The organism is Streptomyces sp. NPDC053750 (genome assembly GCF_044544295.1).
GTDB lineage: Bacteria > Actinomycetota > Actinomycetes > Streptomycetales > Streptomycetaceae > Streptomyces.
Map to the genome: position 1 here is coordinate 559,915 of NZ_JBITXB010000002.1, position 57,038 is coordinate 616,952.

Consider the following 57,038-nt stretch of genomic DNA (forward strand, 5'->3'; position numbering starts at 1 on the left):
GCCCGTCAGGGCTGAGCGGACGCGCGCTTCCCGGCCCGGCCCCGCGATCCGCGGGGCCGGGCTCGTGCGTGCACCGTGGGCGCCCGCCAGGGGTCAGTCGGCGACGTCGACGCCGTAGCCCCCGGCGAGGGCGCCGAGGCCGTGGTCGTAGCCCTGGCCGACGGCGCGCAGCCGCCAGCTCTGCCCGCGCCGGTAGATCTCGGCCAGGAGCATCGTGCGCTCGGTGGTGGCGGCGTCCAGCGTGGCCTGGACGAGGGCGGCCGCGCTGGTGCCGGGGCCGGAGACGATGTGCAGGGCGCCCACGTCGCCGAAGGCCGGGGAGCCGTCGATCGCGGCGGCGACGACGACCTTGCGGGCCGAGGGCGGCAGCGTGGCGAGGTCCACGCTGACGGTCTGCTCGGTCGGGCCGTCGCCCAGCAGCCGCACCGTCCCGCCCGGGTTCTCCGGGGCACCGTAGAAGACGAAGTCCTCGTCGAAGGAGACCTGTTCGTCCTCGTCCAGCACGAACGCCACCACGTCGATCTCGCACTCCGTCTGCTGCGCCCAGGACGCGGTGACCGTCCAGCGGTGCTCCGGACCCCGCCCCTTCGGCAGGGGTAGGTCGACGACGCCACCACGCGGCAGCACGTGGGCGGCCGCGCGCCGGGCGTCCGCCCCGGGCACCTCCGTGACCACCGGTGCGACCAGCCACCCGGCGTCGTGGGTGGGCAGGAGCAGCGCGGTGATCCGGGGCAGCCGGCGATCCGCGTGGCCGCCGTCGAGGACGACCACGTCGGTGACGCCGGCGGAGAGGTTGATGGCCGCGGCCCCGCCGAGTTCGACGACGCGGGTGCGGGCGGCGACCGCCTCGGGGTGGGTGCCGCCGAGCACGAGGACCCGCCGCCCGGAGAGCGGCCCGCGCGGCTTCGTGGCGCGCTTCTTCCCCGGCTTCGGACCGGCGGCCTCGCCCGGCTCCGGGGCGCGTGGCGTCGGCACGGCCGGCAGTGTGGGGGAGGGCGCGGTCGCGGGCGCCGGGGCCGGGCCGGGTTCGGGAGCCGGCACGGGGTCCGGGGCCGCCGTCCCCGCGTGCGCGGTGCCGGGGCGGACATCGTCCAGGAGCCGCAGGAAGGCCGACTCGTCGATCACCGGGACGCCCTCGGCGCGTGCCCGGCGCGCCTTGGCCGAGTCCGTGGCGGAGTCGTTGGTGACCAGGGCACTGGTGTGTCTGCTGACCGAACCCATCATGTTGAGCCCCGCCGCGACGCCCCGCAGCACCAGGTCCGCCCGGGCGGTCCGGGTCTCCCCGGTGACGGCGACCTTCATGCCCTGCACCAGGGGTCCGCCCGCGCCGAGCCGCCCCGGGTTGCGGAAGGCGCACGGTGTCTTCGGCGGCTTGGGCGCGAACTGCGGGTCCTGCCGCGGCGGGCACGCCACCAGGGGCAGCGACAGGTCGAGTTGCGCCGCCTCCCGCAGCGAGGCGCGCAGCACCCCCGCCAGTACGCGCGTGTCGTCCAGCGCGTCGTGCGCCTTGACCTGCGGCACGCCGTAGTGCGCGGCGAGCGTGCCGAGCTTCAGGTCGTCGGTCGGCGGGTCGACGCGCCGGTTCAGCGCCAGGGTGCACAGCCGTCTGGCCACAGGCAGCCGCAGCCGCGCCCGCGCGAACTCGTGGGCGAGGAAGTCGTAGTCGAACTGGGCGTTGTGGGCGACCAGCACCCGGCCTTCCAGCAGGGCACCGATCCGCCCGGCGACCTGCTCGAAGGCCGGTGCCCCGCGCAGCCGTTCGGCGGTCAGCCCGTGCACGTGCACCGGCCCCGGATCGCAGCCGGGGTTCAGCAGGGTCGAGAACTCCCCGGTCTGCTCGCCGTCCGGGCCCAGGGTCACCACGGCCACGGACAGCACCCGGTCACGGCGCGGTACGAGACCGGAGGTCTCCACGTCGACCAACGCCCATTCGAAGGCGTAGTCGCGCAGGTCGGACAGATCGGAGGCGGCAGACGCGAGAGACATGGAGAAAGAATGGAGGTATATCCACATCTCCTTCAACTTGAACGCCCATTGATCCCGTTTTGCGGCAACCTCGACCCGCGCCGCTCGACGCGCCGGACCGCCTGACACACTGCTGGGCGCGCCACCCGCCCAGGCCCCAGGAGGACTTCGTCATGACCGAGCAGCCACTGGACCGCGTCGCCCGGGTCGAGCACGGGTTCAACAGGCTCTTCGCGGAGTACTTCGACACGCTGGGCACGACCCTGGACGCCCCGTCCTTCAGCCGCTTCACCCCGGACTGCCTGCGCCTGCTGCGCGACCTGTCGCTGCGCGGCGGCAAACGGATGCGGGTCGTGCTGCTGCACGAGGCCGCGCGCCTGGTGACCGCCGAGCCGGTGGAGGGGCTGGACGCCGCCGCGCTGAGCGTCGAACTGCTGCAGACCCACGGCCTGGTGCACGACGACCTCATCGACGACAGCGCCACCCGCCGGGGCGGCCCCACCACCTACTACGCCTACCGGGAGCGGTTCCCCGGGCATCCGCGGGCGGCGCTCGGCCTCACCGTGCTCGCGGGCGACCTCGCACTCGCGCTGTCGCTGCGCGTGCTCCTGGACGCCAAGGTTCCCCTCGAGATGCGGCAGGCCATGGTCGAGGTCCAGACCCGGGCCGCGGCCGACACGTTCGTGGGCCAGATCGTCGACCTGGAGCGGGACTTCGCCGACCCGTTGCCGGACGTGGAAGTGCTGCACGACGTCGCCGACCACAAGACCGCCCGCTACTCGGTGCTTGCGCCGATGCGTCTGGGCCTCCTGGCGGCGGGCGCCGAACCGGGCGCCCACGAGGACGAGTTGCGCCGGTACGCGCGACTGGTCGGCATCTGCGGGCAGATGCGCGACGACTGGCTGGACCTGTTCGGCGACGAGGAGACCATGGGCAAGCCGGCGGGTGGCGACATCCGTGAGGGAAGGCGCAGTTACGCCGTCGCCCGGCTGTTGTCCACCGTGACGGGCTCGGAGCGGGCGACGGTCGAGGCCGCCCTCGGGAACCCGTCCTGCACCCCGGACACCATCGCCGAGATCAGGGCGATCGGCGAACGCAACGATGTGGCGGCCCTGTTGGAGGCCGACATGCGGCGCCACGCGGACCGTGCCCGTCAGGTGGCGGAGGGCTGGCACGGCCGGTGGCGGGCGGAGGCCGTCGACTTCTTCGCGCGGGTGCCGGTGTGGAGCGTGGACCGGACCCGCTGATCGGCCGACGGAGCCGGCACCGCTGCGCCCCGGGCCCGTACGGCCCCGGGGCGCAGGTCACTCGGTCACGGTACGAGCTTCAGCAGGCGGTTGGGCGAGCCCGTCCCGGGGCTGGTCACCTTGCCGGTGGACGCGCCGTTCACCAGCGCGGTCGCCACCTGGGCCGGGGTGGCCGAGGTGTGGCTCGCCAGGTAGACGGCTGCCGCCCCGGCCACGTGCGGGGTCGCCATCGACGTGCCGGAGATGGTGTTGGTCGCGGTGTCGCTCGTGTGCCAGCCCGCCGTGATGGAGGAGCCGGGTGCGAAGACGTCCAGGACCGAGCCGAAGTTGGAGTAGCTCGCCCTGGCGTCGGTGCTGGTGGTGGCGCCGACGGTGATGGCCTGGGTGACCCGGGCGGGGGAGTAGGAGGAGGCGTTGGCGTTGCTGTTGCCCGCCGCGACGGCGTAGGTCACGCCGCTCGCTATGGAGTTGCGCACAGCGGTGTCCAGGGTGGTGGACGCGCCGCCGCCGAGCGACAGGTTGGCGACCGAGGGACCCGAGTGGTGGGCGGTCACCCAGTCGATCCCGGCGATGACCCCGGCCGTGGTGCCCGACCCGTTGTTGTCCAGCACCCGCACGGCCACGACCTTCGCCTTCTTGGCGACGCCGTAGGTCGAGCCCGCGATCGTGGTGGCCACATGGGTGCCGTGGCCGTTGCCGTCGGAGGCGGTGGTGTCGCCGTCGACGGCGTCGTAGCCGTAGGAGGCACGGCCACTGATCTGCTGGTGGGTGATGCGGACGCCGGTGTCGATGACATACGCCGTGACGCCGCTGCCCGCGCTGTCCGGGTAGGTGTAGGTGCCGGAGAGCGGCAGGGAGGTCTGGTCGATGCGGTCCAGGCCCCAGGGGGCGTTGGACTGCGTGGTGTCCGCGACCTGGACGCGCTGGTCCTGCTCGACGGAGGCGACGGCCGGGTCGGCGGCGAGCCGCCTGGCCTCGGTGGCGGAGAGCGTGGCGGTGTAGCCGTTCAGCGCGCTGCCGAACGTCTTGCGGACCGTGCCGCCGTACTCCTCGACGAGGTCCTTGCCGGCGCCCGAGGAGGCCTTGAGCCCGGCGTCCTTCCTGAGCGTGACGATGTAGCTGTCCTTGACGGCCGTGGGGGAGCCGGCGGCGAGGACGGTGCCCTCGGCCTCGGCGGCCTGGGCGGGCAGGGCGGTGAGCCCGCCGGTGAGGGCGAGGGCCGCCGCACCGGTCAGTGCGGCGAACCGGAGTCTCTTGCTACGCAGTCGTGCCATGACGAGGGAGTCCTCCTCCAGGCGGCGCGCGCCCGGGTCGGGCACGCGACTGTGGGGGTGCGCGCGGGATCGCGCACACGACCGGGAGCGTTGCGTTCCGCTACCGGCCGTGGATCAGCCTCCGGCGTCCGCCGGGGCGGGGCAAGGGGATTGACGATCTGTCAACAAAGCTGTCATGTACGCGAAATCCGTGGACGGGTGCCGACCGTGAGCCGGTTGTCAGTGGCTCCCCCTACTGTTCAGGCAGTGGGACCCGCGGAACACGCCGCAGGGCCTGACCGGGGAGAGGTCTGCCATGTCGAAGACGTATCTGGAGCTGTCGCAGGACGGTGGGGGCGCGCACAAGTTCTACGAAGTCACCGTCCAGGGCCAGGTCGTGTCCGTGCGCTACGGCCGGATCGGCGCCGCCGGGCAGACCCAGACGTCGACCTTCCCCACCGTCGAGAAGGCCCGGGCGGCGGCCGCGAAGAAGATAGGCGAGAAGGTGCGCAAGGGGTACGCCCCCGCCGTGCAGGGACAGCGCGCGCCCCGTGCGGTCACCCGTCGGCAGGTGACCTCCGCGCCGTCCACCGCCCGCGCCGTCGCCCCCGTCCTGTGGCGCTTCCGCACGGGGTCCGCCGCGTTCGGCATCCACATCGACGAGGAGCGCTGCTGGGTGGGGAACCAGCAGGGCGACGTCTACACCCTCGCGCACGGCGGCGAGGTCCTCGCGCGCTACCAGCTGCCGGACGGCGTCAAGTGCCTGGTCGCCGACGACTTCTGGATCTACGCCGGCTGCGACGACGGCCGGGTGTACGACCTGTCGTCCAAACTGCCGTTCGCGGCCTACGACATCGCGGCCGACGTGGACATCTTCTGGCTCGACATCCACGAGGGCGTGCTCAACGTCGCGGACCGCGCCGGGCGCCTCACCGTCATCGACCACGAGGACGAGCACCAGTGGTCACGCGGCGGGCGCGGTGAGCACGCCTGGATGGTGCGCGCCGACGACCGGGCCGTCTACCACGGGCACACCCACGGTGTGACGGCCCACGCCCCCGACGGCGGCACCGAGTTGTGGCACACGAACACCCAGGGCGCCGTGCTCTTCGGCTGGCAGGAGGACGACGCGGTGTACGCCGGCACCGGGCGCCACGCGGTCCAGCGGCTGTCGAAGGCGACCGGCGCCATCGAGGCCACGTACCGCTGCGACAGCCCGGTGTACTCGTGCGCCACCTCGCCCGGCGGCCGGTTCGTGTTCGCCGGGGACTCCGCCTCCTCGGTGTACTGCTTCGACCGGGACGGCACGCGGCTGTGGAAGCTGGGCACGGGCGGCGGGTCCGCGCTGTCGATGCAGTACCGCGACGAGCGGCTCTACCTGGTTACCACGGACGGCTCCCTGGTGTGCGTGGACGCGAGCGAGGCGGCGGTCACGGCCGCCCAGCAGGGCTCGGTGCCCGTCGCCCGCGACGTCAAGCTCGCCGCCACCCTGCCGACGTACGCGCCCGCCACCGCGGCCGGTTCCGTGACGACCGTCGCCGCGGCACCCGCGGGTTCGGTGGTCGTGGAGTGCGTCCAGGAGAACGGCCGGACCCGGATCCATGTCGTGACGGAGGGGTACGACCACTCCTGGAACGTCCAGTTCCCGAGGGCGATACGGGAACCGGGCGCGCGATACGTGGTCGACTCGCTGCACGCCGCGTCGGGCGGCTTCTACCGGGTGCGCGGGGACATCAGGCGGCTTGTGTGACCACGGGGATGGTGCGAGGGGGCGGCGTCAGGCGATCGAGGCCGAAATGACGGCGGACACCGCGAGGTTGCAGGACGCCGTCACCCACACCGCCGGGTGCGGCTCCGGCTCGACCAGCGTCGCACCCAGCCGCCCCGGCGTGATCAGGTCGACCACCAGGAAGGCCACGGCCATCATCACGAGCCCCAGCACTCCGAACACGGCGGTCGACACGAGTCCCTTGCCGAAGTCCTCGTACGTCGTCCAGATGGAGGTGAACACGATGCCGCCGATGCCGAGCAGCGCGGAGCTGAGCACCAGGGCGGCGTTGCGGTTGCGCTGCTCCCAGATCTGCCGGCCGAGCTTTCCGGGCGTCAGCATGTCGACCAGGACGATGCCGAGGACCAGGAGGACCAGGCCGAGAGCACCGTAGGCGCTGGCCCGGCCGAGTCCGTTGACGATGTCGCTCATGGGGTTGCCGGCTCCGTAGCGTGAAGGATCGTGAGTGATCGCGGTCAAGGCGATGCAAAATGTAGCGCACCCGTTCGGTCCCTTGACCCCTGCGGTCCCGCAGCGATCGGACGCGCGGTCAGCCGGCCGCCGCGAGCCGCTTGTTGCGGCGGACGGAGGACCAGAAGGAGGCACCGATCAGGAACACGCCGATGAGGCCGGTGACGATCTCGCTGATCTGGTACTGGATGGTGATCAGCAGGATCACGGCGAGGGCGCCGATCGCGTAGTGGGCGCCGTGCTCCAGGTAGACGTAGTCGTCGAGGGTGCCCTGGCGGACCAGGTAGACGGTGAGCGACCGGACGTACATGGCGCCGATGCCGAGGCCGAGGGCCATCAGGACGATGTCGTTGGTGATGGCGAACGCGCCGATCACGCCGTCGAAGGAGAAGGACGCGTCCAGGACCTCCAGATAGAGGAACATGAAGAACGCGGCCTTGCCGGTCAGCGCGACGGCCGAGCGGGGCCCGCCGGAGCGCGCCGCAGCCTCCTGCGCCTGGTGCTCGCGTTCCTCCTCTTCCTCGAGCTTGTCCTCGAAGAAGCCGGAGAGACCACCGACGACCATGTAGGTGATCAGACCGGCGACACCGGCGAGGAGCACCGTCTCCGCCTTGTCGGCGTGGGTGCCGCCGTGCTGGTGGGCGTGGGCACCGAAGGTGATCGAGGAGACGAGCAGCACGATCAGGGCGATGCAGACCGACAGCATGTCGACCCTGGCGAGCCTGGCCAGCGGGCGCTCCAGCCGGCCCAGCCACTTGATCTCCCGGTCCGTGAAGACGAAGTCGAGGAAGATCATCAGGAGGAACATGCCACCGAACGCGGCGATCGACGGATGGGCGTCCGTCACCAGCTCCTGGTAGCGGTCCTTGTCGGTGAGCGCCAGATGGACCGCGGCCCACGGATTGAGCCGTGCGCTGACCGACACGATCACGACCGGAAAGACCAGACGCATACCGAAGACGGCGATCACGATGCCGACGGTGAGGAAGATCTTCTGCCAGAAGGCACTCATCTTCTTCAGGATCCCGGCGTTGATCACCGCGTTGTCGAAGGAGAGCGAGATCTCCAGCACCGACAGGATCGCCACGATGCCGAAGGCGGTCCATCCGTCGTACAGCACTCCCGCGGCCAGACCCAGGGCGGTGACGGCGAAGGCCCAGCGGAACGTCTTCAATACCACCGGCTACTCACTCCCGTTGTCGCGCTGTGCCGGAATGGGGCATTCCCTACCAGTGCCCTTCATCCACGTTGTCTACCACGATCGTTCGCCGGCCCCGGGACAGACGGCTCCGGTGCGCGGGGCCGACGCCACCTCCCGGTCACCAGAATGGAATCGTTCGCTTCCTTGAGCCGTTCCGGTCTGCCGGAGTAGGTTCGCCGCCATGACCGCATCCCGGGATCCGGCCGTCGCCGCGGAACTGCGCGGGGCCGGTCTGCGGGTGACCGCGGCCCGTGTCGCGCTGCTCGAGACCGTCCGGCAGGGCGATCACCTCGCTGTCGAGGCGATCGCGGCCGGGGTGCGGCGGCGCGTGGGCCATGTCTCCCTGCAGGCCGTGTACGAGGCCCTGCACGCGCTCACCGCGGCGGGACTCCTGCGCCGCATCGAGCCGCCCGGCAGCCCGGCACGGTTCGAAGGACGGGTGGGCGACAACCACCACCACGTCCTGTGCCGGTCGTGCGGAGCACTCGCCGACGTCGACTGCGCCGTCGGCGAGGCGCCCTGCCTGACCGCCTCCGACGACCACGGCTTCTCGATAGACGAGGCCGAGGTCATCTACCGGGGCCTGTGCCCCGGCTGCGCCACCCCCGGCAGCACCCCAGCACCGTGATCCGCCCCGTTCGGAAGGATTCCCATGTCCGAGAACCACGATGCCATCGTGACCGACGCCAAGACCGAGGAGGCGGCCGGCTGCCCGGTGGCCCACGGACGCGCCCCGCACCCCACACAGGGCGGCGGAAACCGCCAGTGGTGGCCGGAGCGGCTCAACCTGAAGATCCTCGCCAAGAACCCCGCGGTCTCCAACCCGCTGGGCGAGGAGTTCGACTACGCGGCGGCCTTCAAGACCCTCGACCTGCCGGCCGTGAAGCGGGACATCGCCGAGGTGCTGACCACGTCGCAGGACTGGTGGCCCGCCGACTTCGGGCACTACGGCCCGTTCATCATCCGCATGGCCTGGCACAGCGCGGGCACCTACCGGATCAGTGACGGCCGCGGCGGCGCCGGAGCCGGCCAGCAGCGATTCGCGCCGCTCAACAGCTGGCCGGACAACGGCAACCTGGACAAGGCCCGCCGCCTGCTGTGGCCGGTGAAGAAGAAGTACGGCCAGAGCCTGTCGTGGGCCGACCTGCTGATCCTCGCCGGCAACGTCGCCCTGGAGTCGATGGGCTTCAAGACCTTCGGCTACGCCGGCGGCCGCGAGGACGTCTGGGAGCCCGAGGACGACGTCTACTGGGGCCCCGAGACCACCTGGCTCGGCGACGAGCGCTACACCGGCGACCGTGAGCTGGAGAACCCCCTCGGCGCCGTCCAGATGGGCCTCATCTACGTCAACCCGGAGGGCCCGAACGGCAACCCGGACCCGATCGCCGCGGCCCGCGACATCCGCGAGACGTTCCGCCGTATGGCGATGAACGACGAGGAGACGGTCGCCCTGATCGCCGGCGGCCACACCTTCGGCAAGACCCACGGCGCGGGCCCCGCCCACCACGTCGGCCCCGACCCCGAGGCCGCCTCCATCGAGGAGCAGGGCCTCGGCTGGCGCAACACCTTCGGCACCGGCAAGGGCGGCGACGCGATCACCAGCGGCCTCGAGGGCATCTGGACTGACACGCCGACGACCTGGGACAACAGCTTCTTCGAGATCCTGTTCGGCTACGAGTGGGAGCTCTTCCAGAGCCCCGCCGGTGCCCACCAGTGGCGCCCGAAGGACGGCGCCGGCGCGGACACCGTCCCCGACGCCCACGACCCGTCCAGGCGCCACCAGCCGACCATGCTGACGACCGACCTCTCCCTGCGGTTCGATCCCGCCTACGAGCAGATCTCGCGTCGCTTCAAGGACGACTTCGACGCGTTCGCCGACGCCTTCGCCCGTGCCTGGTTCAAGCTGACCCACCGCGACATGGGCCCGGTCGTGCGCTACCTCGGCCCCGAGGTCCCGGCCGAGACACTGCTGTGGCAGGACCCGCTGCCCGAGGCCACGCACGACAGCGTCGACGCCGCGGACGTCGCCGCCCTCAAGGCCCAGGTGCTCGCCTCCGGCCTGACGGTGTCCGACCTGGTCTCCACCGCGTGGGCGTCGGCCTCGTCCTTCCGCGGCAGCGACAAGCGCGGCGGCGCCAACGGCGCGCGCATCCGCCTCCAGCCGCAGATCGGGTGGGAGGCCAACGACCCCGACCGGCTTGCCTCGGTGCTGCGCACGCTGGAGGGCATCCAGGAGTCGTTCAACGCCGCACAGAGCGGCGGCAAGCGGGTCTCGCTCGCCGACCTGATCGTGCTCGCGGGTGGCGCGGGCGTCGAGCGGGCCGCCAAGGAGGCCGGCTTCGAGGTCGACGTCCCCTTCACCCCCGGCCGGGTGGACGCGTCCCAGGAGCAGACCGACGTGGAGTCGTTCGCCGCGCTGGAGCCGACCGCCGACGGGTTCCGCAACTACCTCGGCAAGGGCAACCGGCTGCCGGCCGAGTACCTGCTGCTCGACCGGGCCAACCTGCTGACCCTGAGCGCGCCCGAGCTGACCGTCCTCGTCGGCGGCCTGCGCGTGCTGGGGGCGAACCACCAGCAGTCGCAGCTCGGCGTCTTCACTCGGACCCCCGGTGCGCTGACCAACGACTTCTTCGTCAACCTGCTCGACCTGGGCACGACGTGGAAGGCGACGTCCGAGGACCAGAACACCTTCGAGGGCCGCGACGCCACCACCGGCGAGATCAAGTGGGCCGGCAGCCGGGCGGACCTCGTCTTCGGGTCCAACTCCGAACTGCGCGCGGTGGCCGAGGTCTACGCCGCCGACGACGCCAAGGAGAAGTTCGTGCACGACTTCGTCGCCGCCTGGGTCAAGGTCATGAACCTCGACCGCTTCGACCTGGTCTGACCGACCGCCGTCCGGGCCGGTCCGCACCGGCCGGCCCGGGACGCCGTTGTCAGTGGCGGATGCGAGGCTGCACGTCATGGATGAGCTGGAATTCATGCGGGGCAGGGTGTACGGAGCGGACCACGACGACCCCGGTCCGCGGCCCGGACGCGTCTACGCGCATCTGGTGGGCGGTCCCCTGGACGGTCTGCTGCTGGACGTCACGGACCTCCCGGAAGGGGAGCGCGACCGGGGCGTGTCCCTGGCGACGGAGCTGGGCCGCTACGGCACGGGCGGCCGCTCCGCGTACGGCCCGAGGCCGGGCGACCCCCGTCGCTTCGACTGGCGGGGCGACGTGCCCTGACGGCTCCCCTCCATGAGTGCGGGCGCCCCCGTCTGAGCGCCCAGTGCCGCGAGCAGCCAGTCGTGCGCGGACCCGGGGGTCGGTTCCGGCCGCCCGCCCGGCGCGGTGATCACCTCGGCCACCAGCTCCCAGTAGCCGTCGAGCCGCGGGTCGGCCGCGAGCTGCCCGGCCAGCAGGCGGCGGAAGTCCGGGGTGTCCCGGACGCCGTACGCCCCCGTGTACGCGGCGACGAAACCGTCCAGCGCCTCGCCCGGACGCGGATCCCGGCCCCGGCGCATGTCCACGCCCGCCAGCTCGTACGCCTCCGCCAGCCCCGCGTACAGCACGGCCGCCCCCCGGGCCCCGGCGTCCCGGTGCGCCGCGGGCTGGGGCTGGACGGTGCCCCGGCACGGGGCGCTCGTGAGGGCGTTCAGGCGGGCGAAGGCGAGGACCTGGGCGGGGGCAGGGTCGTCGGGCGGCTGCGGCACCGCCACCTCCAGGAACGCGGAGGCCGACCGGGCCGGCATCCGGGCCGGCAGCCAGCCGCGCCAGAACCGGACCAGCGGATCCGTGCTGGGCGGCGCGGACACGGCACCGATCAGCCGCAGCCGGCCGGCCCGCTCCCCGGGCGGACACTCCTGCACCAGCCGCAGCGCCGCCTCCCGCCAGCGCAACGCCTTCAGCTCGGCGCCGAGTTCGCGCAGCTGCCCGGCGACGGCGGCCTCCAGTACGCCGCCGCCCGCCGCGCCCACGCTGTCCGCCGCGCCGTCCTCGTGCGCCTCGTCCTCCTCGTCGAGGATCCGCCGCACCTCGGGGACCGAGAGGCCGAGACCCCGCAGGGACCGGATCAGCCGCAGCCGGTCGAGCGCCGCCGGGCCGTACCGCCGGTGCCCGCCGGAGCTGCGGGAGGTCTCCGGCAGCAGTCCGCGATCGGAGTAGAAGCGGACGGTCTTGACGGTCGCACCCGCCTGTTCGGCGAGTTCGCCGATGGAGCACAGACCGTCGGACGACATGAACACTTGAACCTCCCTCAGGGGGAGTTCCTACCGTACCGGCGAGCGCGGGCCGGGCGATCGGGCCGGTCCCGCGGACATACCACGCGCCGAGGAGAGGCCATGACCGCATTCATCCTGGTGCCGGGAGCGTTCACCGGCACACACGTCTGGCAGGACACGGCCGCGCACCTGGCCGCGGCGGGCGCAGCGGCGCACCCGGTGGCCCTCACCGGGCTCGACGGGCCGCGCGGCACGACGGAGGCCGGCATCGACCTGGAGACGCACATCGCGGACGTACTCGCGGTGATCGACTCGGTCACCGGTGCGACGGCGGGCGAGAGGGTCGTGCTGGTCGGCCACGACTACGGCATCCACCCGGCGCTCGGCGCCGCCGACCGGCGCGCGGAGCACATCGACAGGGTCGTCCACCTCGACTCGGGCCTGCCGCGGGACGGGGTCCCGGCCCTGGCCGCCGTGCCCGACGCCTCCCTGCGCGAGCGGCTGGCCGGGCAGGCCGGGGCGGGCGGGGAGCACGCCGACGGAGTACTGCCGGCCCCGGCGCACGACGCATGGCGGCTCTGGGGCAGCACCGAGGGCGTTCCCGCCGCGGCCCTGGACCGGCTCACCGCACTCGCCGCCCCGCAGCCACTGGGCACCCTGCTCCAGCCCCTGCGGCTGACCGGCGCGGTGGCCTCGGTGCCCACCACCGGCGTGCTGTGCACCGGCAACGGCGCGAGCATCGAGATGGTCCAGATGCTGGTGGGCCTGGGCGACCCCGCGCTGCAGGCGCTGGTCGATCCCCGGGTCACCTTCTTCGAACTCCCCACCGGCCACTGGCCGATGCTGTCCCGCCCCGCCGAGCTGGCGGACGTCCTGCTGCGGGCCGCGGCAGGCGAGGGGCACCGGCTGGAACCCGTCGACGCCGCGACCCCGCCCGCGCACCTGCGGCCCTTCCTGCTGGACGTCCCCGACGTCCCGCGTGAGCGGCACGGGAACGTCGACCTGTACCTGCCCGACGCCGACCGACCGCGACCGGCGGTGGTGTTCGTGCACGGCGGCCCGGTCCCCGCCGACGCCCGGCCGACCCCGAGGGACTGGCCGACCCTGACCGGGTACGCGCGATACGCGGCCGGGTGCGGGGCGGTGGGCGCGGTCCTCGACCACCGCCTGCACGACCTGGGCGACTACGCGCGCGCCGCCGCGGACGTGGCCGCCGCCGTGGAGCTGGTCCGGGCCGATCCGCGGGTGGACGCGGAGCGGATCGCGCTGTGGTTCTTCTCGGGCGGCGGCCTGCTCGCGGCGGACTGGCTGGACGCGCCCCCGCCGTGGCTGCGCTGCCTGGCGGCGACGTATCCGGTGCTGGCTCCGCTGCCCAACTGGGGGCTGTCCGCCACCCGGTTCCATCCGGCGCACGCACTGGCGAACGCCGGCGCGCTGCCCGTCGTCCTCACCCGGGTGGGGCTGGAGATGCCCGAGATCGCCGCCACCGTCGAGGAGTTCCTGGCCGCGGCCAAGGACTGCGGGGCCGAGGTCGAGGTGGTCGACGTGCCGCACGGCCACCACGCCTTCGAGACCGTCGATCCGACCGACGAGTCCCGCGAGGCCGTGCACCGCGCGATGCGCTCGGTGCTGAGCCTCGTCGACGGGCGCGGCACATCATGACGGGACTGGCCACCTGAGGGAGCGGGCCGGGCGGGCGCGGCCACTCGCCCGCCCGGCCCGCCTCGTCCGTGAAGCGCTTTCTGCCGGAAGTCTTGACGTGTACGCGGCGCAATGAGTTCATGGGGGCGGTCTATGGGAGCGCTCCCACAAGCTCGTCGTCCCCCGTGCCCGCACTACTCACTCCTGGAGTCGCCGTGCGCACAGCAAGACGCACAGCAAGACGCGATACGCGAAGGAACCCCGTGGCCCGCCTGCTGACCGGCCTGGCCGCCGTGACCGGGCTCGTCCTCGGCGCCCTGGGCCCGGCAGCCGCCGCCCAGCCGCAGGCGCCCGGCGCCCTCGCCACCGGCCTGCACATCAGCGACGGCCGGCTGCTGGAGGGCAACGGCAACGACTTCGTCATGCGCGGGGTCAACCACGCCCACACCTGGTACCCCGGCGAGACGCAGTCGCTCGCGGACGTCAAGGCGCTGGGCGCCAACAGCGTCCGGGTCGTGCTGTCCGACGGCCACCGCTGGAGCGAGAACAGCCCCGAGGACGTGGCCGCCGTCATCGACCAGTGCAAGGCCAACCGGCTCATCTGCGTGCTGGAGGTCCACGACACCACCGGCTACGGCGAGGACGCCGCGGCCGGCACGCTCGACCACGCCGCCGACTACTGGATCGGCCTCAAGGACGTGCTGGCGGGCGAAGAGGACTACGTCATCGTCAACATCGGCAACGAGCCCTGGGGCAACACCGACCCCGCCGGCTGGACCGAGCCGACCGTCGCGGCGGTGAAGAAGCTCCGCGACGCCGGATTCCAGCACACGATCATGGTGGACGCGCCCAACTGGGGCCAGGACTGGCAGGGCGTCATGCGGGCCAACGCGCAGACCGTCTACGACGCCGACCCCACCGGCAACCTGATCTTCTCGATCCACATGTACAGCGTCTACGACACCGCCCAGGAGATCACCGACTACCTCAACGCCTTCGTCGACGCAAAACTGCCTCTCCTCATCGGCGAGTTCGGCGGCCCCGCCGACCAGTGGGGCGACCCCGACGAGGACACCATGATGGCCACCGCCGAACAGCTCGGCCTCGGCTACCTCGCCTGGTCCTGGAGCGGCAACACCGACCCGATCCTCGACCTCGCCCTCGACTTCGACCCCAGCCGGCTCAGCTCCTGGGGCGAACGCATCTTCCACGGCGTCGACGGCATCGCCCAGACCGCCGAGGAAGCCACCGTGTACGGCGGCGGCGACCCGGACGACACCCAGGCCCCGACGGCCCCCGGCACCCCGACCGCCTCCACCGTCACGGACACCTCCGTCACCCTCGGCTGGACCCCCGCCACCGACAACGTGGGCGTCACCGGCTACGACGTCGTACGCGTCGGCGGCGACACCGAGACCCGTGCCGCCGCCTCCACCACGAACACCGCCACCGTGACCGGCCTCACCGCCGACACCACGTACACCTTCGCCGTCTACGCCCGCGACGCGGCGGGCAACCGCTCGGCCCGCTCCGCCACCGTGGACGTCACCACCGACGAGGGCGGCAGCACCCCCGGGATCGCCTGCTCCGTCGGATACCGCGTGGTCGGCGAGTGGCCGGGCGGCTTCCAGGGCGAGATCGCCGTCCGCAACACCGGGACCGCGCCCCTCGCCCCGTGGACGCTGGCCTTCGCCTTCGCGGACGGCCAGACCATCACCAACATGTGGGGCGGGACCCCGACCCAGAACTCCGGCGCGGTGAGCGTCGCCCCGGCCGCCTACACCTCCACCCTCCCCGCCGGAGGCACGGTCACCCTCGGCTTCACCGCCGGGAAGGGCGACATCAACACCGCCCCGACCGCCTTCGGCGTCAACGGCACCGCCTGCGCCACGACCTGACCGTCCGCCCGGTGCCGGTTCGCGGCGGCCACCCGCCCGCCCGCGCCGGCACCGGGCGCTCGCGCGGCGGGCGTCAGAAGGACACCTCGCGGACACTGGCCTGGCTCCGCGGCTGCGTCGTCGCCGTGATCTCCGACCGGTGACGGCTCGCCGAGAACGTCACCGTCAGCGTCTCGGGCGCACTCTGGCTCGTCGTCACCGTGAAACCCTGACTCGGCACGGCCGACACCAGGCACACCCCGTTGCCGCCGAACCGCACGGTCGCCTTGCCGCCCTCGGACGGCACCGTGTACACGCCGGAACCGCCCTCCTCGCACCCCGGGTCGCCGCCGCCCGCCGGAGACCGCGGGGGCGTCGACCGGGCGGTCGGCGTCGGTGTCGGTGTCGGACTCGGCTCCGGCGGCTTCTCACTCGTACGGGACGGTGTCGGTGTGGGTTTCCGGCTGGTCGCCGACGCGGCGGGGGTGGGCTTCGCGGACTTGGACGGTGTGGGCCGGTCAGGCGCCGGGAGCTCCTTCGGCGCCGACTGCGCGACCGGCGCGGTCGGCCGCGTCGAGCCCACCACGAAGTGGATCGTCATGATGACGGCCGTGACACTGGCGGCCGTGCACGACAGCCAGATGATCAGGTAGCGCAGAAGGCGGGACACGACACCATACTGACGGACCGGCTAACGTGCCTGCCCATGGCCTCCGTACTTGTCGTCGAGGACGACCCCGTGATCCGGGCCGCGCTGATCGAGGTCCTGACCGGGCACGGCTACGCGGTGAGGACCGCCCACCAGGGATTCGAGGCGTTGCGCGACATCACCCAGAGCCCGCCGGACATCGTGGTGCTCGACCTCGGGCTGCCCGACCTCGACGGGCTGGACGTGCTGCGCATGATCCGGGGCATCTCCCGCGTCCCGGTGCTGATCGCCACCGCCCGCGACGACGACACCGAGATCATCCGGCTGCTCAACGCCGGGGCCGACGACTACCTGGTCAAGCCGTTCTCCGGCGGCCAGCTCGCGGCCCGGATCGCCGCCGTGCTGCGTCGCTCCGTGCCCGCCGACGTCCGGGCCGCGCGGCAGCCCGTCCTCCAGGTCGCCGACCTGCGCATCGACCCCACCGCGCGCACCGCGCACCTCGCCGGCCGGGAACTGCCGCTCACCCGCCGGGAGTTCGACCTGCTCGCCCACCTGGCCGCCAACGCCGACCAGGTCATCTCCCGGCAGCGCATCCTCGCCGAGGTGTGGCAGCAGCCGTATCTGGAGGAACAGACGGTGGACGTCCACCTCTCCGCGCTCCGCCGCAAGATGGGCGAGAAGCCGCGCAGGCCCCGCTACCTCCACACCGTGCGCGGTATCGGCATAAAGCTGGTCAGTGCACCATGAGACGTGCCCTCGCCGGCATCGCGCTGGCCGTCACCTCGATGGTGGCGCTGTCGTTCCTCATCCCGCTCGCCCTCCTCGTCCGCGAACAGGCCCGGGACCGGGTCACCACCGCCGCCGAGCAGCGCGCCTCGGCGCTGTCACCGGTACTCGCCCTCACCACCCGCCGCGCCGACGTGCAGCAGGCCGTCGCGGAACTCGGCTCCGCCGACCAGCTCGCGGTACGCCTGCCCGACGGCGGCTTCGTCGGCACCCCGCACGCCCCCGACGACGCCCTCGACCGGGCGGTGCGAGGACGCGAGACGCTCGCCGTCGACACCGCGGACGGCTGGGTATACCTCCAGCCGGTCGTCCTGCGCGGCGACCGGGTCGCGGTCGTCGAGGCCTACGTACCCGCCGCCGATCTCACCCGGGGCGTGGCCGCCTCGTGGGGCGTGATGGCCCTGCTCGCACTGGGACTGGTGGGCGGCTCGGTGCTGGTCGCCGACCGGCTCGGCGCCCGCGTCGTCCGTTCCTCCCGCGGTCTGAAGCGCGCCTCGCTCGCTCTCGGCTCCGGCGACCTCGACGTACGGGTGGAACCGGACGGCCCGCCCGAACTCCAGGAGGCCGGAGTGGCCTTCAACACCATGGCCGACCGGGTCGTCGACCTGCTCGCCGTCGAACGCGAACTGGTCGCCGACCTCTCCCACCGGCTGCGCACCCCGCTGACCGCCCTCTACCTGGAGGCCGACCGGATGGGCGCCACGCCGAGCGCGCGGCGGGTCACGGCAGCGGCGGCCCAGCTGGAGGGCGAGCTCGACTCGATCATCGCCGCGGCGCGTACGCCCCTGGCCGCGGCGCAGCTCGGCGGGGCGGGGGCCGGGACCGCGAAACCGTGCGACGTCGCCGAGGTGGTCGCCGTGCGTCTGGAGTTCTGGTCGGTCCTCGCCGCCCAGCAGGAGCGGCTGTGCGAGCGCTCCTTCACCCCGCGCCCCACGCCCGTCGCCTTCCCCGAGGACGACCTCGCGGCCGTGGTCGACGCCCTGATCGGCAACGTCTTCCGGCACACCCCGCAGGGCACCGCCTTCGTCGTCCGCGTGGAACGGGAGGACCGGCACGTGTTCCTCACCGTCGACGACGCCGGGCCGGGCGTGGCGGACCCCGAGGCCGCGCTCACCCGGGGCGTCAGCGTCGGCGGCTCCACCGGCCTCGGCCTCGACATCGTGGCCCGGGCGGCCCGCGCGGCGGACGGTGAGCTGACGATCACCCGTGCGCCGCTGGGGGGCGCGCGGGTGCGGGTGTCGTTCGTGCTGGTGGGTGCGCCCTCGGGCGGGGCACGGTGAAGGGCGTCAGCGGCTCGACCCGAAGTTCTGCGTCCACCAGGGGCCGCCGTCGCCGAAGTGGACGCCGACACCCAGCTCCTTGAAGGAGCAGTTGAGTATGTTCGCGCGGTGGCCGGGGCTGTTCATCCACGAGTCCATCACCGAGGCCGGGTCCGCCTGCCCCCGGGCTATGTTCTCGCCCAGCGTGGACCACTGGTAACCGGCGGCCTCGACCCGGCTCGCCATGGTGGAACCGTCGGGACCCGTGTGGGACATCACGCCGCTGTCGGCCATGACGTCGCTGTAGTCGTCGGCGGCACGGGTCAGCCGGTCGTTCGCGGTGACCGGCGAGCAGCCCGCCGCGGCCCGCTCCTCGTTCACGAGCGCGAGTACCCGCGCCTCGGGCCCGCCGCCCGCCCCGCCGGAACCCGATCCCGACCCCGATCCCGACCCTGATCCCGACCCCGACCCCGATCCTGATTCGGGTCCGCTGCCCGAACCCGTGTCGCTGCCGCCACCACCCGTCGGCCGGTCGCTGCCGCTCTTCGCGGTGGCCCTGGCGGGAGCCTTGGACGCGGGCTCGGCCGCCTTGGCCGCACCGGTCGTCGGGCTCGCCTTCTTCGTGGACTTCTCCGTCGGCTCCGCGCTCGCGCCCGGCGAGCTGCTCGCCGTGGCACCGGGGCTCGCCGGAGCGGAGGCCGACGCCGCCGGGTCCGCGGCGCCCGGCGACTGGTCGGCCGCGTTCGTGGTGACCCGGTCCGAGGCCGCGCCGTCGTCGCCGTCGGCGACGGCCAGGGTGATCCCGACGCCCGCCGTCACCGTGACGGCGCCCAGCACCAGCGCGGTACCGCGTGTCCTGAGACCACCGCGGGGGCGGGCGTGGGAGCGGGACGGGCGAGCGGCTCGGCGGGAACCCATGCGCAGGACACCTCGGCTTGTCTGTCGGCTGACGGAACCCCGTACCCGGTGGGCGCGAGCGCGCCCACCGGGACTGTGGGGGGTGTGCGAGAGCCTAGGACGCGCCCGGCAGGGAAACGGCAGTTCGAAGGTGATCTTCAGAAAGCCTTAAAAGAGCCGCCAAAGTCCGCCAAGGTTCGCCGAGGGCCAGGGAGTGGCCCGGCTCACATGGCGCCCCGCCGGTGCCGCCGACACCATGGTCTCGTCACCCGGCAGGCTGAAGGGATCAACAATGTTCCGCAAGGTGCTGGTCGCCAACCGCGGTGAGATCGCGATCCGCGCGTTCCGCGCGGGCTACGAGCTCGGCGCGCGCACCGTCGCCGTCTTCCCGTACGAGGACCGCAACTCGCTGCACCGCCTGAAGGCCGACGAGGCCTACGAGATCGGCGAGCCGGGGCACCCGGTGCGCGCCTATCTCTCCGTGGAGGAGATCGTCCGCGCGGCGCGCCGGGCGGGAGCGGACGCCGTCTACCCGGGCTACGGCTTCCTGTCGGAGAACCCCGAGCTGGCCCGCGCCTGCGAAGAGGCCGGCATCACGTTCGTCGGACCGAGCGCCCGGATCCTCGAACTGACCGGCAACAAGGCCCGCGCCGTGGCCGCCGCCCGCGAGGCCGGCGTACCGGTCCTCGGCTCCTCCGCTCCCTCCACCGACGTGGACGAACTGGTCCGCGCCGCCGACGGCATCGGCTTCCCGGTGTTCGTCAAGGCGGTCGCGGGCGGCGGCGGACGCGGCATGCGCCGCGTCGAGGAGCCCGCACAGCTGCGCGAGGCCATCGAGGCGGCGTCCCGCGAGGCGGCCTCCGCCTTCGGCGACTCGACGGTCTTCCTGGAGAAGGCCGTCGTCGAACCCCGCCACATCGAGGTCCAGATCCTCGCCGACGGCGAGGGCAACGTCATCCACCTCTTCGAGCGGGACTGCTCGGTCCAGCGCCGCCACCAGAAGGTCATCGAGCTGGCGCCCGCCCCGAACCTCGACCCGGCCCTGCGGATGCGCATCTGCGCCGACGCCGTGAACTTCGCCCGGCAGATCGGCTACCGCAACGCGGGCACCGTGGAGTTCCTCGTCGACCGCGACGGCAACCACGTCTTCATCGAGATGAACCCGCGCATCCAGGTCGAGCACACGGTCACGGAAGAGGTCACCGACGTCGACCTCGTCCAGTCCCAGCTGCGCATCGCCGCCGGTGAGACGCTGGCCGACCTCGGCCTCGCCCAGGAGAACATCACCCTGCGCGGCGCCGCCCTGCAGTGCCGCATCACCACCGAGGACCCGGCCAACGGCTTCCGCCCGGACACCGGGCGCATCAGCGCCTACCGCTCACCCGGCGGCTCGGGCATCCGCCTCGACGGCGGAACCACCCACGCCGGTACGGAGATCAGCGCCCACTTCGACTCGATGCTGGTCAAACTCTCCTGCCGCGGCCGGGACTTCAGCACCGCCGTGAACCGGGCCCGGCGCGCCGTGGCCGAGTTCCGCATCCGCGGCGTCGCCACCAACATCCCCTTCCTCCAGGCGGTGCTGGACGACCCGGACTTCCAGGCCGGTCAGGTCACCACCTCGTTCATCGAGCAGCGCCCCCACCTGCTCACCGCCCGCCACTCCGCCGACCGCGGCACCAAGCTGCTGACCTACCTCGCCGACGTCACGGTGAACAAGCCGCACGGTGAGCGCCCGCAACTCGCCGACCCGCTGGCCAAGCTGCCGCCGCTGCCCGCCGGCGAACCCCCGGCCGGCTCCCGGCAGCGGCTCACCGAGCTCGGCCCGGAGGGCTTCGCGCGGTGGCTGCGCGAGTCGCCCGTCATCGGCGTCACCGACACCACGTTCCGCGACGCCCACCAGTCGCTGCTCGCCACCCGGGTCCGCACCAAGGACATGCTCGCCGTCGCCCCGGTGGTCGCCCGCACCCTGCCCCAGCTGCTGTCCCTGGAGTGCTGGGGCGGCGCCACCTACGACGTCGCCCTGCGCTTCCTCGCCGAGGACCCCTGGGAGCGGCTGGCCGCCCTGCGCGAGGCCGTGCCCAACATCTGCCTCCAGATGCTGCTGCGCGGCCGCAACACCGTCGGCTACACCCCGTACCCGACCGAGGTGACCGACGCCTTCGTACAGGAGGCCGCCGCCACCGGCATCGACGTCTTCCGCATCTTCGACGCCCTCAACGACGTCGACCAGATGCGCCCCGCCATCGACGCCGTACGGCAGACCGGCACGTCCGTCGCCGAGGTGGCCCTGTGCTACACCGCCGACCTCTCCGACCCGAACGAGCGGCTCTACACCCTCGACTACTACCTGCGGCTCGCCGAGCAGATCGTGAACGCCGGCGCCCACGTCCTGGCGATCAAGGACATGGCCGGCCTGTTGCGCGCCCCGGCCGCCGCGACCCTGGTGTCCGCCCTGCGCCGGGAGTTCGACCTGCCGGTGCACCTGCACACCCACGACACCACCGGTGGCCAGCTGGCCACGTACCTCGCCGCCATCGAGGCGGGCGCGGACGCGGTCGACGGGGCGGTGGCTTCCATGGCGGGCACCACCTCGCAGCCGTCGCTGTCGGCGATCGTCGCCGCCACCGACCACACCGAGCGGCCCACCGGTCTCGACCTCCAGGCCGTCGGCGACCTGGAGCCGTACTGGGAGAGCGTCCGCAAGGTCTACGCCCCCTTCGAGGCGGGCCTGGCCTCACCCACCGGACGCGTCTACCACCACGAGATCCCCGGCGGGCAGCTCTCCAACCTGCGCACCCAGGCCATCGCGCTCGGCCTCGGCGACCGTTTCGAGGACATCGAGGCGATGTACGCCGCCGCCGACCGGATGCTGGGCCGCCTGGTGAAGGTCACGCCGTCCTCCAAAGTGGTCGGCGACCTGGCGCTGCACCTGGTGGGCGCCGGTGTCTCCCCGGCCGACTTCGAGCAGGATCCCGACCGCTTCGACATCCCCGACTCCGTCGTCGGCTTCCTGCGCGGCGAACTGGGCACCCCGCCCGGTGGCTGGCCCGAACCCTTCCGCAGCAAGGCGCTGCGGGGCCGCGCCGAGGCCAAGCCGGTGCCGGAACTGTCCGCCGACGACCGCACCGGGCTGGCCAAGGAACGCCGGGCGACCCTCAACCGGCTCCTGTTCCCCGGCCCGGCCCGCGAGTTCGACACCCACCGCGCGTCCTTCGGCGACACCAGCGTGCTGGACAGCAAGGACTTCTTCTACGGGCTGCGCCCCGGCAAGGAGTACGCGGTCGACCTCGACCCGGGCGTCCGTCTGCTGATCGAGCTGCAGGCGGTCGGTGACGCCGACGAGCGCGGCATGCGCACCGTGATGTCCACGCTCAACGGCCAGCTCAGGCCCATTCAGGTCCGCGACCGCTCGGCCGCCTCCGACGTCCCGGTGACCGAGAAAGCCGACCGGTCGAACCCAGGCCATGTCGCGGCGCCGTTCGCGGGCGTGGTCACCCTCGCCGTCGCCGAGGGGGACGAGGTCGAGGCCGGTGCCACGGTGGCCACCATCGAGGCGATGAAGATGGAGGCCACGATCACCGCCCCGAAGTCCGGCACGGTCAGCAGGCTCGCCATCAACCGCATCCAGCAGGTCGAGGGCGGCGACCTCCTCGTGCAGCTCGGCTGACCACGGTGGCGGCCCCGGACCGGGGCCGCCACCGTCGCCTCACGCCTCCTTCGGCGCCGCCTGCTGCACCACCTCGAACGACCACACCGTGGACCCGCTCGCCGCGGGCTTCGGCCGCTCCCCGCCCTCGGCACCGCCGCCCTGGTGGGCCGCCTTCATGGGGCCCTCCATCCACGCCTGGAAGGACGCCTCGTCGCGCCACCGGGTGTAGACGAGGTAGTTGTCGGTGCCCTCCACCGGCCGCAGCAGCTCGAACCACTCGAAGCCGTCGGAGCTCTCGACGGCGTGCGCCCGCGAGGCGAAGCGCTTCTCCAGCGTCTCGCGCTGCTCGGCCGGGACGGTCAGTACGTTGATCTTGACTACGCTCATGCCCCCATCCTGCCGCATGCCCCCGCCGCCACCGTCAGCACGGCTCGCGCCAGACCCCCAGCTCCGGCCGCTTCAGCATCGAGGACAGCCCGAGCCGGCGCGCCTCGGGACAGAAGCGCCGGGTCGGCTCGCTGTACTCCACGTGGAAGACCGCCTTGCCCGCCGCCACGAACGGAGCGAGCCGCGCGCACTCGCCGTACTCGGCGCACTGCTCATTGACGGCGAAGTCGAAGTCGTCCACGAGCTGCGGGATCTGCGGCAGGTCGTTCTTGAGGCCCACGGCGAGGCCGCGTTCGTGCGCGATGGCGGCGATCATGCGGTTGTACGCCAGCTGGTCCCGCGCGGTCAGCGGGAAGCCCGTCTCGTTGCCGTAGCCCTCCACCAGGTCGGGTTCCACGGCGTCGAAGCCCTTGTCGCGGCACATGTCGAAGCGCCGCTCCATGATCGGCCGCAGTACGGACAGCCGGCGGACGTCCAGCCAGCGCTCGCCCCGCCAGCCGTTGGGCCTGCCCAGCACCGACCGGGGGAAGGCGTCGCGGTCGGGCCTGAAGTCCTCCCAGGCGCCCACGTTGACGTAACAGATCACCTTGCGGCCGTCACGGTGCAGCCGGGCCACGTCGGCGGCGTCGTTCTCGAAGCCGTCGATGTCGTACACCGGGACGTCGGCCGACGGGTCGACCCGCCCGTCGAGCTGCCACTGCCAGGCGAGACCCGGCCGGGGCTGCCACACCGCGGTGGCCGACGGTTCCGGCGGCTCCGGCTCGCCCGCACCGGAACACCCGGCCACCACCGACACGGCCAGTGCGGCCAGCGCCGCGGCGAACGCCCGTGCCCCCCGCCTCACGACCGGTCCCCGGTCAGTACGGGAGTCAGCCGGGCCCACGGATTGGGCGGCTCGCCCGTGACCGGCCCGGACACCGCGGCGCCACGCTCGCGCGCGGTGCGCACGGCGAGCGGCGCGAGCGCCTCCGGCACCCCGTACACCAGGTGGCAGAACCGCTCCGGGCGGTGCCGCAGCGTCCAGTCCGGCCGGACGAACGACGACACGTACACGGACCAGGGCCCCTCGAAGGTGACGAGGAGATCGGCGATGCGGGCGTAACCCGGCGCGGGATGGACGCCCGGATTGAGCACGACGGGCGCCGAGCCCTGCCGCCGCAGGGCGCGCACCAACGCCCGGTGGGCGGGGAGTTCGGCCGGCGCCGAACTCACCCGGTCCAGGAAGCACCCGTCCGCCCCGTACCACTCCCGGTGCCGCCGGGCGTCCGCGGTGACGTCCGCCGCCGCGCGCGTGCCGTAGTCCGTGTCGACGTATCCCAGCAGCCGGGCGCCCGCGGCCCGCAGCGCGCCCGCCGCCGCGGCGAAGGCGGGGTCGGGCGCGTCGCCCGGACCGTTCGCCGGGTTGAGGACGACCCCGTACGTGCGGTCGGCCGCCGTGATGAGCCGGTGCCAGGAGCCCGGGTCCTCGGCAGGGTGGACGTACAGCGGAACGAGCAGGCTCACGACGGTCGGTCGCCTTCCGGGGTCCGGGACGGAGCACCGGCCGACCACAGCGCGGCCAGCGACTCGTCCAGCGAGTACGACGGCCGCCAGTCGAGCGCCGTCCGGGCCGCGGTGATGTCGGAGCACTGCCAGGACACCTGGTCGGAGCGCGCCGAGCCGGCGCCCTGTTCCTCGATCCGGCCGCGGAAGCCGGCGATGTCCGCGAGCGTCCGCACCAGCCGGCGCACCGGCACGGCCTCACCACCGCCGACGTTCAGCACGGGCGGCAGCGGACCGGCCGCGGTGACCGCCCGTTCGACGGCCCGCGCGACGTCGCGCACGTCGACGAAGTCCCGGTACGCCGACAGGTCGCCCAGCCGAAGCACCGCGTCCGGGTCCGGGCCCGCCGCGCGCAGCAGCCCGGTGACCCGGCCCGGCAGACCGGCGCGCGGTGCACCGGGCCCCACCGGGTTGCCGACCCGCAGGACCACCGCGTCCAGCTCCGAGGCGGCCACGGTGACCGTCCCGGCCAGCTTGGTGGCACCGTAGGCGTTGAGGGGACGGGTCGGCGCCGACTCCGGCACCGGGACCCGCCCGGTGCCCGGGCCGTATTCGGCGGCGGAGCCCAGGTGCACCAGGCGGGCCGCGGGGCGGGCCCGACGCAGGGCCTCGCACAGCACGGCGGGGCCACGGGCGTTCACCTCGGCGAGCGCCACGGGGTCACCACCGGTCGCGCCCGCGCAGTTGACGACGGTGTCGGCGTCCGCCTCCGCCAGCACCCGCGCGAGCCGGTCGGCCGGGTCGGTGGCCAGGTCGACGGGCACGTCGGCGGCGGGGGAGCGGCCGGCGGCGAGCACCCGCGCGCCGGGCAGGGCGCGCAGCCGCTCGGCGACGTGGCCGCCCAGGAAACCGGTGGAACCCAGGACGAGAATGCGCATGCGGTGCTCAGGCTCCCTTGAGCAGCAGGGACTTGCGGCTGGTGAACTCCGCGTTGGCCCGGTCGTAGTCGTCGGGGCGGCCGATGTCGAGCCAGTAGCCGTCGAAGTCGTAGGCGTGCGGCGGGTTGCCGGACCCGAGCAGGTCGAGCACCAGCTCGTCGAACCCCAGCGGCAGTCCGGCCGTGTAGCCGTCCAGTGTGGACCGGGAGAGCCCGTACACGCCCATGGAGACGCGGTAGTCCATGCTCGGCTTCTCGGTGAAGGCGACGACCCTGCTGGCGTCCGTGGTCAGCACGCCGAAGTCGATGTGCACCTTCCTGGCGTACGTGGCGATGGTCAGCGGCGCCTCCGAGGCGCGGTGCCTGCCCAGCACGTCGGCGTAGTCGAGGTCGGTGAGGATGTCGCCGTTCATCACCAGGAAGTGCTCCGGCAGCCGCTCGCGCATGGTGAGCAGCGGTCCGATGGTCCCCAGCGGGCTCTCCTCGGTGGAGTAGTCGACGGTCAGGCCCCACTGCGAGCCGTCGCCGACGTAGGCGCGGATGATCTCGCCGAGGTGGCCTATGGCGATGGTGCAGCCGGTGAACCCGGCCGAGGCGAGCTGGCGCAGGACGATCTCCAGGATGGCGTGCTGGTCGCCGATGGGCACGAGCGGCTTGGGCAGCGCGGTCGTGTAGGGCCGCAGCCGGACGCCCTTGCCGCCGGCCAGGATCACTGCGTGCATGAGGTTCCCCCTCGGTTCACGTGCCGGTCGTGGGCAGATGTGGTGGTCGGATGCCGCGTGCGGGTGCCGCGGTCAGATGTTGTAGATGCCGGTCTTGTAGCGGGCGAGGTTGGCCGGGTCGCGGAAGAACTCCACGGTGTGCGCGAGGCCCCGCTCCAGGTCGTGCGCCGGGGCCCAGCCGGTCGCCTCCCGCAGCCGGGTCGCGTCCGCGACCAGCCGCATCACCTCGGAGTTCGCCGGCCGCAGCCGCCGCTCGTCCTCCCGTACGTCGAGCGCGGTGTCCATCACCTTGCCGATGAGCGCGACCAGGTCGCCGACGGAGATCTCGCCGCCGGTACCGGCGTTGAAGGTACGGCCCACCACCCGCTCGGCGGGCGCCGTGCCGACCGCGAGGAACGCCTGCGCGGTGTCCCGGACGAAGGTGAAGTCCCGGGTGGGGCGCAGGTCGCCGAGGGTGATGGTCCGCTCGCCGGCCGCCACCTGGCCGATGACCGTCGGGATCACCGCCCGCATCGACTGGCGGGGACCGTAGGTGTTGAAGGGCCGCAGCGTCACGACCGGCGTGTCGAAACTGGCGTGGTAGCTGTCCGCCAGCCGGTCCCCGCCCGCCTTGGACGCGGCGTACGGCGACTGGGTGTTGATCGGGTGGTCCTCGGTGATCGGCACGGTCCGCGCGGTGCCGTAGGTCTCGCTGGTGGAGGTGTGCACCAGCCGGGGCGTGCCCTGGGCGCGCACCGCCTCCAGCACGTTCAGCGTGCCGGTGACGTTGGTGTCCACATAGCTGTGCGGTGCCTGGTAGGAGTACGGGATCGCGATGAGGGCGGCCAGGTGGTAGACGCAGTCGGCGCCCTCGACCAGGCCCCGGACCGAGCCGGGGTCGCGGACGTCGCCGAGGACGATCTCGACCTGGTCGAGGACGTCGGGGGAGAGGGTCTCCAGCCAGCCGTAGGAGGAGAAGGAGTTGTACTGCGCCATGGCCCTCACCCGGTGCCCGGAGGCGACCAGCGCCTCGGTGAGGTGGGAGCCGATGAAGCCCTCGGCTCCGGTGACGGCGGCGAGCGGTGTGGCGGTCACGCGGGGTCCTTCCGGTGGGTGGATCGATGGGTGGATCGGTGAGGGGGCGGGCTCGGGGTGCGGTCCGCGCGGGTCCGGTGGCGGTACGGCGGTTCCGCCGCGGCCTCAGGCATGGGCCGCCGGCCGGCCCAGCAGCCGCAGCACGCACGCCGTCAGACAGAGCGCCGCGCCGCCGCAGCACAGGGCCAGGACCGTCGCCGGACCCGGCGGGGACCCGGTCAGGGCCACCGCGCCGGCGCCGGCGGCCGCCGCGAGACACAGGACGGCCGGCAGCCAGGCCACGCCGAACGCCTGGAGCAGCAGCGAGGTCCACAGCACCGCCGCGAGCAGGAGCAGCGTGACGGGATCGGCGTCCACCAGCAGCGCGGCCGGCAGCAGTGGACCGAGATACGCCAGCAGACAGCCGGCGAGGACGGCGGCGGACCGCGCCCGGAACCCGGCCGGGGTCGCGGTGCTCCGCAGCGCCGCCACCGACAGACCCCGGTACCGGTACAGCAGCCACTCCGCCGGGCCCATGCTCAGCGTCAGCGCGACCACCGCCCACGGATGGTGACGGCCCGCCAGGAACACCAGCGACCCGGCGGCCAGCCCGAACAGGCCGTACGGCAACGAGCGCAGGGGGTGCGGGCGGACGCCGCCCGGGGCCGGCGCGCCCGCGAGGGCCCCGCGCAGCACCCACCCGGCCGCGGCCACCGCGCCGAGCAGCGACAGCACCGGCAGCCCCGCCCGCAGGACGTCGCCGGGCTCCCACCACGGCAACGCCACGGCACCGGCGGCCACCGGCACGAGCGCGGCCAGCAGCAGCCGTTCCCGGCCCAGCACCAGCAGTACTCCGGCCGCCGCGAGGTACCCCGACTGGACCGTCACGGCGAGCGCCGCCGCACCGGACCCGGCGAGGGACGCCCCGGCCGCCGTCGCCGCGGCGGCACCCGCGGGAGCCCCCTTCATCAGGGTGCGGCCCGCCTCCCGCCGCCCGGTCGCCAGTCGCAGGTACGCCCGGTGCCCCAGGGCCTGGTTCCACGCCCAGGACAGCAGCCCGGCCACCACCAGGGCCCGCACCGTCCCGTCCCCGGGCAGCAGGCGCCCGGCGAGCGCGTAGGCCAGGCCCGGCAGCGCGAACAACGCCCCCCGCAGCGCGCACCGCACGTGGTCGGGCCGCCAGGGATCGGCCGGGCGCGGGGGGTCCGGGAAGCTGCGCGGCACCCGCTCGTACAGCGCCGTGGCGAGCGAGAACAGGTCGCGGTGCCCGTACCGCTCCTCGATCACCTCGCCGGTCAGCCCCTCGGACTCCAGCAGCGCGGCGACCTCGTAGGGGTGCACGGCGGGCGCGACGCGGTCGGCCAGTTCGGCGGCCAGCCGGTCGACCGCGTCGCGCCGGGCGTCGTGGCCGGGCCGGACCAGGGCGAGGGTGTGCTGGTCGGACGCGCGGCGGGCGGCGGCGCGCTCGTCGACGAGCCGCAGCGCCAGCGTGTCCTGCTCCGCGCCGCCCGGTTCGAGGGCCATGGGTCCGCTCATCCGGTCGCACTCCCCACCGGTGCGTCGTCCGCCGCCGCGAAGGCGTCGTCGGTGACGGACGTGGTCGCGGCCGCGCCGCCGAACGCCGACAGTTCCAGGTAGATGGACCGGAAGGTGTCGATGGTCTGGCGGAGGGTGAACTGCTCGATCACCCGCAGCCGGGCCGCCTCGCCCATCGCCCGGCGCCGTCCGGCGTCCCGCAGCAGCTCGAGTGCCGCCGCGGCCATGGCGGCCGGGTCGCGCGGCGGCACCACGAGCCCGGTGTCGCCGACCGCCTCCCGGACGCCGCCCACGTCCGTGGAGACGGTCGCCCTTCCGCACGACATGGCCTCGATCAGCGTGAACGGGAAGCCCTCGCTGATGCTGGACAGCATCACCACGTTGCCGGCGGCGTACGCGTCCTTGATGTCCTCCACCCGGCCCTCGAAGGTCACCGCCTCACCGTGGCCGAGCTGTGCCGCCAGCGCCTCGCACCGTTCCCGGTACGCCTCGCCGCCGCGCGGTGTCCCGCCGAACAACCGCAGCCTGGCGGCGGGCAGTTCGGCCCGCACCAGGGCGAAGGCGCGGATCAGGGTCTCCAGGTCCTTGATCGGATCGACCCGTCCGGCCCAGCTGAGCACCGGCTGCGCGGGCTCGGGGCCGGCGGGCGGGAACGCGGCAGGGTCCACGCCGTTGTAGACCGTGCGTATGGACCGGGGCGCGGCGCCGCCCTGTTCCTCCCACAGCCGGTTGTAGCGGTTGCCCGGGGTGATCAGGGCGGCCCCGCGGTAGCTCTCCTCCGCCAGCAGCCGGAAGAAGCCCAGCAGCAGTGCCTTCACCGGCCAGCGGTAGGGGGCGGTGCGGTAGCCGAGGTAGCGCTCGCGCAGGTAGACGCCGTGCTCCGTCAGCAGCAGCGGCACTCCGTGCCGGTCCAGTGCGGCCAGGCCCGGCAGGACCGCGACACCGCCGCTGACCGCGTGCGCCACCCCCTCTTCCGGGTAGGGCGCGGCGAGCGGGCGCAGGGCGTGCTCCAGCAGCGTGGTCGCGGTCACCGCGTCGTGCAGGGTGGGCCGGGCCTCCCGCACGGGCAGCCCCGGCCGGTTCCACACGGCGGCGAGGACGGCGATCGCCCGGTCGCCCCGGAGGAACGGGCTGAGCGCGCCGTCCGCGGCGGCCCGCGCCAGCCGGTACAGCGCGGGGCCGAACCCGTCCTCGGCGCGCGGGTCGAGCAGCGCGGTCACGAACCGCTCGTAGTCGGTGGCGAGCCGGTCGGCCCGGCGCCGCCGGGGAGCGCGCCCTTCGGGGGCGGGCCCCCACATGGGGACGGAGACGACCCGGCCGACGTGCGCGGGGACGTCCCAGACCACCGGTTCGCGACCGGTGCCGGTGACGGCTATGACGTCGAAGTCCAGGTCGGGCATGCCCGTGACGAGCTGGTCGCACCAGACGCTGACGCCGCCGTGACTGTGCGGATAGGTGCCTTCGGTGAGCAGGGTGACGCGCGACGCGCCGGAGCGTCGCGCGCCGTGGGGAACGTGCATGGCTGTGCTCCACGGCCGAGGTGGGTGTGCGGTCCTTCGGTGGCGCGCCGTGCTCAGCGCTGGGCGCCGTACGGGACCGGTTCGGTCACGCCGGCCGGCACCCTGGTGCGGGGCGCGGTGGGGGTGAGGGGACCGGGGCCGGAGTCGGCCGGCGGGGTCGTCCCGTCACCGGGAACGGCGGCCGTGGCCGGCAGGGTGAGGGCGAGCGTCCCGCCGGACGTGGGCGTCCAGCCGGAGAGCGCGCCGGCGTAGGCGTCGCCGAAGCCCGTGCCGCCCCGCAGGGTGCCCTCGGGCATCGTCGCCGTCACGGCCACCCCGTCGGGTGCCTGCACGGTGACGGCGTCGCCGACGCGGTAGGCGGTGACCTGCCCGGCGTCGACCGCGTTCCGCCAGGCGGCGCGGCGCTGCATCTCGACGCCGATGTCCGCCATGCGGAGGTTCACCACGGGGGTGCTGTCGGCGAACAGGCCGTCGTAGCCCTCCAGTACGCCGTCCAGGACGGGGTAGGCGATGCGGTCCTCGGCGAGGTTCGACTGGTGGATGAAGTGCGGCTTGGGATCGTTGGACAGGACGTGTCCGAGGGCGATCCTGGTCTCCAGCGGCACGATGTGCCCGGCGTAGCCGGTGGCCGGGTCCAGCGGGGCGGCCAGGCAGGTGGACGTGGCGGGATTGTCCTCGCAGATGCCGCTGCCGCCCTGGGCACGGCTGGTGTAGATCCAGTTGTACTCGTCGACCTGCTCGGCCGCGCGCCCCGCGTTGTAGAAGACGTTCATCGGGTAGCGGGAGACCGTCGTGGCGCTGCCGACGCGCCGCTGGACGGGGTCGCGGGAGTTGTCCGAGGCGAGCCAGGTGATCCCGGTGTCCGTGAGGGCGGGACCGAGGTTGGGGTTGTCCTCGGGCTGCTGCGGGGCGACCTTCAGGCCGGAGTGCTCGCCGGTCACCAACTCCTCGTTCACCAGCGGCAGTCCGGCGCTCTCGCCCCAGACGCGGTTGGTGGCGATCTCGTCGGCGATCTCGTTCCGGCTCACCCACTGGGTGCTGCCGTCGGGGTCGGTCGCGCACTTCCACGGGACGACGGTGACGTCCTGCCGGCAGCCCAGGAAGGCGTGCGTGTAGGTGTGGTTGATCCAGCGGAACCGGCTCCGGTCGGCGACGAACTCGTCGGCGAGGGGGTCCGCGCCGCCGTTGTCCTGGCGGTGGTCGACGCTCCCGGAGCCGTTGTAGGCCAGGTCGAGGGTGAAGTTCCGGCTCTCCTGCCAGGCGACGGCGTGGTCGACGTCGGCCGGGACCATGCGGATCGGGTTGGGCGTGCCCTCGCCCGGCGGGCAGTCCACGTCTCCCGGCGTGCAGTTCAGCTCGGTGTCCCAGCGGTCGTCGGCCGCGAAGACGTCGTCCACGTGCACGGCGAAGTAGTTGCGGTCGGCGCCGAGGTGGACGCCCCCGGTCATCCACTCCACGATGCCCCGGGCCAGCAGCCGGAACTGCTGCTGGTGCTGGTTGTAGACGAAGGTGACGACCAGTTCGCGCCGTCCGTCGTGGCGGTACTCGCCCACCAGGGAGCCCTTGGTCGGCCGTCCGGGGATCGCGGCCTGGACGTAGGGCACGAAGTCGGCGCCGGGCGCCGGCGTCGAGAGGTAGGCGTAGGACTCGCCCACGGTGGGGGAGTTGTCCTCGAACGGCACCGCGCCGTCCAGGTAGCCGAAGGGGCCGGACAGCCCCGCCTGCGTCACCTCGGCGCGGACGCCGTCGAGGCTGCCGGCGTACCCGGTGCCGACGGCGGGCTGGAGCCCGACCTCGGGGCGGGCGTAGGTGTAGGCGTCGACCTGCGGGACCGCGTAGGCGCGCTCGTAGTCGGCGAGCGCCGCCATCTCGGCGGAGCCGGACGGGAAGGGGTTGTCGTTGGGCAGCACGACGGCCTGGAACCTGGCGCGCGGCCGTCCGTCCACCGTGTCCGCGAGGAACCCGGCGTCGATCACGGGCCGGCCGGCGTCCCGCAGGTCCACCTCCGTGAACGGCGTTCCCGCCGTCTCCAGTTCGGCGGCGATGGCGTCGGTGGCCGGCCCGCCGTCGCTCACGACCAGCACCCGCAGATCGATGCGCGGGGCCGGGGCGTCGGCGTGGACCGGCCCGGCCGGTAGACCGAGCGACGCGATCAGCGCGCCCACTGCGAGCGCCGTGGTGCGTATGGTCCGCTTCATGCGGTGAGATTCCCTCCCCCGGGCAGGGGCGGACGCGGACTCCTGCTGGAGCCCACCCCACCCCGTGACCACGCCGTCGCCCCCCTGAGACGCCGGTCGTCGACGTTTCCGTCGCGTCACATAGTGGTGCTCGTGTGGAGCTTTTGTGTGCCTGCTGCGGAACTTGACGGAAAAGCGTATGTGTCCATTCAGCCGGAACCGACGCCACCGTACGCGGTCGGCCGACGCCGGCCCGAGGGTGGCGGACGGGGTCGTCAGGCCCGTGTGCTGCTCGGAGTCGGAGAGCGGCGGCCCCGGAAGCGTCGCTTCCGGGGCCGCGTGGGTGTCAGTGGTCTCGACCAGGGCGCCGACCGGGGCCGGAGCGAGATCAGGTCAGTCGTGCCGTCGCGGTCAGGCGCACAGCACGCGGGTCTCGGGCGTGTACGCCGGGCCGCCGTTGACGCTCGTGCTGTCGCTGAACTCGACGTAGAAGTACGAGTAGAAGCCGATGTTCCCGTTGCAGCCGGAGTCGGCGGCGACCTGGAGGGTCAGGGTGACGGTGCGGCTCTGGCCGGGCGGGACGGTGGCGCCGTAGTTGGCGCCGAGGTTGGCCGGTCCGGTGCCGGAGCACGGGACGGCGCCGGCGTCCGACGCCAGACTGCAGCCGGTGAAGGCGTACTTGAGGTCGGGCCGCTGGGTGGTCAGCCAGGTCGGATCGATCGTCTGGTAGACGAACCAGATGTCGTACGTCTTGTTGTTCTTGATGGTCATCGACAGGTTCACCGTGCCGCCCGGCCGGGTGGTCGCCGCGTCGGTGGTGAACGTCAGCTCGGCCGGGGCGGGGTCGGCGGCGCTCGCGGTGGGCGCCAGGCCGAACAGGGCGAGAGCGAAGGCGATGATCGTGGCGAGGCCGAGGCGTCTCGTTCGTGTGGATCGCATGGCCCGGGAGACTAGGCACGCCTCGGCCGCACCGTCTGCACCGTCCGGAGCGAGCGGAACGGGGCTCGGCCGGAAGTGCGCGTGTGGTGAAGGAGTTGTGACGGCGTCGTGACGCGCCACTGCGGTGGGTGTTCGCGCACGACAGGGCGGGGGCGCGGTCCGTGCCGCCGCGCGCCGGGTCACCCGCCGGGCGTCATGGTGGCAATGGCGCATTCCGGGTGCCCGCAGCACGCCCCGGCGGCCCGTCGGTCCGCCGGGGCGACGAAGGCCCCCGCCCGTGCGGCGGCCGCGGCGGCATCGGCGGCACGGTCCGCCGCCGCCTTGTCGAGCGGCTCGTCGGTGGTCGGCAGGCGGGGTACCGCAGGGGTGCCGAGACGGCGCGGATCACCTCGCGAGGGTCGGTGCCCTCGGGCCGTTCGCCGCGCTCGACGGCCTGCCGGGCGCAGGGCGCCCACGCGCGGGCCCGGGTCTCGTGGAACCGGTGCAGGGACCGCCGCCCGCCTGTCGCAGGTCGCCATGTCGGCGAGCAGATCGGCGACGAGGGCCACCGGAGTTCTCCAACGGCGGCAGACCGTCGTCCTCCCGACCTCCGCGCGACGGGCCACGTCCGCGAGGTCGAGTCCGGCCGGACCGTGCCGCAGGTCGCGGCCCGACTCGACGCGGCGAGCGCCAGGACGGTCCCCTGCCCGTACCGCCCCTACGGACGCCAGGACGGCTTCGCCCGCAACCCCCGCCCGCTCCGGAAGGCGGGCGCACCGAGGGACTGAACCGGCCGACCGGTCCCCGCGCGGCGGTGCGGGGACCGATTGTCAGTGCCGTGCACAAGAATGCGGTCAAGCGAGATCAACACCGGCCGGAACGGGTAGGCGGTCTCGAGTCCCCTGTCCCGGAAAGGCCACAGCCGATGCCGCTCACCGCCGTTCACGCGCAGACCGCAGACCCACGGGTGACCGGTCGCCGCGGGCCCCGCCCGTGCGGCCCGCGCAGTCCCGCCGAGACCGACGTCCTGCGCATCGTCGCCGACGCGCGCACCCCCGTCTTCGTGACCGTGCGCGAGGGCGGAGGGCGCAGATACAGCTACTGGCGGCCACTGGACTCGACCACCGGCCGGGGCGGCTGCTACGCGGCGCTGCCCACCGACGAGTGCGACCGGCTGTACGCCGCCGGCCGGATCGCCCTGGGCGACCCGCTGACCGACCCGGCCCGGACCATGTACCGCGTCACCGTCGTGCGGGCCCCGGCCGCACCCGCACCACGCCTCGCCCGAGTCCGCGCGCGGGCGGCCTGAGCGCGGAAGGGATCCGGGCGACCCCGGGCGACGGCGCCCGGGCTCCGGGCGCCCCTGCGCCCGGCCGCCCGGTGTCACGCCGCCGGTCAGTGCGCCAGACCGGCCCGCAGCGCCGGGTCCGACGCCGCCCGCCACACGGACGGCAGCTCCGCCTCACGCGCGCCGGCCCGCGCCCGTTCCTGGCCGTGCAGCACTCCCCAGGTGAACGCGGTCTCTCCCGCCGCGTGCGCGGCCACCGCCAGTTCCCGCAGCGCCTCCTGGGCGACGACGGCGTCCTGGTGGTCGCCGAGCAGTTGCTGGACCGCCTTGGCGCGCTTGCCGAGGCGCTTGACGGGTTTGCCGAGGACGGGCCGCGCGACCTCGGCGGCGTAGCGCACCTTCTTCGCGGCCTTGCGGGCCTGGTGGAGCGCCACGTCCCGGGCCGGCCCCGGCGGAAGTGCGAGCGCCTGCTCCATGCGACCGGCCAGCCGGTCGTACTCCTTGAGGACCGCCCGGCCCATCGTCCGGGCCGGCTTCCCGGCGGCCCTGCCGCGCAGCGGCGGCTCCCCGAGCAGGCCGTCCAGCGCGTCCAGGAGCCGCAGATAGCGGTCCGAGGTCAGGGCCTCGCGGGTGTGCGTCCGGCTCTCCTGGTCCCGCGACACCTCCCACACCCGCAGCCGCGCGGCGGCCGGGCCGAGCACCAGGTCGCCGGGCAGCCCGGCGAGCCCCGCGCTCAGGCGCTCGCGCAACACCTCCTGGTCCCGCTCCACCCCCAGCTCACCGGCCAGCCACTTCAGTTCCGCGCGCACCGGATCGGTGACCCGGCGGTCGAGCACCGACCGGTAGGAGCGCAGGCAACTGCGCAGGCGGCGACAGGTGACGCGCATCCGGTGCACCCCGTCGGGCAGTTCGCGCCGGGCGGCCGGGTCCAGGGCCACCAGTGCGGCGACCTGCTCCTCCAGGTACGCCAGGACGTACGAGCCGGGAGAACCGGGAGCCGTCGCGCGGGTCCGCGTGACCTCGGCCGCCGCCCCGGTCTCCCGCAGGGCCCGGACGAACTTCGAGGGGCTGTCCGCCGGGACGATCCCCTTCTTGCGCAGCTTCTTCTCCAAGGTGTCGAGCAGCCCGCCCCCCACCCCGTCGGCGAGTTCGACCTCCACCTCGCGCCACTCGGCGCGGCCGCCTCCGGGCAGCAGCGAGTCGGCGCGCACCTCGTCGAGGCTCACCTCGGCCAGTAGCGCGCCGTCCGCGTCCCGCAGGTGCCGCACGGCACGGGTCGACCGCACGCGCATCACCGGACGCAGCCCGGCACCCCGGGTACGGGACAGCAGCAGTTCGCGCAGGGCGTCCGGCACCTCGTCCGACAGCGGTGCCCGCACTTCCTCCCGCGTGTCCCCGGTCAGCGGCAGCTTCAGGTGCCAGCCGGCGTCCGCCCCACCCGTGCGGCGGCGCAACGTCGCCGAGGAGCGGGCGAGCCGCAGGTCCGGGGTGTCGTGGTACACCGCGTCCAGCTCCTCGGGCCCGGCCGCGGTGACCGAGGCCACCGGCCCGGCGCCGGTGAGGTCGGGCAGCCCGGCGACGCCGGCGGAGGACGGCTCGTACTTTCGTTCTGTCTCGCGCTTCGACTCGGTCATGTGGTGACCCTGAACGGTATCCGGCGGATCAAACGCGCAGAACGGCGACCGATGGGCGGGAAACGCCCGGCCCGCCCTAACCCGCGGGCGTCAGCCAGGGCCCCGGATCGGTGTAGTAGCCGTCGAGGACGACTTCGAAGTGCAGGTGGGGGCCGGTGGACAGGCCCGTGGAGCCCACCCGGCCGATCATCGTGCCCGCCTCCACCGTCCGGCCCACGGCGGTGTCCAGGGACGAGAGGTGACTGTAGGTCGTCTCCAGCCGCTTGCCCTCGATGGTCCCGTGGTCGATCACCACGCGGTTGCCGTACGCGCGGGTCGACGCGGCGAACACGACGCGGCCCGGCCGTGCGGCGGCGACCGCCGTTCCCTGCGGCGCGGCGAAGTCCACGCCGGTGTGCAGCTTGGTGACGCCGGTCAGCGGGTGTTCCCGCGACCCGTACGGCGAGGTGACCGTGAGCGGGCTGACCGGGGCGTTCAGGAGCGCTCCGGCGGCCCCGCCGGTGCCGCCGGCGGAGTCGTCCCGGTCGAGCGCCTCGTACCGCGGGACCAGCGCCTCCACCTCGGCCAGGTAGGTCTTGGCCGTCGGCGGGACGCGCCCCGCCCTCGCCACCGCGTCCGCTCCCTCCGCGTACGCGGCGAGGGTCAGGTCGACGAGGTCCCCGTTGATCCTGCCCGCGGTGCGCAGTTCGGTCACCTGCTCGGCCAGGGCGCAGTCCTGTCGGCCGAGAGCCATGATCGCGTCCGCCGGATCGCGGGGCGAGGAGTGTCCGTTGCCGTCGTCGTCCTTGCCCCAGGTCCGCCACTCGCTGTCGGTGAAGGCGGCGATGCCCTTCTGGCCCGAGAGGTCGTCCGTGGCGTCGCTCCACCCGGAGAGCTGGTCGATCTGGGCGGCGAGCACGGAAGGCTCGAGGACCGTGCACGCCGAGGCCGCCTTGCGCAGCCAGGGCACGTAGGAGGGGTCGACGTCGACCGCCGCCGCCTGCTCCGTCTCCGCTTCTTCGGGCCACGGTGTCGGCAGGCCGCCCGTCAGCGCCAGGAACGTGGCGACGCCCGTGACGGTCACCAGACCCGGGAGCAGCAGCAGCGTGAAGGGCCCGGGACCGCGGCGCCGGCGCTTCGGCGCGGGCTCCTCCCGCCGGGGGTGTTCTTCCGGCCCTTCGCCGTCCGTCGCGTCGGCCGCGTCCGCCACGGCCGTTCGGTCGTCGTTCACCCGGCCGCCCGCCGGGATGTGTTGCTCACGGATCGAAGTCAACGACCCGTTCCCGCGGGCGTCAGGAGGCGACGAGGCACAAGGCGGTGCCCGAACGGGCAGAGCCGGCGGAACCGGACGGCCCACCCCCGCCGGTACGAAGGTCCCGTCCGGACCGTTGACCCAGCCGGAGACGCGAACTACCTTGCCGAACTAGACGAAGGCTAATGGACAACTCGTCCATTAACTTGTTCGGTACCCCTGGAGCCGCTGTGGTCGTTCGCCCCCTTCCGTCCCGACGTTCCTCGGTCCCGCGGCCCCTGGACCCGCCCGCGTACGACCGGCGCCGCGCCTGGCTGATCCTCGTGATGGTCGTCGTCTTCATGATGATCAATTACGCGGACAAGTCCGTGCTGGGCCTCGCCGCGGTGCCGCTCATGGACGAACTCGCCATCGACAAGAGCACCTACGGGTTGATCTCCAGCTCGTTCTACGTGCTGTTCAGCGTCTCCGGACTGGTCGTCGGGCTGCTCTCGGCCCGGTGGTCGACGCGCACCATGCTCCTGGTGATGGCGGCCCTGTGGGCGGTGGCCCAGCTGCCGGCCCTGGTGGCGACCGTCCCCGCCCTCGTCGCGGGGCGGTTGCTGCTGGGCGCCGCGGAGGGACCCGCGGCATCCATGTCCATGCACACCCTCTACGGCTGGTTCCCGCCGGGACGGCGCGGCATGCCGTCCGCCCTGCAGATCGGCGGCGCGGCCCTGGGCACCGCCGTCGCGGCCCCGGTGCTGACCTGGTTCATCGTGAACCTGGGCTGGCGTTCGGCCTTCATCGCGCTGGCGCTCACCAGTGCCGCGTGGTGCCTGGTCTGGTACGTCGTCGGCAAGGACGGTCCCCACAGCGGTGCCGCGGACGAGGCGGCCCCCGCCCACGCCGCCGCCCCCGCCCACACCCCGGCCCCCGATGCCTCCAGAAGCGGAGAACGGGACGGCGCCCGGTCCGGGGTCGAGGCGTCGACGCCGCCGCTGTCCCGCCTGCTGCGCAGCGGGACCGTCGTGGGCAGCGTCCTCAGCGCCTTCGGGTCCCACTGGGCGCTGGCGATCTCCAGTGCCTGGCTGCCGGTCTACCTGCAGACCCAGCTCGACCTGACCGCGTCGACCGCGTCGGTGGCCCTCAGTGCGGTCTCGGTGCTCAGCCTGCTCCTGTTGCTGACCGTCCCGGCGCTGGTCGACCGGCGCAAGCGGCGCGGCCGGGCCGGCCGTGCCGCCGACGGGCTCGCCCAGGGGGCGGCGGTCCTGGTGTCCGGCGCCGCGCTCGCCCTGCTGCCCCTCGCCGAGCAGCGCGCGGCACAACTGGTGCTGGTGGCCGTGGCGTTCGCCGCTCACGCGGTGGCGATCCCCCTGCACTACGTGACCGCGGCGGCCGTCGTGCCCGCGGCCCGGCGCGGCGCCGTCTTCGGAGTGGTGGCGGCGACCGGCACACTGCCGGGCATGTTCGTGCCGTACCTCACCGGCCACTTGGTCGACGGCGCGGCCTCCGAGGCGACCGGCTACTCGATCGCCTTCCTGCTGTCCGCCGCCGTGATGGCCGTGTGCGGCGCGGTGGCGATGCTCGTCATCCGTCCGGAGCGTGACGCCCGCGCCCTCGGCGGCGAGGGCTGAGGGGCCGGGGACGGCGGGGCCGCCGTCACTCGGGCCGGTCGAGGGGAGTCTACGTACTCTTGACAGGCGATGTTCTACCGAACAGGCTGTCTGAAAACATTCAACAAGTCCATGTTCTCGTAAGGCGTCACGACCGGCCCCGTACCCCCCCCACACCACCACCCGAGGAACCACCCATGCCCGGCACCACCCCCGCCCACCCCACCGAAGACGACCAGGACTTCGCCGACGCCGACCGCGGCTTCGTCGCCCGCCTCCGGCCCGGCGTGGTGCGCGACGCCGAGGGCCGCACCGTCTGGGACGCCGACGCCTACGCGTTCCTGGACGAGGACTGCCCGCCCACCGCGCACCCGTCCCTGTGGCGGCAGAGCCGCCTCACCGCCAAGCAGGGCCTGTACGAGGTGGTGCCGGGCGTCCACCAGGTCCGCGGCCTCGACCTGTCCAACATCACCTTCGTCGAGGGCGACCGCGGCGTCCTGGTCATCGACCCGCTGATCAGCGCCGAGGTCGCCGCCGCCGCGCTCGCCCTCTATCGGGAGCACCGCGGCGACCGCCCCGTCACCGGGGTCCTCTACACCCACTCGCACGTCGACCACTTCGGCGGCGTCCACGGCGTGGCCGACCCCGCGGATGCCGCCGCCGGACGGCTCCCGGTCATCGCGCCCGCCGGCTTCCTCGAACACGCCGCCGGCGAGAACGTCATCACCGGCCCCGCCATGGCACGCCGCTCCGTGTACATGTACGGCGCCGCCCTGTCCAAGGGGCCCGGGGGACAGATCGGCTGCGGCCTCGGCCAGACCACGTCCCTGGGCAGCGTCGGCCTCATCGCACCCAACCTCGACGTCCGCACCACCGGCCAGAGCGAGACCGTCGACGGCATCCGCATGGTCTTCCAGCTCACCCCGGGCACCGAGGCCCCGGCGGAGATGAACATCCACTTCCCCGACCTGCGGCTGCTGTGCGTCGCGGAGAACGCCTGCCACACCCTGCACAACGTCCTCACCCTGCGCGGCGCCCTGGTCCGCGACCCCAGCGCCTGGGCCCGCTACCTCACCGAGACCCTCCGCCTGTTCGCCGACACCACCGACGTGGTCTTCGCCTCCCACCACTGGCCGACCTGGGGCCAGGACCGCGCCGTGCGCTTCCTGGAGGAACAACGCGACGCCTACGCCTACCTCCACGACCAGTGCGTACGCCTCATCAACGCCGGGCACACCGGGGAGGAGATCGCCGAGGAGCTGCGCTTCCCGCCCGCGCTGGAGCAACGCACCCACATCGGCGGCCACTACGGCTCCCTCAGCCACAACGCCAAGGCCGTCTACCAGCGTTACATGGGCTGGTTCGACGGCAACCCCGCACACCTGTGGCAGCATCCGCCCCGCGAAGCCGCCGTCCGCTACACCGAGTTCATGGGCGGCGCCGACGCGGTGGTCGCCAAGGCGCGCGTCTGCTACGACCGCGGAGACCTGCGCTGGGTCGCCGAGGTGCTGAACCACGTCCTGTTCGCGGACCCCGGACACACCGAGGCCCGAGCCCTGCAGGCCGACACCTTCGAACGGCTCGGCCACGGCTCCGAGTGCGGGCCCTGGCGCAACTTCTACCTCACCGGCGCCGCCGAACTGCGCGGCGGAGTCCTCGGCGCCCCGGGCCGCGGCGGGTCCGGCATGGTCGCCGCGCTGACGGTGGAGCAGATCTTCCAGTCCATGGCCGTACGGATCAACGGCCCGCGGGCCGCCGCGGCCGGACGCCTCCTGCTGCGCTGGGAGATCACCGACGGCACGCCGGACACCGCCGCCGACGTCTGGACGCTGCTGCTGTCCAACGGCGCGCTCACCCCGATGCCCGGCGACGCCCCGCGCGGCGAGCAGCCGCACCTGACCCTGCGCCTGGCCCGCACCACGCTCGACGCCGTCGTCGGCCGGGCGACCACGTTCCCCGACGCCGTCGCGGCCGGCCGGATCGTCCCGGACGGCGACCTCACGGCGCTCACCACCCTGGGCGGCCTCATGGAACGCCCCGACCCCCGGTTCCCGATCGTCACTCCATGATCCACGGGCATCACGTAGACTCCCGGCCATGGGCGTCTCCTGAACCGACCGCACGGTCCGCAGCCATCTGCCCCGCACATGCCGGGCGTCGATCCCCCGCGCCCGCGCGCTCACTCAGGAGACAGTCACCCATGTCCGTTCGCTCCGCCTCACCCGCCCTGGACGACCGCATCGCCCGCCTGCGGGAGCTCGCCGAGTCGGAACCCCGCCTCGAAGGCGTCCTCCTCTACGGCTCCTGGACGGTCGGCGAGGCCGACGCCCACTCCGACATCGAGGCGTACCTGTACGTCGAGGACGACCACCTCGACGACTTCGACGCCCGGGCGTTCCTCGAACGACTCGCCCCGCTCGAGCTGGCGTACACCAACATGTACGGCATCCTCGCCGTCGTCTTCGACGACCTGATGCGCGGCGAGTTCCACATCACGCCGGCCGGCGACGGCATCGAGGAGGTCCCGACCTGGGAGGGCATGGTCCATCTGCCCCGTCCCGAGGCCGCGGTCCTCCTGGACCGCACGGGCCGCCTCACCCGGGCCGCCCGCCGCCTGGCCGGGTTCCGCCCGCCGGAGCCGGTCGCCACCGGCCAGCAGCTCTGCGACGAACTGGCCAACTGGACGCTGATGCTGGCCCACGTCCTGGCCCGCGGCGAAGTCGCCCGCGCCCACAACCTGTTGCAGGCGGTCGTCGCGCCGCTGCAGCTCAAGCTGTGCCGTCTCCTGCGCGGCTCCACCGCCCACTGGCTGACCCCCAGCCGGGCCCTGGAGAACGACCTGCCCGCCGCCGACGTCGACCGCTACACCACCACCACGGCCGCGGCCCGGACGGGGGAGCTGCGCACGGCGGCGCGCGACAGCTGGCAGTGGAGCCGGGAACTGAGTGCCGAGGCCGCCGACCGCTGGGCCGTCCGGGTGCCGGAAAAGCTGCACGAGCGGATCGCGGACCTGCTCGCGGGGCACCGTACGGGCTGACGCACGACGGGCTCGGTCACGAGGGGCGGACGGCGAGGAGCGCGATGTCGTCGGCGCTGTCCGCCCCCAGACCGATCATCAGCTCGTCGCAGAACGTGTCGATGGGCTCGCAGGCCAGGTCGGCGGCGTGCCGTCGCAGCCGGTCCAGGGCCTCGTCCAGCGGTTCGTCCCGGCGTTCGACGAGTCCGTCCGTGTACAGCAGGAGCGTCGAGCGGGACGGCAGCGGGTGGCGGTCCGTGCGGCGGGGCATGTCCGGGTCCATGCCGAGGAGCAGGCCCGCCCCCTCGTCCAGGTAACGGGTCTCGCCCTCGGCCGTGGTCAGCAGCGGCGGCAGGTGACCGGCGGACGAGTGCCGGAACTCCCAGGCACCGGGCGCGCGTTCCTTGAGCAGCCCGTAGACGCAGGTGGCGGTGGCCTCCTGGTGCAGGCTGTGGTTCGCCAGGTCCAGGCGGCGCAGGACCTCCGCGGGAGGCTCCTCGCGGTCCACCGCGATGCCGCGGAGCATGCTGCGCAACTGGCTCATGGCGATGGCCGCGTCGAGGTTGTGTCCCGTGACGTCTCCGATGACCAGCGCGGTGCCCCCGCCGGGGACGACGAAACTGTCGTACCAGTCCCCGCCGACCTGCGCGGTGGTCGACGAGGCGGCGTAGCGGGCGGTCAGCTCCAGCCCCTCGACCCGCGGCAGCACCGGCAGCAGTGAGCGCTGCAGCCGCTCGGCGATGGAGCGGGTGTCCTGGTACAGACGGGCGTTGTCCACCCCGAGCGCGAGGCTGTGCACCAGGTCGTCGACGAGGGGCAGGTCCTCCTCGGTGAACGGCCGTCGGCCGGGCGCACGGGCGAGGGTCAGGGCACCGAAGATCTTGCGCCGGGCCCGCAGCGGAGCTACCACGGCGCTGCCCGCCCCCAGCCCGTGGAAGAGTGCGCGGTAGTCGCGGTCCAGCGCGCTGTCGGCCTGGCCGGGCGGCGGCGCGTCGGTGAGCAGCAGCGGACCCGCGCCGCGCAGCACCCGGGCGAGCGGGCCGCGCGACTCCTCGGAGACGGCCGGGAGCATGCCCTCGTACGCGGCGGGGCGCAGCCCGCGTGGGTCGCGGTGGACCACACAGGCCCGGTCCACCTGGGCGTGCTCGGTGAACAGGTCCATCACGCACCAGTCGGCCAGCCGGCGCGTCAGCAGCCGCCCGGCACGTTGCAGGCCCTCGTCCAGGTCCAGGGCGTCACTGAACCGGGACCCCAGCTCGGCCAGGAGGGAGAGCCGGTCCAGTGCCGACATGGCGGTGCCTTCGTCGCCCTCCGCTCCCGGGCTTGAGCCCGGCCGGGCCGTCGCGGGAACGTCCCCGCCGGCCGAGCGGGCCGCGTCGCGGGCGCTGCCGACCGTCCTCGGCCCGTCGAGGGGCGTGGCCGCCCGCGGCGCGAGCTGGGCGACGAAGACGGTGCGGCCGTCGGCCGTCTCCTGCGTCTGGATGAACAGCCGCACCGGAACCAACCCGCCGTCACGGTGGCGTGCCGGAAGCGGCACGGAGCGGCCCACGATGCGGGTGCGGCCCGTCAGCAGCATGGAGCTGAACGCCGCCGTGTGCCGATGGCGCAGATGCTCGGGGATGAGCGTGGTGAGACGGCGTCCGACCAGGTCGTCCGGTACCCAGCCCAGCAGATCCGCCGCCGGTGCGTTCGCCGCGATGATCCGGTTGCCGTCGTCGGCCGCGATGGTCGGGACTCGGCTGGTCCGCACCTGGCCGGGGTCCCACGGGACCAGTTCGGCGGAACTGACCTCCGGAACGCGGGGCATCACGGTCCACGCGGTGGGCCCGCCCCCGTCCAACTGGTCGGCGATCTGGTCGAAGAACCAGTCCTGGAACGCCCGGCAACGCGGCAGGGCGGGCAGCGTGAGCAGCCGCTCCTCACGCGCCGCCTCCTCGGCCAGCGCCAGGGTCCGGCGCAGCGCCCGGACCCCGGGCGCAGCGTCGGCCGGTAGCGGGAGGAGCAGGGAGCGCAGGCCGGAATCGGGAAGCGGCTCCCGGGGCGCGGCCGTCACACAGGCGCTGATCACGTTGTTGACGTCGTGGGCGGCGGCGAGGTCCTCGGGCGGCACACCCGTGGGACCACCCCCGGACGCCAGCAGGGTGAGTTCCCGCAGGACGGCGTGCCGGTGCTGCCGGCAGGTCGACTCCAGGGCGCTCGGCACGTCGACGAGCGTCACCGTCCGTTCGGCGGGGCACGGCGCCACCGCGGTCTCCCACCCGGACGACGGCGGGGGCGGACCGTCCGGCCACAGTTCGAACCACACCGTCTTGCCCTCGTCGCCGACGCCGACCCCGAAGCGGGACGCCAACTGCTCCACCAGCGCCAGCCCCTGACCCGTGCCGGCGTACGGCGGGCAGTTCTGCGGCACCAGTGAGCGGCCCGGCCGCCGGTCGGCGACGCGCACCCGCACCCGGCCGTCGAGGCGGGACACGGTCACCTCGGCCTCGGTGCGCGCGTGCAGCACCGCGTTGGTGACCAGCTCGCTGACCAGGAGCTGAGCCGTGTCCACCAGGTCGGAGGCGACGTCGTCCAACGCGGTGCGCACGAATCTGCGGGCCGACGCCACACTCACCGGCCCGTCGGGGAAACGTCGTGACACCGTCGCCGGATCGAGGGAACCCATGTCCTCAGTGTGTGCCCGGCGCGGGCCGCCGCGCAGCACGCCGTCCCGACGGGCCGCGACCTCGGGCGGCCGCCGTCCGCCGGTCGGGTGAGGACGGTGAGCGGGCCGCCGTGGGCGGGCCGCGCGGGAGCCGTGATCACGGGGCCGGCGCGGTGCTGGTAGCGTCGCGTGGTCGCGGTGGGGCGGAGCGAGGGAGGTGTCGGTGCGTGGCAGAGCGGCAGGAGCGTGAGTGGGTGGCGATGACACCCGGCGACTTCGACCGGGAGGCGCCGCTGGTCCTCAACGTGGGCACCGGGCCGGCAGCCGTGCCCGCCGAGCCGGACGAGTACGGCACCGCACCCCTGTTCGGCGAGACGGCGCCCCCGCGCAGCACCCCGCGCCGCAGGCGGGGGGCACGGCGCGCACCCGCCCAGGAACGGCTGTTCTGACCTGCGCACCGCAGGCGAGGGGCCCGGCACCCTCACCGTCCGGGTGCGCGGAAATGCTCGGAACGGCTTTGTATCGAGCACGTATTGACATGTAACGGCAGAGGCCGCAGAGTCATGCCCCGAAAGCGTTCGACGGACCGGCGGACCGGCGGACCGGCGCTGCGACGCCGCGGCGGTCCGCCCGGGCTCCACCGTGCTGTTCTGCCCGCTCGTCCGTGCTCGACAACGCCCGACAGTGCCCCACCGTGATGCCGACCGCCCACGAGGAGTGTTGCCGTCATGTCCGAAACGCCCGCTGTCTCACGCCGACTGCTCCTGGGCTCGGCCGTCGCCACCGGTGCGCTCGCCGCCGGGATGGCCGCCTCGGCCCCGTCCGCGGCGGCCGCCACCGAACCGGCACCCCGCCGCAGGCCCGGTCAGAAGTCGATGATCGGCGTGCCGTTCGACGTCCACAGAACCGTCCGTGTCGGTGTCATCGGCCTCGGCAACCGGGGCGGCGGCATGATCACGGGCTGGGCCGCCGTGCCCGGCTGTACCGTGACCGCCGTCTGCGACATCCGCGCCGACCGCGCGAAACGCGCCGCCGACCGACTGGAGAGCAAGGGCAACCCGCGCCCCGCCGAGTACGGTGGCTCGGCCGACTCCTACGCCCGGATGCTCCGGCGGGACGACATCGACCTGGTGTACATCGCCACCCCGTGGGAGTTCCACTACGAGCACGGCAGGGCGGCGCTGCTCAGCGGCAAGCACGCCCTGGTGGAACTGCCCGTCGCGACCGAACTGCGCCAGCTGTGGGACCTCGTCGACACCTCCGAGCGCACCCGCAGGCACCTGTGGCTGTCCGAGAACTGCAACTACGGCCGCAACGAACTGGCCATGCTCAGGGCGGCGCACGACGGCCTGTTCGGAGACATCACCAACGGCCACGGCGGTTACCTCCACGACCTGCGCGAGCTCCTCTTCTCCGACACCTACTACACCGACTCCTGGCGGCGGCTCTGGCACACCCGCAGCACCGCGTCCTTCTACCCCATGCACGGGCTCGCCCCGATCGCGGCGGCCATGGACGTCAACCGCGGCGACCGCATGACCACCCTGCGCGCCACCGCCACCGCGCCGAAGGGCCTGGCCGACTACCGCGCACGCTTCGTCCCCAGGGACCACCCCTCCTGGAAAGAGACGTACATCAACGGTGACCTGATCACCTGCATGATCGAAACGGAGAAGGGCCGGACGATCCGCGCGGAGCACGACGTGAGCTCGCCCCGCCCGTACAGCCGGATCAACACCCTCGCCGGCAGCCGCGGCATCGTCGAGGACTACGCGGGACCCGCACCGACCGGCGCCCGGATCTACGTCGAACCCGATCACAGCGGCCACACCTGGCGCGACTTCGAGAGCTACCGCAAGGAGTACGACCACTGGCTGTGGCAGAAGGTCGGCGACGACGCAGCGAACAACGGCGGCCACGGGGGCATGGACTACGTCCTGCAGTGGCGCACCGTCCAGCTGATGCGCGCCGGGCTGGTGCCGGACATCGACGTCTACGACTCGGCGGCCTGGTGCGCCTCCGTCCCGCTGAGCGCCGCGTCGCTCGCCAGGGGCGGACGCCCCGTCGAGATCCCCGACTTCACCCGGGGCGCCTGGCGTGAGCGCAGGCCCGGCCTCGACTCGACCCCCACCGACATGCCGCCCGTCGGCTGAACCCGGGCCGCTCCCGCCACGGCACACGCCCGCAGCCGTGGCGGGAGGACGGGGCGCGCCGTCCCGACGCGGCGTCAGCGGTCGCGCAGCCGGCCCAGGCCTTCCAGCGTCCGGGAGGCGGTGCGGGCCAGTCCCGGCCGGTGGCGCACGAAACGACGGGCGGCCCGCACCGGTTCCCGCCCGAGCCGGTACAGGGCGCCGCCCGGCCCCGGGCCGACCACGGCACCCTCGTACACCCGCAGGTCACGCGTCTTGAACGACTCCTTGTAGCGCGCCGGCCCGCTCCCGAGGTCGACCGTCTCGATCCCGTCGGCGGCCGCCGCCTCCAGCATCCGCAACAGCAGCAGAAGCCCGGGGGAGTACTTGCCGTACGCGCGGTCGTACGCCGGGAACCACCACGACAGCACCGTCGGCGAGCGCAGCCCGAAGTGCGCCGCCACGGGCCGGTCGCCGGCGTAGAGCACGGACAGCACCCCGCGGCACTCGGGGTCCTCGCTCCGGGCGAGCGATTCCACCAGCCGGGCGATCCAGTCCTGCGCGAACCGGTCCCGCCGGCCCGTCCGCCGGTACTGGGCGGACTTCCACCGCACGAGCATCCGCAACGCGCCGGGATCCGGTACGTCGTACACGAAGCGCACCTCGCCGACCTGACGGGCGAGCCGCCGCTCCTTGGCGAGCGTCTGCTTGACGAAGCTCGGCGAGCGTACGCGCAGTCCCTCCACGTACTGCTCGAATCCCGCACCGAGGTCGACGACCGGGGAGCCCGGCTCCTCGGCCGCGTGCGGTAAGAACAGGTCCTGGCCGGCCTCGAGATTGTCGAACTCCCAGGAGGCCAGGCCGCACGCCCGCAGCAGCACACGGGCGTCGACGCGGATTCCCCCGGCCAGCACGGCGCCCTGACTGTCCGACACTCCCAACCCGATGGCGCGGCCCCGCCCGGCCAGGCCCCGCTCGTGCGGGAAGTACCCGACCGGAAACCCGTCCTCCCGCAGCACCGCGACCCTGGCCTGCGGCCGGACCAGCCCGACGGCCGCGGTGAACGCCGGGTCCATGAACGGGTTCGCCGGTGCCCCGGAGCCGGCCCTGATCTCCCGCCAGGTCTTGTGGTCGTCCGCGCCGAGCTCTCCCGGCCCGACCACGAGAATGCGCTTTCTGGTCATGTGTCTGCCTCCTGCGTCGTCGGAATCACGAGCACACGAAGGCCTGCTGACACCGCGTCCCGGCACGGGCAGTACCCGGGCCGCGTGGCGCAGGCCTCGGTCGGTACCGCCGCTGCTCAGCAGCGAAACGTCTGCAGTGCGGGCGTGCCCCGGGCGGTCTCCTGCGCCTGCGGCCCGGTGGCCGGCCCCTCGGCGTGCAGGTTCCCGCCGCGCCCCTCGGCGCGGCTCCGCGCGCGGGCGCGGTCGGTGACGGCCTCGTCGGAACCGGCCGTTCCCGCGGTCCTCGGCGACCGGGCGGAGACCTCGCGGCCCGACGGCCCCTCGTCCTGCCGGCACGGCTCCGAGGCCGTCCCGTCCATGGTCGCCGCCGTGACCGGACCGGCCATGGACGGCGCGGGCGCCGGGAACTGCGCCGGCCGCGGCACGAGGACGTGCAGCAGCGCCCAGGTCAGCACCACTGCCGCCGCTGCCCATCGACGCCGCACTGTCGGACTCCTGACCTGCGTCCCGGCCGGGGGTGACATACGTGCCGACACCGGACGAGACCCCCCGAATGCGCCCAGTCGTCCCTCCAGTAGGCCGAGCGCTATCCGCCCAGTCAAGTGCGCGTGCCCCGAACCCGTACGCCCGGCTCGGACCGGGGACGTCGTGCTCCGTTGCCCTTTCGCACCGGCCCGTCTACGGCGGGTGGACGCGCACCGAGCCGCGCTACTGCGCCAGGGCTTCCTTCGGTCCCATGACGACGACCGGCTTCTTGCCCGGGTCCAGGGAGGTCAGCAGCGCGCGCATGTGCTCCTCGCTCAGGGACACGCAGGCGTTGGTCGGCCCGCCGTGGTCCACGTGGAGCCAGACCCCGCCGCCCTTCTCCTCGCCCTGGGGCCGGGTGTTGTCCAGGGGAGTGATGCCGGTCACGCGGTTGTAGTCGATGGCGATCACGTAGTCGAACGAACCCTCCAGCGGCTCGCCGAGATGCCCGGTGCCCGTCACATGGAACTCCGGGTCCTGGTCGTAGGGCAGCAGGGTGCCGGGGTCGGGCAGCCGGCCACCGGCGTCACTGAGACCGAACACGCCGATGGGGGTGTGCAGATCACCCGCCACGTGTTCGTCGGACCAGCCGCGCAGGCCGTTGTGGGCCGGCCAGGGCCCGGCCACGGCGCGCCAGCCCCGTGCCGGGTACTGCTCGTACAGCACCGCCTGCGCCCGGGAGGAGTCCTCCGTCGGGCCCGTGACCATCAGGGCCTGTCGGGATTCGGCGGGGACACGGGCGCGCATGACCGGCCCCAGCCCGGGCAGGGGGCGCAGGAACGCGCGCGGGGGAGCGGGGCGGGGGGACGCCGGTGGCGACGCGGGGCTGCCGGAGGCCTGGGCAGGCCCGGAGGAGGCGTCCGGCTGCTGCGGGGCGCAGCCGGTTCCCAGCACGCCGCTGCACATGCCGGCGCCGATCACCAGGGCCAGCGCCTTCCTGACGGTCATAACGACCTCCGACTCCGTGTGTGGACTACTCCTTGCTTGAACAGATACAGAACCGGCGGTGTCACCGCCTCGTCGTCTCGCCCGTATGGCGCAGGAAGTACCAGCCCCGGACCGGCCCCCGCCGCAACATCGTTCCCGCTCACTGCCCTTACTCACTGGTGGGGCTCGGACATGCCGTGTAGCGTCAGCAGCAGATGTCGTGGTTCGCCCAGACCGCCCGCGCCGAAGTGCGGGCGGTTTGCTGTGCAATGCCGGAGGACCAGGACGACCACCTCCGGGTTCGCGCGGTGCGGATCCGATAACGGCTGAAAGGCAAAAGGCATGGCCAGCGGAACCGTCAAGTGGTTCAACTCCGAAAAGGGCTTCGGCTTCATCGCGCAGGACGGCGGCGGCCCCGACGTCTTCGCGCACTACTCCAACATCAACGCCACCGGCTACCGCGAGCTGCAGGAAGGCCAGGCCGTCACCTTCGACATCACCCAGGGCCAGAAGGGCCCGCAGGCGGAGAACATCACCCCCGCCTGACCGGGAGACAGCCGTAGACGGCACGGTGCCCGGGAACCGCGAGCGGTTCCCGGGCACCGTGCGTCACGGCTTGCGGGCGAGGCCGCCGTGTTCGCCGATGGGCTCAGGGGCGGGCGAGGCGGCGTCCGGACGCCAGAGGGAGACCGGGACGACCCCGGGCTCCACGAGCTCCAGACCGTCGAAGAACGCCGTGATCTGATCGACCGTGCGCAGGACGTACGGCGCGGCGCCGCTCTCGTTGTAGGCGTCCTGGGCCTGTTCGAAGTCGGGATCGATGCCCCGGGAACCGTCGTTGACGGAGAGGTAGCTGCCGGACGGCAGCGCCTCCATCAACCGGCTGACGACCGAACGTGCCCGGTCGTAGTCGGCGACGTGGCCGAGGATGTTGCTGAGGATGAGGGCTACGGGCCGGTCGAAGTCCAGCGTCCTGGCGGCGGCGGCCAGGACACGGTCCGGGTCGAGCGCGTCCGAGTCGATGTAGGCGGTCGCTCCCTCGGGGGTGGAGTAGAGCAGGGCACGGGCGTGGGCGAGGACCATCGGGTCGTTGTCGACGTAGACGATCCGTGCCTCGGGGGCGATGCGCTGGGCGACCTCATGGGTGTTGTCGGCGGTCGGCAGTCCCGTCCCGATGTCGAGGAACTGCCGGACACCCGCCTCGGCGACCAGGTACGTGATGTTGCGGCGCAGGAAGGCGCGGCTGCTGCGGGCGATGGTGACGATGCCGGGGAAGACGGCGGTGTAGGCGTCGCCGGCCGCCTCGTCGACCGGGTAGTTGTCCTTGCCGCCCAGCCAGTAGTTCCAGATCCGGGCCGAGTGCGGCACCGAGGTGTCGATCTTCTGGTGCGCCGAAGGGTCGGGGGTCGTCACGGGGTCGCTCATCAGTTCGGTCCGTCTTTCAGCCGAGGCGGGGATTGGTCACCCCAACCTACGTCGCAACACCCTTCACCCGTACACCGGTTCGCCTTTTCGCGGCCGTCTCGGCTCAAAGGCGCGGAGCTCCGGTCACCGACATCACCAGTGAGTACAGGGAGGTGGTGGCGGTGATGAAGAGACGGTTGTTCTTCGGGCCGCCGAACGCGATGTTGGACACGCGCTCCGGTACCCGCAGCCGGCCGATGAGCGTGCCGTCGGGGTCGTAGCAGTGGACCCCGTCGTCCAGCGCGGCGGCCCACAGACGGCCCTCGTCGTCGAAGCGGATGTTGTCGAAGCGGACGTCACCCCGGGCCTCGGCGAAGACCTTCCCGTCGGACAGCGTGGCGTCCTCGCCGACGTCGAACACATGGATCCGGGCGGCCCGCGAGTCGGAGACGTACAGGCGCTTCTCGTCGGGGGAGAGGATGACGCCGTTCGGCCCGTCGAAGCCGTCGGCGGCGAGGTGCACGGTCCCCGACACCGGGTCGACCCGGTAGACGTTGCACGCGCCGATCTCGGAATCGGCGCGATGGCCCTCGTAGTCGCTGGTGATGCCGAAGTCCGGGTCGGAGAACCAGAGCGTGCCGTCGGAGCGTACGACGGAGTCGTTCGGGCTGTTGAGCCGCTTGCCGGCGTACCGCTCGGCGAGGACGGTCACGGTCCCGTCGGGCTCGGTGCGCGTGACGCGGCGGTTGCCCTGCTCACAGGTGACCAGACGGCCCTGCCGGTCGAGGGTGTTGCCGTTGCTGTGGCCGGCCGGGGTGCGGAAGACACCGACCGCGCCGGTGGCCTCGTCCCACCGCAGGATGCGGTCGTTGGGGATGTCGCTCCAGAGCAGCTGGCGCCAGGCGGGGAGGTACACCGGGCCCTCGGCCCAGCGACAGCCGTCGTGCAGGACCTCCAGCCTGCTGTCACCGTTCGCACAGCGGCCGGTGCGGAAGCGGTCGTCCAGGATCTCGTACAGGCCGTCGGTGGGCATGGGCATTCCTCTCAGCGGGCGTGACCAGGATGAGGGTCGACGTAGCCCGCGTTGTACCACACGAGCGCGTGCGCAAGCGGCGCGAACAGGGGGGACTCCACGGCGTGGAGAGGCGTCCGGGCCGTGGGCCGTCCGGCCCGTCGGCGCGGGACGACCGGGGCGAGGCCCACGCGCCCGGCCGGCCGCTCACAGGATCGCGATGCCCAGCGGCCGTTCGCCCACCGGCAGGCGCGTCACCCGGCCCGTGCCGGTGTCGACGATGCTCAGACCGTTCCAGTAGCCGTCGCGGGTGAAGCCGCCCGAGACGTAGACGGTGCGGCCGTCGGTCGAGGGGACGACGGTCTCGTGCGGGCCGTCCAGGGCGATGACCCGTTCGTCGCCGTCGGGCGCGCGGACGGTCAGGGACGGGCCGTCGTCCTCGGACGGATCGATCGGGCCGGTGCCCACCACGTAGAGCGTGCCGTCGGCACCGGCCGCCACGCCGTGCTGATGGGTGTTGGCGGTCATGCCCTCGATCCGGACGCTCCCGGTACGGGGGTCGACCACGGCCAGCCGCTCGCCCTCGAAGGGCAGCAGCAGGGCCCCGTCGGACGGACGTACGGCGGTGTAGTGCGGCTTGAGCCAGGAACCGAGGCCGCCCTCGGTGCCGTACGGGGCGACCTCGATGCGGCGCGTCGTCCAGCCGTCGGTGTCGACGACGGTCACGTCGAAGGAGTCGTGGTTGGTGGTGTAGACGTGCCGTCCGTCGCGCGAGACGTCGACGTCGAAGGGCCGGCGGCCGACCGGCAGGACCTCCGTCACCTCCCGTCGCCCGGTGTCGACGACCTCCAGCGTGCCGCGGCCGCCGGGGACGTTGACGCCGACGTAGAGGCGGCTGCCGTCCGGGGACAGGGCGATGCCCATGCCGCCGCCCCGGTACTCGCCGGTCGACCCGGGGCCCGTGTCGGTGCGGTAGGGGATCAGGGCGGTGCGCTCGCGGGTGCGGGTGTCCACGGTGGCGACCCCCTCCGCGGTCGCCACCCAGGCCGTGCCGTCGTCGCCGAGGGCGATCCCGTACGGGGCCGTCCCGACCCGCACCGACCCCAGGTCGGCCGCCGCGCCCCGGCGGGCGGGGTCGACGAAGGTGACGGTGTCTGCGCCGAAGTCCGTGACCAGGAGGGTGCCTCCGGGCGTGCGGGCCGTGTCGGTGTCGGTGCCGGCACTGGCACGGGCGTCCGGCGTTCGGGTGGCGGCGGGCGGGGCGGACGCCGGTGGCGGCACGGCACCGGCGGCGTCGTCGCTCGACGTGCATCCGGTCAGCGTCGCGGTGACGGCGGCCAGCGCGGCGAGGGGGCCTGCGAGGCTGCGCCGGTTCACCGCCGCCCGCCCTTCCCGTGGACGCCGGCGCTGCGCGACTCGGCCCGCCGCAGCGTGTCCGCCATCGCCCGAAAGCCCCTGCGCTCGGCATGCGCCCGGGCGCTGACGCCGTCACCGTCCGGCAGCAGGGGGTCGGCGCCCGCCGCGAGCAGGGCCTCCACCACCTCCTGGTGCGGGCGGCCGGCGTCCCCGAGGACGACCGCTTCGAGGAGTGCCGTCCAGCCGAGCCGGTTGACGTGGTCGACGTCGGTCTCCGTCTCGGCGAGCACGGCCCGTACGTAGGCCACGTGTCCGCGTTCGCTCGCCGGGATCAACGAGACGCCGCCGAAGCGGTTGGTCAGCGTCACGTCCGGACCGCCGGGCAGCAGGGCCCGCATCATCGCCACGCTGCCCGTGACCCCGGTGACCAGCCACGCACTGTCCTCGCGCGCGTCCTGCGCGTTGACGTCCGCCCCGGCCGCGACCAGCACCTCGGCGACCGCGACCCGGTCGGCGAGGGCGGCCAGCAGCAACGGGGTGCGGTCCTGCTCGTCGCGCGTCTCCAGGTCGGCGCCGGCCCGCAGCGCGGCCCGGACGGCGTCGGTGTCACCGCGACGGACCGCGGCCACCAGGGCCAGGTCGTCGGGGGTGGGGGAGGGGGCGGTCATGGCGCAACAACTCCGCGGTGTCGAGGGGCGAGTACCTCCAGCATCGACCCACGGCGCCCGCGCGCCCGTCGGCGCACCGGCTCCTCCCGTCCCACGGATCGGATGACGTACCTGTCGTCCGATCGGCTGACCCGCCGCCGCGCTCCCGCCCTCTCCGCCGAGGCGACCCCGGTCAGCCGGTGTCAGCCGACCGCGAAGGGCAGCCGCCCGGCCAACTCGCCCAGGGCGGCCTTCTCCGCCTCCGTCGGCGCACGCCGTCCGGTGCCGGTCAGCAGGGCGTCGCTGTCGGTGAACGACCGGGGGAACTCCGCCCCGACGATCCTCTCCAGCAGCTTGCGCGACGCGGCGAGCCCTTCGGCGGGCGGTTGCGCCGCGTCCGGGAGGTGGGCGATCAGGTCGAGGTGGTGCAGCGTCCACTCCAGGACGTACGCGCCGAGGTAGTCGCCCGCGGTGAGCACCTGGTCCCGGGTGCCGACCCGGGCCGCGGGATCCGCGAGCCCGGCGGCGCGACCGGCGGCGGAACCGACGTCGTCGAGGTGGAACTTGAGCAGCCACGGCTCCTCGTACGCGGCGGCCAGGCGGACGGTCAGCGCGTCGAGCGGGTCGTCGCCCGTCGGGGCCTCGACGACGTCCCAGTAGGTCACCGCGTCCCGGGTCGGCTCCGTGTCGGCGGGGGTGGCGAGGGTGATCAGGACGTCCTGGGCATCGATGACCAGGTGGCACACCAGGTCCCGTACGAGCCAGCCGGTGCAGCCGGAGGGCCGGGCGAAGTCGTCGTCGGAGAGCCCGGCGACCGCGGTGCGCAGCGCGGCCCAGGAGCTGGAGAAGAGATCCACGACCGGAAGCCAACAGCACCGGCCGCCCGGCTGCCACCGCTTTCACCCCGCCGCTCACCCCTCCGCCGTCGCGACCTCCTCCGGCGGATCGACCAGTTGCTCGCGCACGTAGTTCCAGACCACCGCGATCAGCGCGGCGACCGGCACGGCGAGCAGGCTCCCCACGATTCCGGCCAGGCTGCCGCCCAGCGTCACCGCCAGCAGGATCACCGCCGCGTGCAGCCCGAGCCCCCGACTCTGGATGATGGGCTGGAACACGTTGCCCTCCAGCTGCTGCACCACGACGATGATCGCCAGCACGATCAGCGCGTCCGTCAGGCCGTTCGACACCAGGGCGATGAGGACCGCGACGAAGCCCGCGAACAGGGCGCCCACGATGGGCACGAACGCGGACACGAACGTCAGCACCGCCAGGGGCAGGACCAGCGGAACGCCGAGGATCCACAGTCCGAGACCGATGAAGACGGCGTCGAGCAGACCCACGAGCGCCTGCGAGCGGACGAAGGAGCCCAGCGTTTCCCAGCTGCGCAGGGCGACGGCCGGGACGTCGGTGGCGAGCCGGCCGGGCAGCTGGCGGGTGAGCCACGGCAGGAACCGCGGCCCGTCCTTGAGGAAGAAGAACATCAGGAAGACGCCCAGGACAGCGGTGATCAGGCCGTTGACCACGGTGCCCACCCCCGTGGCCACCGCGGTGACCATGCTGCCGACGCTGTCCTGGACACGCGCCACCGCGGAGTCGACCGCACCGCTGATCTGGTCGTCGCCGATGTTCAGCGGCGGTCCCGCGGCCCACTCGCGCAGCCGCTCGATGCCCTCGACCACCCCGTCGGACAGCTCGTCGGTCTGGGAGGACATCGGCACCGCGATCAGTGCCACGATGCCCAGGACGGCCAGGAGGAACGCCACGGTCACCACCGCCGCGGCCAGTGCGGGACGCCACCCGTGTCGCCGCAGGAAGCGGGCCGGGGGCCAGGTCAGCGTGGTCAGGAGCAGGCCGACTATCAGCGGCCACACGACCGACCACATACGGCCGAGGACCCACAGGGCCACCGCGAGCATCACAAGTATCAGCAGCAACTCGGCGGAGGCACGCGCGCCGGCCCGCAGCGCGGCGCGGGTCCTGGCGGAACTCAATCTGGCAGACATGGGGATCACCCTATGGGGACGCCTGCCGGCGACGAACTTCCCCCCGTGTCGGTCCAGTTCGCCGATTTCCCCGACGCGCGGCGGGGTCAGTCCTCGGAGATCTTGACCCAGTCGAGCGTGCGCTCCACCGCCATCTTCCACCCGGCGTACCCCTGCGCGCGCCGGTCCTCGGACCACTGGGGCTGCCAGCGCCTGGACTCGTGCCAGTGCGTGCGCAGTTCATCGGTGTCCTGCCAGAACCCGGTGGCCAGCCCCGCCGCGTAGGCCGCGCCGAGGGCGGTGGTCTCCGCGACGACGGGACGGCTGACGGGAACACCGAGGACGTCGGCCTGGATCTGCATGCAGAGGTCGTTGGCGGTCACTCCGCCGTCGACCTTGAGGACGTCGAGGTGGACCCCGGAGTCCTGTTCCATGGCCTCGACGACGTCGCGGCTCTGGTAGCAGATGGCTTCCAGCGTCGCCCGGGCCAGATGCGCGTTGTCGTTGTACCGGGCCAGGCCGACGATGGCTCCCCGGGCGTCGGAACGCCAGTAGGGCGCGAACAGGCCCGAGAACGCGGGGACGAAGTACATGCCGCCGTTGTCGTCGACCGTGCGGGCGAGGTCCTCGCTCTCGGCCGCGGACTTGATGATCTTCATCTGGTCGCGCAGCCACTGCACGGCGGACCCCGTCACCGCGATGGAGCCCTCCAGTGCGTAGACCACCGGACTGTCGCCGAACTGGTAGGCCACGGTGGTGAGGAGACCGTGCCGGGAGCGGACCAGCTCCGAGCCGGTGTTCAGCACCAGGAAGTTGCCGGTGCCGTAGGTGTTCTTGGCCTCGCCGGGCGCGAAGCAGACCTGGCCGA

The 57,038-nt window shown here is 73.4% G+C and carries 49 protein-coding genes and 1 pseudogene (2 of these 50 only partly in view); 19 read left to right on the top strand and 31 right to left on the bottom strand.

Annotated features, from left to right (window positions below; translation table 11 throughout):
- Positions 1–15, top strand: the 3' end of a protein-coding gene (gene ykgO, locus ACIGO6_RS08035; protein WP_399872876.1) for a type B 50S ribosomal protein L36. Its footprint begins 108 nt before the window's first position; only the last 15 of its 123 coding nucleotides appear in the window; its start codon lies beyond the left edge, outside the window; it ends in the stop codon at positions 13–15.
- Positions 16–93: 78 nt separating this feature from the next.
- On the opposite strand, the gene ACIGO6_RS08040 is transcribed toward ykgO, so the two are convergent.
- Positions 94–1,986: a TerD family protein gene (locus tag ACIGO6_RS08040; RefSeq protein ID WP_399872878.1), complete on the bottom strand. Its 1,893-nt coding sequence runs from the start codon at positions 1,984–1,986 to the stop codon at positions 94–96.
- A gap of 152 nt (positions 1,987–2,138) precedes the next feature.
- On the opposite strand from ACIGO6_RS08040, the gene ACIGO6_RS08045 reads away from it, so the two are divergent.
- Positions 2,139–3,212: a polyprenyl synthetase family protein gene (locus ACIGO6_RS08045; protein WP_399872881.1), complete on the top strand. Its 1,074-nt coding sequence runs from the start codon at positions 2,139–2,141 to the stop codon at positions 3,210–3,212.
- A 65-nt stretch (positions 3,213–3,277) separates the two neighbouring features.
- Here ACIGO6_RS08045 and ACIGO6_RS08050 read toward each other — a convergent pair whose 3' ends face one another.
- Entirely contained in the window at positions 3,278–4,486 is a 1,209-nt protein-coding gene (locus tag ACIGO6_RS08050; protein WP_399872884.1) for a S8 family peptidase, read from the bottom strand.
- Between the two features lie 295 nt (positions 4,487–4,781).
- On the opposite strand from ACIGO6_RS08050, the gene ACIGO6_RS08055 reads away from it, so the two are divergent.
- A complete protein-coding gene (locus tag ACIGO6_RS08055) occupies positions 4,782–6,215 on the top strand; it encodes a WGR domain-containing protein (protein ID WP_399872887.1) in 1,434 nt (477 codons plus the stop codon).
- Between the two features lie 27 nt (positions 6,216–6,242).
- On the opposite strand, the gene ACIGO6_RS08060 is transcribed toward ACIGO6_RS08055, so the two are convergent.
- Both ACIGO6_RS08060 and ACIGO6_RS08065 read right to left on the bottom strand, forming a co-directional pair.
- On the bottom strand, positions 6,243–6,665 hold the full coding sequence (locus ACIGO6_RS08060) for a DUF350 domain-containing protein (protein ID WP_399872888.1): 423 nt from the start codon (positions 6,663–6,665) through the stop codon (positions 6,243–6,245).
- 118 nt (positions 6,666–6,783) lie between these two features.
- A complete protein-coding gene (locus ACIGO6_RS08065; protein ID WP_399872891.1) occupies positions 6,784–7,884 on the bottom strand; it encodes a DUF475 domain-containing protein in 1,101 nt (366 codons plus the stop codon).
- A 202-nt stretch (positions 7,885–8,086) separates the two neighbouring features.
- Between ACIGO6_RS08065 and ACIGO6_RS08070 the strand changes: the two genes are divergently transcribed.
- The 3 genes from ACIGO6_RS08070 (at position 8,087) to ACIGO6_RS08080 (ending at position 11,132) form a co-directional block, all read left to right on the top strand.
- Positions 8,087–8,533: a Fur family transcriptional regulator gene (locus ACIGO6_RS08070; RefSeq protein ID WP_399872894.1), complete on the top strand. Its 447-nt coding sequence runs from the start codon at positions 8,087–8,089 to the stop codon at positions 8,531–8,533.
- Between the two features lie 24 nt (positions 8,534–8,557).
- Positions 8,558–10,789, top strand: coding sequence for a catalase/peroxidase HPI (gene katG / locus ACIGO6_RS08075; protein WP_399872897.1), 2,232 nt, complete (start codon positions 8,558–8,560; stop codon positions 10,787–10,789).
- A gap of 76 nt (positions 10,790–10,865) precedes the next feature.
- On the top strand, positions 10,866–11,132 hold the full coding sequence (locus ACIGO6_RS08080; protein ID WP_399872900.1) for a hypothetical protein: 267 nt from the start codon (positions 10,866–10,868) through the stop codon (positions 11,130–11,132).
- Here the strand turns inward: ACIGO6_RS08080 and ACIGO6_RS08085 are convergent.
- Positions 11,051–12,130 carry a MerR family transcriptional regulator gene (locus ACIGO6_RS08085; RefSeq protein ID WP_399872901.1) on the bottom strand — a complete coding sequence of 360 codons (1,080 nt, stop codon included), beginning with the start codon at positions 12,128–12,130 and terminating at the stop codon, positions 11,051–11,053. The two genes, ACIGO6_RS08080 and ACIGO6_RS08085, sit on opposite strands and share 82 nt — an antisense overlap.
- Positions 12,131–12,226: 96 nt before the next feature.
- Between ACIGO6_RS08085 and ACIGO6_RS08090 the strand changes: the two genes are divergently transcribed.
- Together ACIGO6_RS08090 and ACIGO6_RS08095 are read left to right on the top strand one after the other, a co-directional pair.
- Entirely contained in the window at positions 12,227–13,768 is a 1,542-nt protein-coding gene (locus ACIGO6_RS08090) for an alpha/beta fold hydrolase (RefSeq protein WP_399872904.1), read from the top strand.
- A 194-nt stretch (positions 13,769–13,962) separates the two neighbouring features.
- Complete coding sequence (locus ACIGO6_RS08095; protein WP_399872906.1) at positions 13,963–15,645, top strand: cellulase family glycosylhydrolase; 1,683 nt, start codon at positions 13,963–13,965, stop codon at positions 15,643–15,645.
- A 73-nt stretch (positions 15,646–15,718) separates the two neighbouring features.
- On the opposite strand, the gene ACIGO6_RS08100 is transcribed toward ACIGO6_RS08095, so the two are convergent.
- Entirely contained in the window at positions 15,719–15,940 is a 222-nt protein-coding gene (locus tag ACIGO6_RS08100) for a hypothetical protein (protein WP_399872909.1), read from the bottom strand.
- On the opposite strand from ACIGO6_RS08100, the gene ACIGO6_RS08105 reads away from it, so the two are divergent.
- The 3 genes from ACIGO6_RS08105 to ACIGO6_RS08115 are packed head-to-tail and all read left to right on the top strand — an operon-like array spanning position 15,933 to position 18,339.
- Positions 15,933–16,277, top strand: a complete 345-nt coding sequence (locus ACIGO6_RS08105) for a hypothetical protein (protein ID WP_399872912.1) — start codon at positions 15,933–15,935, stop codon at positions 16,275–16,277. The two genes, ACIGO6_RS08100 and ACIGO6_RS08105, sit on opposite strands and share 8 nt — an antisense overlap.
- Before the next feature lie 53 nt (positions 16,278–16,330).
- Positions 16,331–17,020, top strand: a complete 690-nt coding sequence (locus ACIGO6_RS08110; protein WP_399872914.1) for a response regulator transcription factor — start codon at positions 16,331–16,333, stop codon at positions 17,018–17,020.
- Positions 17,017–18,339, top strand: a complete 1,323-nt coding sequence (locus ACIGO6_RS08115) for an ATP-binding protein (RefSeq protein ID WP_399872916.1) — start codon at positions 17,017–17,019, stop codon at positions 18,337–18,339. The genes ACIGO6_RS08110 and ACIGO6_RS08115 overlap by 4 nt, the downstream gene beginning before the upstream one ends.
- 6 nt (positions 18,340–18,345) lie before the next feature.
- On the opposite strand, the gene ACIGO6_RS08120 is transcribed toward ACIGO6_RS08115, so the two are convergent.
- Positions 18,346–19,236: a CAP domain-containing protein gene (locus ACIGO6_RS08120; RefSeq protein ID WP_399872919.1), complete on the bottom strand. Its 891-nt coding sequence runs from the start codon at positions 19,234–19,236 to the stop codon at positions 18,346–18,348.
- Positions 19,237–19,507: 271 nt separating this feature from the next.
- Between ACIGO6_RS08120 and ACIGO6_RS08125 the strand changes: the two genes are divergently transcribed.
- On the top strand, positions 19,508–22,882 hold the full coding sequence (locus ACIGO6_RS08125) for a pyruvate carboxylase (protein ID WP_399872922.1): 3,375 nt from the start codon (positions 19,508–19,510) through the stop codon (positions 22,880–22,882).
- A gap of 39 nt (positions 22,883–22,921) precedes the next feature.
- Here the strand turns inward: ACIGO6_RS08125 and ACIGO6_RS08130 are convergent, their stop codons facing one another.
- From ACIGO6_RS08130 to ACIGO6_RS08180, 11 genes and pseudogenes are all read right to left on the bottom strand, one after another.
- Complete coding sequence (locus ACIGO6_RS08130) at positions 22,922–23,251, bottom strand: antibiotic biosynthesis monooxygenase (protein ID WP_043383968.1); 330 nt, start codon at positions 23,249–23,251, stop codon at positions 22,922–22,924.
- Between the two features lie 34 nt (positions 23,252–23,285).
- Entirely contained in the window at positions 23,286–24,095 is an 810-nt protein-coding gene (locus ACIGO6_RS08135; RefSeq protein WP_399872926.1) for an endo alpha-1,4 polygalactosaminidase, read from the bottom strand.
- Positions 24,092–24,754, bottom strand: a complete 663-nt coding sequence (locus tag ACIGO6_RS08140; RefSeq protein ID WP_399872929.1) for a spherulation-specific family 4 protein — start codon at positions 24,752–24,754, stop codon at positions 24,092–24,094. Before ACIGO6_RS08140 ends, ACIGO6_RS08135 begins: the two co-directional genes overlap by 4 nt.
- Complete coding sequence (locus ACIGO6_RS08145) at positions 24,751–25,671, bottom strand: NAD-dependent epimerase/dehydratase family protein (protein ID WP_399872931.1); 921 nt, start codon at positions 25,669–25,671, stop codon at positions 24,751–24,753. Before ACIGO6_RS08145 ends, ACIGO6_RS08140 begins: the two co-directional genes overlap by 4 nt.
- A 7-nt stretch (positions 25,672–25,678) precedes the next feature.
- Complete coding sequence (locus tag ACIGO6_RS08150) at positions 25,679–26,392, bottom strand: NDP-sugar synthase (RefSeq protein WP_399872932.1); 714 nt, start codon at positions 26,390–26,392, stop codon at positions 25,679–25,681.
- Between the two features lie 72 nt (positions 26,393–26,464).
- Positions 26,465–27,466, bottom strand: coding sequence for a GDP-mannose 4,6-dehydratase (locus ACIGO6_RS08155; RefSeq protein WP_399872935.1), 1,002 nt, complete (start codon positions 27,464–27,466; stop codon positions 26,465–26,467).
- 105 nt (positions 27,467–27,571) lie between these two features.
- On the bottom strand, positions 27,572–28,981 hold the full coding sequence (locus ACIGO6_RS08160) for a hypothetical protein (RefSeq protein ID WP_399872937.1): 1,410 nt from the start codon (positions 28,979–28,981) through the stop codon (positions 27,572–27,574).
- Entirely contained in the window at positions 28,978–30,501 is a 1,524-nt protein-coding gene (gene pelF, locus ACIGO6_RS08165) for a GT4 family glycosyltransferase PelF (protein ID WP_399872940.1), read from the bottom strand. The genes ACIGO6_RS08160 and pelF overlap by 4 nt, the downstream gene beginning before the upstream one ends.
- A gap of 53 nt (positions 30,502–30,554) precedes the next feature.
- Positions 30,555–32,699 (bottom strand): hypothetical protein, encoded by a 2,145-nt coding sequence (locus ACIGO6_RS08170; protein WP_399872943.1) that lies wholly within the window; start codon positions 32,697–32,699, stop codon positions 30,555–30,557.
- Between the two features lie 390 nt (positions 32,700–33,089).
- Positions 33,090–33,617 carry a hypothetical protein gene (locus ACIGO6_RS08175; protein ID WP_399872944.1) on the bottom strand — a complete coding sequence of 176 codons (528 nt, stop codon included), beginning with the start codon at positions 33,615–33,617 and terminating at the stop codon, positions 33,090–33,092.
- 179 nt (positions 33,618–33,796) lie between these two features.
- Positions 33,797–34,327, bottom strand: a pseudogene (locus ACIGO6_RS08180) (TetR-like C-terminal domain-containing protein).
- Between the two features lie 236 nt (positions 34,328–34,563).
- Between ACIGO6_RS08180 and ACIGO6_RS08185 the strand changes: the two are divergent.
- Positions 34,564–34,905, top strand: coding sequence for a hypothetical protein (locus tag ACIGO6_RS08185; RefSeq protein ID WP_399872947.1), 342 nt, complete (start codon positions 34,564–34,566; stop codon positions 34,903–34,905).
- A gap of 86 nt (positions 34,906–34,991) precedes the next feature.
- Here the strand turns inward: ACIGO6_RS08185 and ACIGO6_RS08190 are convergent, their stop codons facing one another.
- Both ACIGO6_RS08190 and ACIGO6_RS08195 read right to left on the bottom strand, forming a co-directional pair.
- Positions 34,992–36,518 carry a CHAD domain-containing protein gene (locus ACIGO6_RS08190; protein ID WP_399872950.1) on the bottom strand — a complete coding sequence of 509 codons (1,527 nt, stop codon included), beginning with the start codon at positions 36,516–36,518 and terminating at the stop codon, positions 34,992–34,994.
- Between the two features lie 76 nt (positions 36,519–36,594).
- Positions 36,595–37,728 carry a M23 family metallopeptidase gene (locus ACIGO6_RS08195; protein WP_399873611.1) on the bottom strand — a complete coding sequence of 378 codons (1,134 nt, stop codon included), beginning with the start codon at positions 37,726–37,728 and terminating at the stop codon, positions 36,595–36,597.
- Positions 37,729–37,979: 251 nt separating this feature from the next.
- Here ACIGO6_RS08195 and ACIGO6_RS08200 point away from each other — a divergent pair, with 251 nt between their 5' ends.
- The 3 genes from ACIGO6_RS08200 (at position 37,980) to ACIGO6_RS08210 (ending at position 42,381) form a co-directional block, all read left to right on the top strand.
- Positions 37,980–39,365, top strand: coding sequence for an MFS transporter (locus ACIGO6_RS08200; protein WP_399872952.1), 1,386 nt, complete (start codon positions 37,980–37,982; stop codon positions 39,363–39,365).
- A gap of 176 nt (positions 39,366–39,541) precedes the next feature.
- On the top strand, positions 39,542–41,413 hold the full coding sequence (locus ACIGO6_RS08205; protein ID WP_399872954.1) for an alkyl/aryl-sulfatase: 1,872 nt from the start codon (positions 39,542–39,544) through the stop codon (positions 41,411–41,413).
- A 131-nt stretch (positions 41,414–41,544) separates the two neighbouring features.
- Positions 41,545–42,381, top strand: a complete 837-nt coding sequence (locus ACIGO6_RS08210; RefSeq protein ID WP_399872957.1) for a nucleotidyltransferase domain-containing protein — start codon at positions 41,545–41,547, stop codon at positions 42,379–42,381.
- A gap of 16 nt (positions 42,382–42,397) precedes the next feature.
- Here the strand turns inward: ACIGO6_RS08210 and ACIGO6_RS08215 are convergent, their stop codons facing one another.
- On the bottom strand, positions 42,398–45,025 hold the full coding sequence (locus ACIGO6_RS08215; protein WP_399872960.1) for a SpoIIE family protein phosphatase: 2,628 nt from the start codon (positions 45,023–45,025) through the stop codon (positions 42,398–42,400).
- Between the two features lie 206 nt (positions 45,026–45,231).
- Here ACIGO6_RS08215 and ACIGO6_RS08220 point away from each other — a divergent pair, with 206 nt between their 5' ends.
- Together ACIGO6_RS08220 and ACIGO6_RS08225 are read left to right on the top strand one after the other, a co-directional pair.
- The gene (locus ACIGO6_RS08220) at positions 45,232–45,453 is read left to right on the top strand and encodes a hypothetical protein (protein WP_399872961.1); all 222 of its coding nucleotides are present in this window, start codon (positions 45,232–45,234) and stop codon (positions 45,451–45,453) included.
- 279 nt (positions 45,454–45,732) lie between these two features.
- On the top strand, positions 45,733–47,157 hold the full coding sequence (locus tag ACIGO6_RS08225) for a Gfo/Idh/MocA family protein (protein ID WP_399872964.1): 1,425 nt from the start codon (positions 45,733–45,735) through the stop codon (positions 47,155–47,157).
- Between the two features lie 74 nt (positions 47,158–47,231).
- On the opposite strand, the gene ACIGO6_RS08230 is transcribed toward ACIGO6_RS08225, so the two are convergent.
- The 3 genes from ACIGO6_RS08230 to ACIGO6_RS08240 form a co-directional block, all read right to left on the bottom strand.
- Positions 47,232–48,317: a GNAT family N-acetyltransferase gene (locus tag ACIGO6_RS08230; protein ID WP_399872967.1), complete on the bottom strand. Its 1,086-nt coding sequence runs from the start codon at positions 48,315–48,317 to the stop codon at positions 47,232–47,234.
- A 116-nt stretch (positions 48,318–48,433) separates the two neighbouring features.
- Positions 48,434–48,802: a hypothetical protein gene (locus ACIGO6_RS08235; protein WP_399872968.1), complete on the bottom strand. Its 369-nt coding sequence runs from the start codon at positions 48,800–48,802 to the stop codon at positions 48,434–48,436.
- A gap of 223 nt (positions 48,803–49,025) precedes the next feature.
- Positions 49,026–49,790 (bottom strand): L,D-transpeptidase family protein, encoded by a 765-nt coding sequence (locus ACIGO6_RS08240; RefSeq protein WP_399872969.1) that lies wholly within the window; start codon positions 49,788–49,790, stop codon positions 49,026–49,028.
- A 321-nt stretch (positions 49,791–50,111) separates the two neighbouring features.
- On the opposite strand from ACIGO6_RS08240, the gene ACIGO6_RS08245 reads away from it, so the two are divergent.
- A complete protein-coding gene (locus ACIGO6_RS08245; protein WP_019330262.1) occupies positions 50,112–50,315 on the top strand; it encodes a cold-shock protein in 204 nt (67 codons plus the stop codon).
- 63 nt (positions 50,316–50,378) lie between these two features.
- On the opposite strand, the gene ACIGO6_RS08250 is transcribed toward ACIGO6_RS08245, so the two are convergent.
- The 7 genes from ACIGO6_RS08250 to glpK all read right to left on the bottom strand — a co-directional run.
- Positions 50,379–51,194 (bottom strand): SAM-dependent methyltransferase, encoded by an 816-nt coding sequence (locus ACIGO6_RS08250; RefSeq protein WP_399872971.1) that lies wholly within the window; start codon positions 51,192–51,194, stop codon positions 50,379–50,381.
- 103 nt (positions 51,195–51,297) lie between these two features.
- The gene (locus ACIGO6_RS08255; RefSeq protein WP_399872974.1) at positions 51,298–52,206 is read right to left on the bottom strand and encodes an SMP-30/gluconolactonase/LRE family protein; all 909 of its coding nucleotides are present in this window, start codon (positions 52,204–52,206) and stop codon (positions 51,298–51,300) included.
- A 186-nt stretch (positions 52,207–52,392) separates the two neighbouring features.
- Entirely contained in the window at positions 52,393–53,562 is a 1,170-nt protein-coding gene (locus ACIGO6_RS08260) for a hypothetical protein (protein WP_399872976.1), read from the bottom strand.
- Positions 53,559–54,209, bottom strand: coding sequence for an ankyrin repeat domain-containing protein (locus tag ACIGO6_RS08265; RefSeq protein ID WP_399872979.1), 651 nt, complete (start codon positions 54,207–54,209; stop codon positions 53,559–53,561). Before ACIGO6_RS08265 ends, ACIGO6_RS08260 begins: the two co-directional genes overlap by 4 nt.
- 182 nt (positions 54,210–54,391) lie before the next feature.
- Positions 54,392–55,045 (bottom strand): maleylpyruvate isomerase N-terminal domain-containing protein, encoded by a 654-nt coding sequence (locus tag ACIGO6_RS08270; protein WP_399872982.1) that lies wholly within the window; start codon positions 55,043–55,045, stop codon positions 54,392–54,394.
- 54 nt (positions 55,046–55,099) lie between these two features.
- Complete coding sequence (locus tag ACIGO6_RS08275; protein ID WP_399872985.1) at positions 55,100–56,191, bottom strand: AI-2E family transporter; 1,092 nt, start codon at positions 56,189–56,191, stop codon at positions 55,100–55,102.
- A gap of 86 nt (positions 56,192–56,277) precedes the next feature.
- Positions 56,278–57,038 carry the final stretch of a glycerol kinase GlpK gene (gene glpK / locus ACIGO6_RS08280; protein WP_399872987.1) on the bottom strand. Its footprint extends 763 nt past the window's final position, so 761 of the gene's 1,524 nt are visible here — the last part of the coding sequence; its start codon lies off the right edge, out of view — the gene reads right to left on this strand; the stop codon is at positions 56,278–56,280.

Excerpts from the sequence above, each read along its gene's own strand:
- ACIGO6_RS08250 (WP_399872971.1), bottom strand. The coding sequence starts at position 51,194 with ATGAGCGACCCCGTGACGACCCCCGACCCTTCGGCGCACCAGAAGATC.
- ACIGO6_RS08190 (WP_399872950.1), bottom strand. The coding sequence starts at position 36,518 with ATGACCGAGTCGAAGCGCGAGACAGAACGAAAGTACGAGCCGTCCTCC.
- ACIGO6_RS08045 (WP_399872881.1), top strand. The coding sequence starts at position 2,139 with ATGACCGAGCAGCCACTGGACCGCGTCGCCCGGGTCGAGCACGGGTTC.
- ACIGO6_RS08170 (WP_399872943.1), bottom strand. The coding sequence starts at position 32,699 with ATGAAGCGGACCATACGCACCACGGCGCTCGCAGTGGGCGCGCTGATC.
- ACIGO6_RS08205 (WP_399872954.1), top strand. The coding sequence starts at position 39,542 with ATGCCCGGCACCACCCCCGCCCACCCCACCGAAGACGACCAGGACTTC.
- ACIGO6_RS08150 (WP_399872932.1), bottom strand. The coding sequence starts at position 26,392 with ATGCACGCAGTGATCCTGGCCGGCGGCAAGGGCGTCCGGCTGCGGCCC.
- pelF (WP_399872940.1), bottom strand. The coding sequence starts at position 30,501 with ATGCACGTTCCCCACGGCGCGCGACGCTCCGGCGCGTCGCGCGTCACC.
- ACIGO6_RS08040 (WP_399872878.1), bottom strand. The coding sequence starts at position 1,986 with ATGTCTCTCGCGTCTGCCGCCTCCGATCTGTCCGACCTGCGCGACTAC.
- ACIGO6_RS08115 (WP_399872916.1), top strand. The coding sequence starts at position 17,017 with ATGAGACGTGCCCTCGCCGGCATCGCGCTGGCCGTCACCTCGATGGTG.
- katG (WP_399872897.1), top strand. The coding sequence starts at position 8,558 with ATGTCCGAGAACCACGATGCCATCGTGACCGACGCCAAGACCGAGGAG.
- ACIGO6_RS08090 (WP_399872904.1), top strand. The coding sequence starts at position 12,227 with ATGACCGCATTCATCCTGGTGCCGGGAGCGTTCACCGGCACACACGTC.
- ACIGO6_RS08070 (WP_399872894.1), top strand. The coding sequence starts at position 8,087 with ATGACCGCATCCCGGGATCCGGCCGTCGCCGCGGAACTGCGCGGGGCC.
- ACIGO6_RS08275 (WP_399872985.1), bottom strand. The coding sequence starts at position 56,191 with ATGTCTGCCAGATTGAGTTCCGCCAGGACCCGCGCCGCGCTGCGGGCC.
- ACIGO6_RS08055 (WP_399872887.1), top strand. The coding sequence starts at position 4,782 with ATGTCGAAGACGTATCTGGAGCTGTCGCAGGACGGTGGGGGCGCGCAC.
- ACIGO6_RS08255 (WP_399872974.1), bottom strand. The coding sequence starts at position 52,206 with ATGCCCACCGACGGCCTGTACGAGATCCTGGACGACCGCTTCCGCACC.
- ACIGO6_RS08215 (WP_399872960.1), bottom strand. The coding sequence starts at position 45,025 with ATGGGTTCCCTCGATCCGGCGACGGTGTCACGACGTTTCCCCGACGGG.
- ACIGO6_RS08160 (WP_399872937.1), bottom strand. The coding sequence starts at position 28,981 with ATGAGCGGACCCATGGCCCTCGAACCGGGCGGCGCGGAGCAGGACACG.
- ACIGO6_RS08175 (WP_399872944.1), bottom strand. The coding sequence starts at position 33,617 with ATGCGATCCACACGAACGAGACGCCTCGGCCTCGCCACGATCATCGCC.
- ACIGO6_RS08120 (WP_399872919.1), bottom strand. The coding sequence starts at position 19,236 with ATGGGTTCCCGCCGAGCCGCTCGCCCGTCCCGCTCCCACGCCCGCCCC.
- ACIGO6_RS08130 (WP_043383968.1), bottom strand. The coding sequence starts at position 23,251 with ATGAGCGTAGTCAAGATCAACGTACTGACCGTCCCGGCCGAGCAGCGC.
- ACIGO6_RS08245 (WP_019330262.1), top strand. The coding sequence starts at position 50,112 with ATGGCCAGCGGAACCGTCAAGTGGTTCAACTCCGAAAAGGGCTTCGGC.
- ACIGO6_RS08050 (WP_399872884.1), bottom strand. The coding sequence starts at position 4,486 with ATGGCACGACTGCGTAGCAAGAGACTCCGGTTCGCCGCACTGACCGGT.
- ACIGO6_RS08145 (WP_399872931.1), bottom strand. The coding sequence starts at position 25,671 with ATGCGCATTCTCGTCCTGGGTTCCACCGGTTTCCTGGGCGGCCACGTC.
- ACIGO6_RS08060 (WP_399872888.1), bottom strand. The coding sequence starts at position 6,665 with ATGAGCGACATCGTCAACGGACTCGGCCGGGCCAGCGCCTACGGTGCT.
- ACIGO6_RS08110 (WP_399872914.1), top strand. The coding sequence starts at position 16,331 with ATGGCCTCCGTACTTGTCGTCGAGGACGACCCCGTGATCCGGGCCGCG.
- ACIGO6_RS08265 (WP_399872979.1), bottom strand. The coding sequence starts at position 54,209 with ATGACCGCCCCCTCCCCCACCCCCGACGACCTGGCCCTGGTGGCCGCG.
- ACIGO6_RS08125 (WP_399872922.1), top strand. The coding sequence starts at position 19,508 with ATGTTCCGCAAGGTGCTGGTCGCCAACCGCGGTGAGATCGCGATCCGC.
- ACIGO6_RS08230 (WP_399872967.1), bottom strand. The coding sequence starts at position 48,317 with ATGACCAGAAAGCGCATTCTCGTGGTCGGGCCGGGAGAGCTCGGCGCG.
- ACIGO6_RS08080 (WP_399872900.1), top strand. The coding sequence starts at position 10,866 with ATGGATGAGCTGGAATTCATGCGGGGCAGGGTGTACGGAGCGGACCAC.
- ACIGO6_RS08225 (WP_399872964.1), top strand. The coding sequence starts at position 45,733 with ATGTCCGAAACGCCCGCTGTCTCACGCCGACTGCTCCTGGGCTCGGCC.
- ACIGO6_RS08240 (WP_399872969.1), bottom strand. The coding sequence starts at position 49,790 with ATGACCGTCAGGAAGGCGCTGGCCCTGGTGATCGGCGCCGGCATGTGC.
- ACIGO6_RS08210 (WP_399872957.1), top strand. The coding sequence starts at position 41,545 with ATGTCCGTTCGCTCCGCCTCACCCGCCCTGGACGACCGCATCGCCCGC.